The organism is Polaromonas potterensis (assembly GCF_033446725.1).
In the GTDB taxonomy this organism is placed as follows: Bacteria; Pseudomonadota; Gammaproteobacteria; order Burkholderiales; family Burkholderiaceae_C; genus Polaromonas.
Window position 1 is genome coordinate 222930 of record NZ_JAWQLX010000004.1, and the last position, 54569, is coordinate 277498.

The following is a 54569-nucleotide window of genomic DNA, read 5'->3' on the forward strand; positions in this document are numbered from 1 at the left end:
GAGTTGCTGGCCGATTGTGAGTGGAGCAAGGCCGCGATTGCCGCTGTGATCAAGCAGGTGCTGGCAGAGACCGGTCTGAAGATGCCGCAACTGGCCATGCCCGTGCGTGTCTTGGTTGCCGGACGCCAGCAAACACCATCGCTGGATGCCTTCCTGACCTTGATGGACAGGAAAAATGTGATCAAAAAATTAGGGCACTTGAAAAGCGTGTAATTTTCGCGCTATAATTTGAAGCTCGACAACTGCAAGACATCTTGTAGTTAATGAGGGGGTATAGCTCAGCTGGGAGAGCGCTTGCATGGCATGCAAGAGGTCATCGGTTCGATCCCGTTTACCTCCACCATTAAATTGTCGGGAAGATTTTTTTAGCAGGCCCTTAAAAGCCTGCATCGGAAGTTCCAAAGGTTTTGACCCTATCGTCTAGAGGCCTAGGACACCACCCTTTCACGGTGGCTACAGGGGTTCGAATCCCCTTAGGGTCACCAGTTTCACTTTGGTGAAGTTGGTAAAACAAGTCGTCAGCACTTGGCTTCGCAAGAAGTGAACGTTGTCTACCAGGAGTGGTAGTTCAGTTGGTTAGAATACCGGCCTGTCACGCCGGGGGTCGCGGGTTCGAGTCCCGTCCGCTCCGCCAGATAAAAGCCCTTGCTGCTCAATGAGTTGCAAGGGCTTTCCTCTTTCTGGTGTGCTTAAAAACTAAGCTGCCAAACACTCCATATCCCAAAGTTTGGAATACCGCTGATTTGGCAGAGGTCGCAGTGCGGGTCCGGCGAAGACTGTCAACCTGCGCAATCATCCATTTATTTGTGTGCATCGTGGCGCTATCACGTCAGCGTGGCCTTGCGCCATCTTGTTCGTGACCGCCTTGGGTTGGCATTCCTGCGGGGGCTGAACGGTATGACGTTGTTGGCGTTGTACATCTCGAGCGGGGTGATCATGCTCTCTCCCGGATATGCGCGGAAAAGCGCAGAAAATAGCGCTTTAGATAAAGAGGTCCCTGTGAATCAATCCCTTGCCCATGCCGAACTCATCGCCACTTACAGGAGGGCGGAGGCAGAGGCTGCTCACAAGTTCGGATTGATCAAGGTGGTTGCAAGCAAGGGGCCCAAGGCGATTCAGGCGGCCGTCGAAACAGCAGCAAAGGCCGCAAAACGCAGGGATTCGTATGCGAAAAAGCTGGCTGTGCTCGGGGTGGACCTCAAGGATTGAGCGGCGCTCAGTGTCCACACGGCAGGCCGCCGTATGGCTTGCGAATAATCGGAATTTAGAAAGAAACCCCATGAAAATAGAAGAACCAACACTAGAAGAACCAGAACCGATGGAGGAATACGTCCCTGGCGTCGCAAGCGGCCGGCACTACATGGCCAAGCTGTGTCATTTTCCTGACGGGGCTTGGTACATAGCAGTCGTTCACGTTGAATCGCTGCCGCCGCTGCACGACAGCGACAGAACCTGGCCTACCCGTGATGAAGCCGTGAAGGCGGCCGATAAGCTGGTTGCCGACCTGGGTCATTGATCTGAGATCAGCAGTTTACCGGCCACGATGGCAGCGTCAGCATCAAAGCCGTCGTCGTCCGTGCCGGCGTCCTGCTGTTCATCAACAGGCTTTGAATACACGCGGCGATGAAAAATCTTGAACATGATTTTCGCCAGGCGGCGGAAACCCTGGCCGGTGCGGATGCGCTGGTGGTCGCTGCAGGCGCAGGCATGGGTGTGGATTCCGGGTTGCCCGACTTTCGAGGCCATACGGGGTTTTGGCAGGCCTATCCGGCGCTGGCCAAAGCGAGTCTTCATTTTTCCGACATTGCCTGCCCGCGAACTTTTGAGCAAGACCCAGGGCTGGCCTGGGGTTTTTACGGCCACCGCCTGGCCCTGTACCGCAAGACAGTGCCGCACCACGGTTTTGCGATCCTGCGTCTATGGGGGGAGAACATGCCGCTGGGTGTGCATGTGTTCACCAGCAATGTGGACGGGCAATTCCAGAAAGCGGGTTTTGCGGACGACCAGATTCACGAATGCCACGGCTCGATCCACCAGCTGCAATGCACCCGGGCATGTGGCTCTGGCGTCTGGTCGGCTGATGGTTTTGTACCAGAGGTGGACACCGACAACTGCCGTCTGCTGAATCCACCGCCGCATTGCCCCGCCTGTGGCGCTTTGGCCCGCCCCAATGTGTTGATGTTCAAGGACTGGAACTGGGTGTCCAGGCGCAGCGATGCCCAGGCCAGGCGCGAAGCCACGTGGCTGGAGGTCCTCGCGGAAAGCCGGGCGCGCGTGGTGGTACTTGAACTAGGCGCCGGCACGGCCATTCCGTCGGTGCGGCGCTTCAGCCACAGAATCATTCATGAATTCGGTGGACGCCTGGTGCGTATCAACCCCAGTGAGGCCACCGTGCCCAGTTCGATGGACGTCGGCCTGGCGGTCGGCGGACTGGACGCCTTGCGCGGGATGGAGATGGCCATGCGTGTAGCGTGAATGTCGCCGAGCAAGAGCTAGCAGTCACGCGGCAGCGCTGATTGAATTTTGCGGTTTTGAGGCCCTGCCTGTCTGGCCCCACAATCAGCGCCATGCGCAAACATTTTTCTGAAACCACGGGTCCGCAGCGGCTGGTGTATGGCCTGGGGGTGGGTGTGTTGGCCGCCTTGTTGCCGCTTCCCATGACCTGGCCGTTCCGGGCGCTGCTGGGCTGGTGCGTGGCGACCGCGGTGTATCTGGTGCTGGCCTGGTGGCTGGCAGAGGTGTTTGATTCGAACAGCACACGCCAGCGTGCGCAAGCGCAGGATGAACCCAGCATGGTGGTTTTTTTACTGATGGTGCTGGCGGTGTTGGCCAGTGTCAGCAGCATTGTCTTGTTGCTGCAGCAGGTCAAACAGCTGGCCGGCGCCGAGCGGCTGGGGCACATGCTGCTGGCCATGCTGGCGCTGGGATTGTCCTGGTTGTTTATCCATACGATTTTTGCGTTTCGTTATGCGCACCGTTATTACCAGGAAGAAAAACGCAAGCAGCCCGGCGGCGCTGGCCTGCAATTTCCGAATCAACCCGATCCGGACTATTTCGATTTTTTGTACTACGCGTTTGTGATCGGCATGACCTCGCAGGTGTCCGATGTGCAGGTGAGTTCGCGCGAAATGCGCCGCTTGACTCTGGGTCACGGCATTTTGTCGTTTGCCTTCAACGTCTTGATCGTGGCGCTGACCATCAACGTGGTGGCTGGTTTTATCTAGCGTACGGAACTTATCGCCAAAAGCGCAAGGCCTCCAGCTTGAGCAAGCCGGTGGACAAAGCCGTGCCGCAGACAATCACGAGTGCACACACCAGCATCCAGGGCGTGACACTTTCACCCAGGAACAGGGCGCCGTACAAGACCGCAAAAACCGGCACCACAAAAGTCACCGACAGCGCGCGTTGCGGGCCGGCGTTTTCGATGAGCCGGAAAAACAGGATGTAAGCCAGTCCGGTGCACAAGACACCAACAGCCAGCAGCGCTAGCCAGGCCGAGCTGCCAGGCATTTGCGTCGGCCACAACCACGCGGCCGGCAGCGCCAGGCCCAGCGTGGCGCCGATCTGGCTGCCGGCGGCCGTGACCAGCGGCGGCAGGCCGGACAGATAACGTTTGGTGTAACTCGCCGAGATGCCGTAACAGACGCAAGCCAGCAGGCAGGCCAGCACGGCCCAGCCCGGCGCCACGCCGGAGGCATCAGGCTTGAAGGTGGCTTTGTCCCAGGCCAGCATGGCCACGCCGGCAAACCCGATGACCAGGCCTAGCAGGCGCGAGGCCGTGGGTTTGTCCTTCAGCCAGAACCAGGCCACCAGCGCGCCAAACATGGGCACGGTGGCATTGAGAATCGCCGACAAGCCGGTGGTGATGGACAGCAGCGCAAAGGAAAAACAGGCGAAGGGAATGCCGGAATTGAGAACGCCTATGAAAAAGGTGCGGCGCCAGTTTTTTCTCAGCACCGGCCACAGGCCGCGCAGCCAGACGATGGGCAACAGAAAAAGGGCGGCAATCCCGACCCGGACGGCGGCTGTGGGCAAGGGGCCAAACTCCACGGTGCTGATACGCATGAAGAGAAAGGACGAACCCCAGATGGCCGCCAGCGATACAAAGTCGAGGGCCCAGTGCCGGGGCGTTGCGAGGCTGGCCGATGCCGTCAAGGCACCGCCCCTTTGAGCACACCTTCGAGTGTGAGCAGTGCGGCCTTGCGGTCCAGGCCGCCGGCGTAACCGGTGAGGGCACCCTTGGCACCCATCACGCGGTGGCAGGGCACGATGATGCTGACCGGGTTGCGGCCGACCGCCGCACCCACGGCGCGCACGGCGGCCGGTTTGCCGATACGGGCGCTGACCTCGCCGTAACTGGCGGTGCCGCCTTGCGGAATTTTCAACAGCGCCTGCCAGACCGATTGCTGGAAAGCCGTGCCGTAAGCCAGGTCCAGGGGCACGTCAAACTCCGTGCGTTTCCCGGCGAAATATTCGCTGAGCTGCTGGCTGACTTTTTTCAGCACGGGATGATCGGTAACGGTAGGCCAGACGGCCGGCCCCGACAGTTCCGGTGGCAAATGGCGTTGGCCGTCAAACCAGAGCCCGGCCAGACCTTTGGGGGTGGCCGCGATGATGATGGTTCCCAGGGGGCTCTGGAAACGGGTCTGGACGATGGAGGTATCGAATTTCATGGTGATCTCCTGGGAGTGTCGCTCATTGACTGAAATGGCGTTGTCGCTGCTGCGGCTTGCTTTTTGCGTGGTTTATGAATGATTTAGGGCTCTAGTCCTGACGGGTCGGGCGCGGGTAGCTATTGTTTTGAGAGCGGCCGGCGCAGCATCGACGGGGGCTTGCATGGCGCCGCTCCAGGCGCGTATGACCGCATAACTGCGCCAGGGCTTCCAGGCCAGCGAGGCCAGCTCGGCTTCCTTGGCCGGATTTTTCAGGCCCTGCACACCCAGCGCCTTGTGCAGCGCCACGTCGCCGGCCGGAAAAGCGTCGGGCCAGCGCAGCGCCCGCATGGCGATGTATTGCGCTGTCCAGTCGCCAATGCCCGGCAGTTCCTTGAGTGCGGCGATGGTGGCATTGACATCGGCGCCGCCATGTAATTGCAGACGCCTTGAAGCCACGGCCTGCGCGATGCCGACAATCGCGGTCTGCCGCTGTTTGACAATGCCGAGCTGGCCCAGCGTGTCGCCGCTGGCCTGGGCCAATACCGCCGCGGCAGGAAACAGCCGCGTCAGTTCGGGCCACGGCGTTTCAATCGGCTCGCCGAGTTTGTCGACCATGCGTTGCGCCAGGGTGCGGGCCGCCGCCACCGTGATCTGCTGGCCCAGCACGGCGCGCACCGCCAGTTCATAACCGTCCATGGCACCGGGCACACGCAGGCCGTCACCGCCCGGAAAGCTGCTGTGCAAGGTCTGGTTGATGGGCTGCGGATCGGCGTCCAGGTCCAGCATGGCGCGCAGCCGGCGTATCACCAGCGGCAAGACTTCGCGCAAGGAGTCGCTGACACGCAGCACGACCTGGGTGCGGGGCTCGTCAAAGCTGGCCAGCAACCAGCCGGCGTGGACCTTGCCGCCGCTTTCAAGGCGGACAGTGCGTCCCATCTGTGCACCATCTGCATCATCAGCTACAAATTCAATAGCGTTGATCTGGCGTTTCTTGAAGAAGCCTGTCATCGCGGCCGCGTCGTAAGGCGGGCGGTAGCCGAGCTTGACGGTGATGCCCTGGCTGGCGGGCGTGGCCCCCTGGCGCCGCAACTGCGTTGGGTTCAATCCGTAATGTTCGGCAAACGCGGCATTAAAACGCCGCACGCTGGCGTAACCGCTGATCAGGGCAATCTGCGTGATTGGCAAAGCGGTGTCGGCCAGCAACTGCTTGGCGGTCAGCAGGCGGCGTGTCTGCAGGTATTGCATGGGCGAGACGCCGAACTGCGCTTCAAAAATCCGCCGCACGTGGCGGTCGCTGACCCCCAGCTTGGTGGCCAGCAATTCGACCGAAGGGGTGGCCTCGCCCCAGGCTTCGGGTTCGTCTAGTAGCCGGGCAGCCTGGTGCGCCAGGATGTAAGACGCGTCCTGGATGGACCACACGACCGAATGCGGTGCCAGCTCGGGCCGGCAGCGCAGGCAGGGCCGAAAGCCGGCGTTTTCGGCCTGCGCGGCGTGGCCGAAAAAACGGCAATTTTCGCGTTTGGGTGTCTTGACGCTGCAGACCGGGCGGCAATAAATGCCGGTGGAGGTCACACCTGTGAAAAACGAGCCGTCAAACCGCGCGTCCCGGGTCTTCAGCGCGAGGTAACAGGCGTCGTCGGCGAGAGGGGCGTGGTCCGTTTTCATGAGGTTCATGATACGCCGCAGCGCGGGTGTAACTAGCCGTTTTCGGACATGTTCATGCGGGCCCTGGCGCCTACAATCCGTGCAATTACAGCGACTCACGGAGAACCCAGCCCATGCAGCTTGACCCCTCGATTTTCAAGGCCTACGACATCCGCGGCGTCGTGCCATCCACCGTCAATGAAGAAGTGGCCGAGGCCCTGGGTCGGGCTTTCGGCAGCGAGGCCCTGGTGCAGGGTGAACGCACGGTGGCCGTGGGGCGCGACGGCCGCCTCAGCGGGCCGGCGCTGAGCGCCGCGCTGATCCGTGGGCTGGTCGCCAGCGGTGTCGATGTGATCGATGTCGGCATGGTCACCACGCCCCTGCTTTATTTTGCGGCCTGCACCCTGGCCAACTCGGGCATACAGATCACCGGCAGCCACAACCCCAAGGATTACAACGGCTTCAAGATGGTGATGGCCGGGCGCGCGATTTACGGCGACGACATCCAGGCCTTGCGCCGCCGGATGACTGACGCAAACTGGGCGCTGCCGGCGCGCAGTGGCAGTATTCGCAACATCAATGTGCTGGCACCTTACCGCGATCGCATCGCGTCAGATATCAAGCTCCAGCGCCCTATGAAAGTGGTGATCGATTCCGGCAACGGCATTGCCGGCGCTTCGGCCCCGGACATTTTCCGTGCGCTGGGTTGCGAGGTGGTCGAGTTGTTCAGCGAGGTGGACGGCAGCTTTCCCAACCACCACCCGGATCCGAGCAAGCCGGAAAACCTCAAGGACCTGATCGCCGCGCTGCAGGACGGCGACGCCGAACTGGGCCTGGCCTTTGACGGCGACGGCGACCGCCTGGGCATCGTGACCCGCGAGGGCAACACGATTTACCCGGACCGCCAGATGATGCTGTTTGCGCGTGATGTCTTGTCGCGTGTGCCGGGCGGCACCATTGTGTTCGACGTCAAATGTTCGCAACGCCTGGCGCCCGAAATCGAGGCGGCCGGCGGCGTGCCGCTGATGTACAAAACCGGCCACTCGCTGATCAAGGCGAAGATGAAGGAAGTCAACTCTCCGCTGGGCGGCGAGATGAGCGGCCACATCTTTTTCAAGGAACGCTGGTTTGGTTTTGACGACGGCACTTACGCCGGCGCTCGTCTGTTGGAGATCTTGAGCAAGGTGGCCGATGTGGGCGCGCTGCTCAACGGCCTGCCCACCAGCTTTAGTACGCCTGAGCTCAACGTCGCCTGCAAGGAAGGCGAACCGCACACCGTGGTGGAAGCCCTGATCAAGTCCGCCAGTTTCCCGGCACCCGCAAAAATCTCCACCATCGACGGCGTGCGTGTGGACTGGCCGGACGGCTTCGGCTTGATCCGCGCGTCCAACACCACGCCGGTGCTGGTGCTGAGGTTTGAAGGGCACACCGAGGCGGCGCTGCATCGCATCGAGGCCGACATGCTCAAGCTGCTGCACAGCGTCAAGCCTGACGCGAGTTTTGCCGCGGCAGCGCACTGAGCTCGGTCCAGCAGGTGAGATGAAAATTCTTTTGGTCAAGCTCTCGTCCTTGGGCGACGTGGTGCACACCTTGCCGGTGGTGCAGGACATCCTGGCGGCGCACCCCGGTGCGCAGATCGACTGGGTGGTGGAAAAATCCTTTGCGCCTTTGCTGACGCCCTTGGTGGGCACAGGTTTGCGCCGGGTCATTCCCTGCGAAATACGCCGCTGGCGGAAATCGTTTTGGATCGCGGCCACACGGGCCGAATGGCGCGCTTTCAAACAACAACTGCAAGCCGAAGCCTACGACGCGGTGATTGATTTGCAAGGCCTGACCAAGTCCGCCGTCGTGGCGCGGCTGGCCAGGCTCGGTGCGGGCGGCCGGCGTTATGCGCTGGCGAATCAGACCGACGGTTCGGGCTACGAAGCGCCAACACGCTGGCTGGCCGATGTGGCGATTCGCATGCCGCCCCACATTCACGCCGTGCAGCGTTCGCGCGAGTTGTGCGCGCGTGCACTGGGCTACACACTGCCGCTGTCCCTGGATTATGGGTTAAAAGCGGCTCTGGCCCAGGAGGTACGGGCGCCATCAGCTCCTGAAATAATAGCGTTTGTGCATGGCACCTCGCGCGCCGATAAGCAATGGCCGCTGGAAAACTGGGTCGCGCTGGGCCGGCAGTTGAACGCGCTGGGTTACCACATCGCCTTGCCGCATGGCAATGCCGAGGAATTGGTGACCAGTCAGTTGTTGGCTGCGGCGCTGAACGGCAAAAACCGCGAGGTCCAAGCCATCGTGTGGCCACGTTTGCCGCTGGATCAACTGACGCAGCAACTGGCGCAATGCGCCGGTGTCGTCGGAGTGGACAGCGGCCTCAGCCACATCGCGGTGGCGCTGGATTTGCCGCATGTGCAGATTTACAACTTCGACACCGCCTGGCGCACCGGGCCTGTTATCGCCGCCCAGGCCGGCGCTGAGGGCGCACGCCAGATCAGTGTGTTTGCCCTGCCGACACCCAGCGTGCGTGCGGTCTGGGATGCCTGGCTCAGTTGCCAGCCGACCGCAGCGGACCCAGGGTCGGCGCTTTGATGGCCGCCGTGGCGCGCAAGTTGTACGCCTGGCTGATGTGGGCGATCCAGCCCTTGCTGCGGCGCAAGCTGGCGCGGCGTGGCCGGGTCGAAGCCGGTTACCTCGAGGCTGTGGATGAACGTTTCGGTTTTTACACGCAGGCGCCCGAAGCCCGTGCCGAACTGGTGTGGTTACATGCGGTGTCGCTGGGCGAAACCCGCACCGCCGGCATTTTGCTCAAGGCCTTGCGTGCGCAATGGCCGGGGCTGCGGGTCTTGTTGACCCACGGCACCGCCACCGGGCGTGCCGAAGGCGCGAGTTTGCTGCGGGCCGGTGATGTACAGGTCTGGCAGCCCTGGGACAGCGAAGCGGCGGTTGCGCGGTTTTTCAGCCACTTTAAGCCGCGCCTGGGTTTGCTGATGGAAACCGAGGTCTGGCCCAACACCGTGGCCGGCGCGCAGGCACAGGGCGTGCCGCTGGCCTTGGTCAACGCACGCATGTCCGAAAAGTCCTTGCGCCAGGCCATGCGTATGGCGTTGTTGTCGCGTCCGGCGTTTGCGGCGCTGTCGGCGGTTTATGCGCAAAGCGACAGCGATGCGCAACGCCTGCGTGTATTGGGCGCCAAGGTGCAGGGTGTGTTCGGCAACCTGAAGTTTGACGCCACGCCGGATCCTGCGCAGCAGGCGCAAGGCCGCGCCTGGCGGCAAGCGCCGGCCCGCCCGGTGCTGCTGCTGGCCAGCGCGCGTGAAGGTGAAGAAGACAGTTTTATTAAGGAAATAAAGGCTCTAGCCCTGATGGGTCGGGCGCAATCAGCTACCAAAACCATAGCGACTGCTAAGCCACAGATACTCATCGTGCCGCGCCACCCGCAGCGTTTTGACGAGGTTTGTGGGCTGATAGAGAAACACGGCCTGTCGGTGTCGCGCCGCTCCAGCTGGAAGGGCGCACCACAGGCGACCGATGTCTGGCTAGGCGACTCGCTGGGTGAAATGGCGCTGTATTACGCGATGAGCGACGTGGCCTTGCTGGGCGGCAGTTTTGCGCCGCTGGGCGGCCAGAACCTGATCGAAGCCGCCGCCGGCGGCTGCCCCGTGATCATGGGCCCACACACTTTCAACTTTGCCGAAGCCGCCGAGCTGGCGCTAGCCACCGGCGCCGCGTACCGCGCGGCCGACATGGCGGACGCCGTGCGCAGCGCCCAGGCCTTGCTGGCGGACCGCCAGGCGCAACAGGCGGCCGCCACGGCCAGCTTGCAGTTTGCGGCGCAACACCGGGGCGCGGCCGCCAACACGGTGAAGGCGTTGGCTCCGTTGCTGGAAGCAAAGAGCCTGTTTACGGTTTAAAGGGGGACCCCTTTTAAACCGTAAACAGGCTCTTACACCATGGCCGAACCGCTGGTGAATCAGTTTGGCGCCGATGTGCCCGAGGCCATTGCGCGCATGATCGCGGCCGTGCACCCGAGCTTTGAGTCCGCGCGTTTCATGCGTGATGTCCTGCAGGGTTACGACGAGCTGGCCTTGATGCCACGTGGCAAACACATTGCGCGCGCCTTGTATCGGCATCTGCCGCAGGACTACAGCCAGGCCACAGACATCCTGCTGGCCTCGCTGGACCAGCCGCACGGCCGGCCGGCCGGGCTCAGCATGGCCTCGTTTTTGTACCTGCCGCACACGATGTTTGTGGCCGAGTTTGGCCTGGATCATTTTGAAGCCTCGATGTTGGCGCAGTACCAGTTGACGCAGCGTTTCACGGCCGAGTTCAGCATCCGACCTTTTTTTCAGCAGCACGAAGCCGCCACGTTGGCGCGTTTCAAGCTCTGGGCCAGCGACCCGAATCCGCATGTGCGCCGCCTGGTGTCCGAAGGCAGCCGGCCGCGCCTGCCCTGGGCCAGCCGCCTGCCCGCGTTCCAGAAAGATCCGGCACCGGTGCTGGCGCTGCTGGAGTTGCTGAAAGACGATCCCGAGCTGTATGTGCGACGCTCGGTCGCCAACAACCTCAACGACATCGGCAAGGACCATCCGGACCTGCTGGCCCAGACCGCCAAGCAATGGCTCAAGGGTGCGAGCGACGAGCGGCGCTGGGTGGTCCAGCACGCCTTGCGTTCGGCCGTCAAACGCGGCGAAGCCGGCGCGCTCGATGTGCTGGGCTTCGGCAAAAGCGCCGAGGTCGCGGTGAGCCACGCCCGCATCACGCCGACACGTGTGACCCTGGGCGAAAAAGTCAGTATTGCTTTTGATGTCTCCAACACCAGCACCCAGCCGCAGGAGGTGCTGGTGGACTTTTGCATCCACTACGTCAAGGCGAATGGCAAGACCAGCGCCAAGGTGTTCAAGCTCAAGGTCTTGAACCTGGCGCCGCGCGACACCGTGCGCTTGAGCAAGACGGTTTCGACGGCAGAGATGACAACACGTAAACACCATGCGGGTCTGCACCGCGTCGATGTGTTGCTGAATGGGCAGGCCAGGGCGCTGGGGGCGTTTGAGTTGGCCTCTGTTGCGACGAAGTAAATACGCGCAAGGCCTGCAGGCACTTCTACATCTGTGTGTCAGGCGGCTTTTGGTCAGCGATGGACACATTCAAGCGCGCGAATTTGGCACCGTAAACCGGCCATTCAAGGGTTCTGTGGGCACACGCAGGCCAATCGGTCGACTGCCGGTATTGCCGCAATCGAGCGCTACATGCCTGCGTCGCAAAGTGGATGAAAAATCAAGTCTTTGAACAGGCTTGACTGGTGCGCAGAGGCGAACACGACCTTTTCATGTGGCGCGCTCACATCGAGAGGGCCGGTTCTCAGGGCCGACCAGCGCGTTGCTTGGCATCGGTGCAACCCGCAGCATGCTCACAAACCCTGCGGCCAAGGTCAGCACCGCGCCAATCCCGAGGCCAATCCTGGGCGCGGCGTCGGTGGATGCAACGGTGAACAACAGGCTCATGACGACCCCACCCGCGGTTTGGCCCGCCAACCTGGCGGTGCCTTGCATGCCTCCCGCAGCGCCACTTCTTTCGCGTGGTGCAGAGAGGAACATGTTGCGGTTGTTTGGCACTTGAAAGAGCCCAAAACCCAGGCCACACAACATGGTGAGAAGTACAAGCGGCAGCGGGCGGCCTTGCAGCGGCCACAGTGAGGCAGCCGCGAGCCCAAGCGCAAGACAGATACCGCCCGCGGCGCAAAGCCAGGCTGTCGATACGCGATTGGCGAGACGGCCTGTGATCGGGGCTGCGATAGCCACGGTCAGCGGCCATGGCGTCATGTAGAGCCCGGTCATCAAGGCCCCTTGCCCGAGACTGTGCTGCAGGTAAAAGGGCAGCGCCAACATGCCCATGGTCGTACCGGCGAAACAACAAACCGAGGCGATCACTGAAATACGGAATGAACCCACGCGAAGCAGGTCAAGAGGGATCAATGGCGCCTCCTTCGGCATTTCCCGCCTAACCAGCGCCGCCAGGCTGAGGGCGGCCACGGCGAGCAGGACGGCCGCCAGCGCCGGCTTCGCTAGCAGCAGTTCCGCGCCAACGACCAGCGACGCGAAGGCCCCGGCATTGAGCGCCACACTGAACCGGTCCAGCCGACGTGCCGTGCCGGTGAGATGTGGCAGCGCTCGGGTGGCGAGCAGAACCAGTCCACCCAGCGGCAGGTTCAGGGCGAATAACCAGGGCCAGCTCGTGCTGGACAGGATCAGCGCGCCGATCGACGGACCGGCCGCGGAAGACAGCGCAACGGCAAGCGCGTTCCAGCCGATGGCGGCGCCTAGCCGCTGATGCGGCACAACGGCGCGCAGCAGCGCGATGCCGAGCGCCATGATGGCAGCGCCCCCTAGCCCCTGCAGAAAGCGGGCCGCGACGAGCCACGGCAGGGACGGCGACAAGGCGCACAACACGGACGCGGCCGTGAATAACGCAACGCCAACCGTGAATACCCGGCGATAGCCCAAGCTTTCCCCGAGCGCGGCGCAGGGCAGCAGGCCCATCACAAGAGCGGTCTGGTAGGCGGTGATGACCCAGACCGACATACCCGGCGTCACTTGCAGGGATCGCGCGATCGTTGGCAGCGCTACGTTGACGATGGATGCGTCGAGCACCGCGAGGACCATGGCGGCCAGCACGGCAGCAATCGCGGCGGTGCGCCGCGGCTCCCGCAAGCCAGCGCTTGCGTCGTCTGCCTGCGTTGGGGATTGCGTTTCCTTGCTGTCATCGTTCCGGACAGATGGCGACAAATCTTGGGGCATGTCGGGAGGCGCAATGGACGCTGGTGCCAAACGGGATGCCATGACTTGTCTGAGAGGACTGCTCATGGCTCTCCCGTGGCCCAGACGCCGTCCCGCTCCACGTACCTCGTCACTCGATGTTCTTCTTTGTCCTCCTTCTTCAAATCTCGCTCCGTAAAGCGAAACAGAAGCGCAGGCCCAGTCATGCACCGTGTGTCGTGAATATCTCCGGGCAGATACACCTGAACTTGCCCCGGGCGCACCAAGGTTGAATCCCTTTTCACCAACCGAACGCTGCCGTCTGGGTCCACGATTCGGGCATAGGTTCCCATCTCGATTTCACCTTGTTGCATCGCATAGATGACCCACCCACGGCCGTGGTCATGAGGCGGTCTATACAGCCCTGCGGATTCCGTGTGCGCCAAAAGCACGAACCCGTGTGTCGGGTCCCGATACAGCTCCTTGTTGGCCGGAGCCTCTTTGTGCAGCGCCGCCAGCCACGCCTCCGTTGCCTGCGCCTTGAGGAGGTCCTCCAAGTGCCGGCGACAGCCAGCGACCATTTCGGTGCTCAGAGGTCCCCAGACCGACTTGATCCCCTCAATCGACTTTTCAAAAGTATCGCTAGTCATCACACTTTTCTCCAGTTTTGCTCGAACAACCCGTTCAAGCGTGTGTCCAGAAGATAGTTGTTCTGCTGACATAGCGGAAGACGCCGTATTTGCAATATATACATGCGTTTGACGCCATGTCATGATCAATCCGTGCTAGCCTTGATACATGTCCGGGCCTGACCTGAACCTCCTTGTCACCCTTGATGTGCTCCTCTCCGAAGGCAGCGTCGCCCGCGCTGCCCGACGCTTACGGCTTAGCCCATCGGCGATGAGCCGGGCGCTGGCGCGATTGCGGGAAACGACCGGAGACCCTCTGCTGGTCCGAGCCGGACGGGGCCTCGTCCCCACCCCGCGCGCGCTCGAACTGCGGGAACGGGTCAATCATCTCGTACAGGAGGCTGAAGCGGTCTTGCGTCCAGCCGAGGCGCTCATTCTCAAAGAGCTCGTCCGAACGTTTACGCTGCGGACCAGCGACGGTTTTGTCGAAACCTTCGGCCCCGCCCTCCTGGTGCGCGTCGGCGAGGAAGCTCCCGGCGTGCGGCTGCGCTTCGTTCAGAAACCGGACAGAGAGAGCGCCTCCCTTCGAGACGGAACCGTCGATCTGGAGACTGGCGTTATCGGCAACACGACAAGCCCTGAGGTGCGTGTGCAGGCGTTGTTCAGGGACCGTTTCATTGGGGTTGTTCGCATGGGCCATCCGTTGTGCCACGGTGAGATCACGCCTGGCCGCTATGCGGCCGGAAGACACGTTGTCGTGTCGCGTCGCAGCTTCGACAAAGGGCCGATCGACGAAGCACTGAAAGCATTGGGTTTGGAACGGGACATCGGGACGGTCGTCGGCGGCTTCTCGAGCGCGCTGGCACTAGCTCGGGCCTCTGACTTGATCGCCAGTGTTCCCGAACGACACACGGAAGGCCTGCGCGCCGGGCTGCATAGCTTTCCGCTTCCAGTCCCCGCACCGGAGGTCACGGTTTCACTGCTTTGGCATCCGAGAATGGATGGTGACCTCGCTCATCGCTGGCTGCGCGGGCGCGTTCGGGACGTTTGCAGAGAACGCAGCAACTCCGATGCGACCGGCGGAATTGTTGGAGAAGTTTGAAACAGATTCGCTGCCGTTCATAGGCGGGAACGGTCCAAGGTCATGCTTCGGAGGGGCGCGTTTTGTGCGCAAATCTTGTCGATAGTCAAGCCGGCGACGTTGACAAGTTCACGCATGACAGGAGGGGCACGTGCTGCGGCAGACCGACCAAGATGCCTTCCTACAGAGCAGAACAGCAGGGCCCCCAGAGCCCGTTCGCGCTGAATTACTGCACCAGCAGCGAATTGATCAGCAGCAGGTCTTCCGGCGTCAGGGTGCCGTTGGCCTGGCGCAGCTTGAGGCCGCCGACCAGCACGTCGTAACGGGCCTTGGCCAGGTCACGTTTGGTCTGGAACAGCTGGCTTTGCGCGTTGAGCACATCAATGTTGATGCGCACGCCAACCTGGTAGCCCAGCTTGTTGGCGTCCAGCGCGCTCTGGCTGGACAGCTCGGCCGCTTCCAGGGCCTTGACCTGTCCCTGGCCCGACAACACGCCGAAGTAGGCGGTACGGGTGCCGAGGGCGACGCCGCGTCGCGCACCTTCCAGGTCGGTGCGCGCCTTTTCTTCCAGCGACAACGTTTCACGGATGCGGTTTTGCGTGGCGAAACCGGCAAACAGCGGCATGTTCAGCGCCACGCCCACGGTGGCGACATTGGTGCGGAAGGTGGTGTTGGCCACGGTGGCGGTGCCGTTCAAGTTGCGCTGTATGCCGTAGCTGGCGGTCAGGTCCACGGTCGGTTTGTGGCCGGCTTCGGCCTTGTCGATCTCCAGCTTGGCGACTTCCAGGTTGGCCTGGGCCTGGCGTATGGCCGGGTGCAGCGCTTCCGACTGCTGGACCCAGGCATTGACGTCGGCCGGCACCAGGGGCGGCAAGTCCAGCGGCACTTGCACACCTTTGGGCTGGGCATCGGTTTTGCCGACCAGTTGGTCGAGCGCGATCTTCTTGACCCGCAAGTCGTTTTCGGCGGCGAGTTCCTGGGCGATCACCAGGTCGTACCTGGCCTGGGCTTCGCGGGTATCGGTGATGGTGGAGGTGCCGACCTCGAAGTTGCGTTTGGCCGACGCCAGCTGTTCGGCCACGGCGGCTTTTTGGGCGCGCACAAACGCCAGTGTGTCTTGCGCCGCCAGCACATCAAAATAAGTCTGGCTGGTCCGCACGATCAAGTCCTGCTCGGCGGCTTCCAACTGGGCCTTGGATAACTCGACTTGCCGTTTGCCCTGCTCGTAAGTGGCCCAGTTGCCGGGCCGGTAGAGCGGCTGCGACGCATTCACGCCGGCGTTTTGCGTCGTGAAGTCACGCTGGCTGGCCGGACTACTCATTTCAAAATTGGTACGCGTCGCGCCGGCGGACAAGCCGGCTGAGGGCAGGATGCCGGCCTTGGCCTGTTCGGCCTTGGCCAGGTTGGCGTCGTACAGCGAGCGGGCCGACTGGTAGGCCGCATCGTAGTCACGCGCCGAGCGGTACAGCTCCACCAGGTTCTGGGCTTGCACCGAAGGCGCCAAAACCGCCAGCACAGTGCTCAACGCGAGCGCCAGAGGCAACAAGGCTGGTTTTTTCAGTAGCGTCGTCATGGGTGTCCTGATGAAATAGGGAAGAAGCGGTAGGGGCAGCGGCAACAGGTCAATACAGCGGCACGGAGGGATCACGCTGCTTGGCCCAGGCGTCGATGCCGCCTTGCAGGTTCACCACCTGTGTGAAGCCGTTTTGTTCCAGGTAGTTGGCGACCTGCAGGCTGCGCATGCCGTGGTGGCACAGGCAGGCCACCGGCTGGTCGGTCGGCAGTTCTTGCTGCAGCTGCGCCAGACGGGCCGGGACCTCGCGCATCGGAATGGACAGCAGGGTGAAGCCGTCTTCCGGCTGGACCGAGGCGGTTTGCACTTCCCACGGTTCACGCACATCCAGCAGCAGGGGCGGGGGCGCATAGGCCGCCAGGCTGTCGCGCCAGGCGTTGAAATCGGCAGGGGCAAGCTGGGCAATCATGGCGGGCGGTTTTTTCTTAGAAGTTGAATTTCGACGGCTCGGGGAAATTGAGCAGGCGCGGGGCCACCGTGTCCCAGGCTTGCGTGGTGCGGTAGGCGGTTTCGCTGACACGGGTCACCAGCGTGGCGCGCATCATGGGTTCGAAACCGACCACTGCGCTGAGCCGGCCACCGACTTTCAGCATGGCCAGCAGTGCCGCCGGCACCTCGGCCACGGAGCCGCTGAGCACAATCACATCGAAAGGGCCGCTCAGCGGGTCACTGGCCGAGACCGCCTGGCGCAGCTTGGCGGCGCCGTCGCCGGTACGCACTTCGGCGTTGTAGATGCCGGCCTTTTTCAGGTTGTCGCGGGCCAGTTGGGCCAGGTCGGGGTCGATTTCCAAGGTGATCACCTGCTGCGCGCGGTGCGCCAGCAAAGCGGCCATGTAGCCGGAGCCGGCGCCGATTTCCAGGACTTTTTCATGTTTTTGCACGGCCAGGTCCTGCAGGAACCGGGCCTCGACCTTGGGTGCCAGCATGGTTTGGCCGGGTTTGCTGCCCAGCGGGATTTCCATGTCGACAAAGGCCAGCGACTGCAGGGCGGCCGGCACAAAATCCTCGCGTTTGATCACAGCCAGGAGGGACAGAACCTGGTTGTCCAGCACTTCCCAGGGGCGGATCTGCTGTTCAATCATGTTGAAGCGGGCTTGTTCGTAGTTCATGGTGGGGCCTGTCAAAAAAGCGGGTGAAGGTATCGGGGTCAACCGATGATTTTAACGGGGGGCGTCACGGCCGCGGTCTGGGCGCTGCGGCCGCCAAAGCGGCGTTTCAGCCACTGCGCGAAGTCGTCGAGGTAACAATAGGTCACCGGCACCACCACCAGGGTCAGCAGCGAGGAGGTGATGACGCCGCCAATCACGGCCTGGCCCATGGGGGCGCGCTGCTCCGACCCTTCGGTCAGCGCAAACGCCAGCGGCACCATGCCGAAAATCATGGCCAGCGTGGTCATCAGGATGGGCCGCAGCCGGACGCGGGCGGCCAGCAGCAGGGCTTCGCTGCGTTCCATGCCTTGTTCGCGCATACGGATCGCAAAGTCCACCAGCAAAATCGCGTTTTTGGTGACCAGGCCCATCAGCATCACGATGCCGATGATGGAAAACATCGACAGGGTGGAGCGGAACAGCAGCAGCGCCAGCACCACACCGATCAGGGTCAAGGGCAGCGAGGTCATCAGCGCCAGGGGCTGCAGGAAACTCTTGAACTGGCTGGCCAGGATCATGTAAATGAACAAGATCGCCAGCACCAGCGCCGAGATCGCGTAACCAAAGGATTCGGCCATGTTTTTGGTCGAGCCGCCAAACTGGTAGCGGTAACCAGGCGGGAAGTTGATGCTGTCCAGCGCCGTGCGGATGTCGGCCGAGACTTCGCCGGCCGAGCGGTTGAAGACGTTGGCATTGATCGCGACTTCACGCGTCAGGTCGCGCCGGTTGATCTGGTTCGGCCCGGTGGACTCTTTCACCGTGGCCAGCTGGCCCAGGCGAACGGTACGGGCCGTGCCGTCGGCATTGCTGCCTATGCTGCTGCTGACAAAGGGCAGGCGTTCCAGGTCTTGCGGCGCGTTGCGCGCGTCGGGTGCCAGGCGCACGTTCACATCGTAGGTCTGGTCGTCAGGCGCGCGCCAGTTGCCGACGGTTTGCCCGGCCACCAGGGTGCGCAGCGCACCGGCGATTTGCGACACGCTCAAGCCCAGGTCGGAGGCGGCGTCGCGTTTGACGTCGACTTCAATCGTCGGTTTGTCGGGCTTGAGGCTGGAGTCCAGGTCCACCAGGCCGGGGATGTCCTTGACCTTGTCCGTCACCAAGCGCGTCAGACGGTCCAGCTCTTTCAGGTCGCTGCCTTGCAGCGAAAACTCCACCTGTTTCCCCCCACCGACGGAGTCGAGCAGGCCGACGTGGGTCACGGTGATACCGGGCACCTGCTTGAGCCGCTCGCGCAGCACATTGGACAATTCGTCAACACTGCGGCTTCTGGCCTTGCGGTCCACCAGACGTACGTAAATGCTGGCGTACATCTTGCCCTGGGCGTTGCCGGTGTTGAGGGTGGCCAGCGTGTAACTGACTTCCGGAAACTCGCGCAAGATGGTTTCGACCTGTTTGGCCTTGGCCTCGGTGGCTTCCAGCGAGGAACCGACGGGTGTGTAGAAATTGAGTGTGGTTTCCGAGAAGTCGGCCTTGGGTACAAACTCCGTGCCCAGCAAGGGCACCATGACAAGACTGGTGACAAACACCACCACGGCCAGACCCACGGTGGCCAGCTTGTGGCCTAAGGACCAGCGCAGGATGTGTTGGTAGGTCTCGGCCAATGCATCGGTGGCGCGTTCGAACCAGCCGGTCACGCGGCCTATGGTCTTGTCGTAAAACGTGACCGGTGCGTGATGTTTGCCGTGCGCTTCGATACTGGGGTCGTGCCAGATGCTGGAGAGCATGGGGTCCAGCGTGAAACTGACAAACATGGAGATCAGCACCGCCGCCACGATGGTGACGCCGAACTCGTGGAAAAACTTGCCGATGATGCCGCCCATGAAACCGATGGGCAAAAACACCGCAACAATGGAAAAGGTGGTGGCCAGCACCGCCAGACCGATCTCCTGCGTGCCGTCCAGCGAAGCCTGGTACGGCGTTTTTCCCAGCTGCACATGGCGCACGATGTTCTCGCGCACCACAATCGCATCGTCAATCAGCAGGCCCACACACAGGCTGAGTGCCATCAAGGTGATCATGTTGATGGTGAAGCCAAACATGTTCATGAACAAAAAGGTGCCGATGATGGAGATCGGCAAGGTCAGGCCGGTGATCACCGTGGAGCGCCAGGAGTTCAGGAACAGGAAAACAATCAAGACCGTGAGCAGCGCACCTTCGATCAGCGTGCGCCTGACGTTTTCAACTGCCACACGGATGGGGCGCGAGCCGTCGCCAATCAGCGCCAGTTGGGTACCTGCGGGCAGCTCGGCCTGGATGTCCTTGATCGCCTTGTTCAGGCCGTCGACCACCGCAATGGTGTTTTCGTCCTGGGCTTTTTGCACTGTCAACAGCAAGGTGCGCTGGCCGTTGTACAGCGCCAGGCTGTCGATCTCTTGCGAGCCGTCGCGTATGGTGGCCACCTGCTCGACCGTCACCGCGCTGCCGGCACCAGTGCCCGATGTTTTGCGCGCCACGATGATCTTGCCGAAGTCTTCCGGCCGTTTCATGCGTGCGTCTATCTTTACGACACGCTCCTGCGCCAGCGAACGGATGGCGCCGACCGGCAGATCCTGGTTTTCATTGCGCACGGCGTTGACCACCTGGTCGGCCGTGATGCCCAGCGACTCCATGGCCTGCGGGTTCAGGTAGATGTTGATCTCGCGTTTGCTGCCGCCCACCAGGTTGACCGAGCCCACACCACGCACGTTTTCCAGCCGTTTTTTCAGCACCTGGTCGGCCCAGTTGGTGAGTTCCACGGCGGAGGGTGTGGCCCCCACGCTTGCCACTTCGTGTGCTGCGCTGCCCCCCGAGGGGGCTGACCTTGCTTGGGGCGGCCCTGCGCTGCGGTCGCTAGCGCCAGTGGCTGCTACCGGCAACACGGCGACAGACCAGATCGCGCGGCTGGCCGGGTCAAAGCGCAATACGCGTGGTTCCTTGACCTCGTCGCGCAGCAGCGGGCGCAGGGACGCGATTTTTTCGCGCACATCTTCCGCCGCCTTGCGGCCGTCGATCTGCAACTGGAACTCGATGATGACGACCGACTGGCCTTCATAACTGCGCGAGGTCAGGGCATTGATGCCGGCGATCGAGTTGACACCTTCCTCGATTTTTTTGGTGACTTCGCTTTCGACAATCTCCGGCGACGCACCGGGGTATTCGGTCGTGACCACCACCACCGGGAAGTCAATGTTGGGGAACTGGTCCACCTGCAGGCGCTGGTAGGAGAACAGGCCCAGCACCACAATGGCCAGCATGACCATGGTGGCGAAGACCGGATTTTTCAGGCTGATACGTGTGAACCACATAAGAATTTAGGGGGCCGTCTTGACCGTTTGCGTAACGGGCGCCGCGGTCCAGGTCGGGGCCTGCGTAAATTTCACCGTTGTGCCTTCACGCAGACTGCCCACAGCACCCTGGATCACCACCGCGTTTTCGCTCAGCCCCTGGACGGCCACCATGGCTTCGTCGTTGGCGCCGGCAGCCGTGTTGTTGCCGCGCACGCCCAGCACCACCGGCTTGTGCACGACCTGGTTGTTCTCCACCACCTGAACATAAGGTGTGGGTTTGTCGGTGCGCACGGCGCTGACCGGGACGGCCAGTGTGGCCAGGCGTGCCGTGCCCAGCGTGCCCTGCGCAAACAGGCCTTGTCGCAAACCCGAGGCTTCGGTCGCGCCCGGCTTGGCGCTGTTGTCTATGCTCAGGTAAACCAGCACGCTGCGGCTGCCGGCTTGTGCGCTGGGGTTGATACGTGCCACCGTGGCGGTGACGCTCTGGCCACTGCCTTCGATCTGCAACTGGGCGGTCTGGCCGGGGCGCACGGCCAGGGCGTCGGTGGCGCTGAGGCTGGCTTCGAGTTCGAGCCGGCTCAGGTCCACGATTTCCAGCACCTTGGTGTCGATACCGATGCGTTCGCCGGGTTGCGCCAGGCGTTGCGCGACGTGACCGCTCAGGGGCGAACGCAAGACCGTTTCATCGAGAGATTTTTTGGCGACCTCGACGGCGGCCAGCGCCGCCTTGTGGTTGGCTTTGGCAGCGTTGAGGTTGGCCAGCGAGGCGTCCAGCGCGGTTTTGGAAATAAAGCCCTGATCCACCAGCGCCTGGTTGTTGTCGTACTGGCGCTGCACGATGTCGATCTGTGCCTTGGCCGAGTCGGCCTGTTCCTGCGCCTGCCGCACGCGCGACTGGTATTCGCTGGGATCGATGCGGGCCAGCACTTGCCCGGCCTTGACCAAATCACCTTCACGCACACTCAGGGCCTGCAACTCACCGGCGACACGTGTCTTGATGACGGCCGAGTTGACGGCCTTGAGCGCGCCCGACAGCAGCAGCCCCTGGCTCAGTTCGCGGGTTTTGGCCTGCACCACGTCGGTGGCAGCCAGCTCGACCAGCGCTTGCGCCTTGCCGGCAGCGGCGCTTGCCGCCAGCGCCTGCTGCTGTTTTTTCCGGGCCGAGAGGGCGCCCAGCACAGCCGCCGCCAAGAGCAGCAGCAAGAGCGCGGCCAGTCCCCATTTGATCCATCGTTTCATGTATCGACCTTGCCGGGTTTGTTGCGGTGGGCCGCTGGCGGAGCACACATGCCATGGAGCAGGGTGTCCACCAGGGTGGCAATGTATTTTGGGGCGTTTCCGGGCAGGCTGGCGTCAGCGCAGGTGCCGGCGGAATGTTTGGCCAAAATCAGGAAAACCATGGGGGCGATCACGCCGTACACCGCGTAATCCAGGTCCATGGGGCGGAACTCACCGCGGTCTATGCCGCGCTGCATGATGCGGCGTATCAGCGCCTGGCCCGGCTGCACCACTTCCTGCTGGTAAAAAGCGGCAATTTCCGGGAAGTTGCCGGCCTCGCTCATCAGCAGCTTGGTGATGCCCGACGCGCGGGTGGCGCCTACACGTTCCCACCACACCGTCATGCAATAAGCCAGCATCTCGGAGGCTGTGCCTTCAAATTTTTCAAACTCTTCGTTCCACTCCTTGAAGCGGCCCGAGATGTTTTCACGCACCACGGCTTTGAGCAGTTCTTCCTTGCTCTGGAAATACAGAAACAGCGTGCCCTTGGAGACGCCGGCCCGTGCGGCGACTTCTTCGGCGCGGGTGGCTGCAAAACCTTTTTCCACAAACAGGTCCAGCGCCGCGTCCAGCAGTTCACCCGGACGCGCCTCTTTGCGCCGCTCGCGTTTGGCGGACAGCGTGGCTGTTTTTTCGCAGATGAATTTGGAGATGGACATGGAGACGAGTTACTGACTGATCGGTTAGTAATGTAGCGGCTCGCTACCTGACCGTCAAGCCGCCACTGTGCCGTGGCCGGGCGGATCGGCGCCATCGCCCGGGTAAAGCTCAGGTAAAGCGCTGGGCCAGCAAGGCCAGCCATTCCTTGAGCACCACCCGCGACGACTGCAGGCCATCGGCGGAAGGCAACCATTGCAACACGCCGTTCTGGCTGGGCAGCATAAAACCCATGGGCGCGGGCGTCACCGTGAAGCCGGCGCGTTCAAAGGCCAATACCGAGCGTGGCATGTGCCAGGCATGGGTGACCAGCGCAATCCGCTGGATATGGTCTTTTTGCAACAGCGGCCTGAGCATCTGCGCGTTCTCGGCCGTGTCGCGCGACTGCTCGTCGATCCAGCGCAAGGTCAGCCCGTAGTCCTGCAGTGCCGCGCGGCGCGCCACCTCGCCTTCCGACAGGGCTTGTGTCCCCGCCGCGCCCCAGCCCAGGCCGCCCGCAAACGCGACTGGCAAGCCGCTTTGCCGCGCCAGCCAGGCGCCGTAACGCAGGCGTGCCGCCGCGGCCGGCGCGGCTTGTGATTCGCCATACTCAGGCGCCACCGGGTGGACGCCGCCGCCCAGCACCACAACGGCTTGCACGCCCTGGGTTTTCAGCGCGGCCACCTGGAGTGGCGCCTGCTGGGGCAGGCTATGCAGCGCGAGCCAGACCGCCACCGCCGGACAGCTCAGCAGCCAGAGCAGGGCTGCGGCGGCCCAAGCCAGGGCCAGACCGGCTGCTTTCTTCCTGGCCGCGAGCAACAGCCCCAGCAACAGAAGCAGCAGCGGCGCGGCGGGTGGCAGCACCAGCGTGGCCAGAATGGGTTTGAGTTCGCCGAGCTGGAGCATGGGGTGATTCGCTATTAAATAAATAGCTGCTTGCGCCCATGTGCAAAGGGCTAGAGGCAGATTTGATTAATAAAAATGCCCGCGAAGCGCTTGGGTGGGCACGCGGTTCAGAACGAACGCAGGCACCTCAGGGGTCCGGGAGAGTGTACCCATCCACACCCGTCCGGGCGGCCACAAGGCAGGCCGCTGGCGGATACCTTCAGGTGGGCGTGTGCTCCGCTGACAACGCCGTTGGCGGCGCATGGCGGTAAGTCGCCGGTGTGCGGCTCAGTTTGATCGGGGACGCGATGCCCGTGTAGTCGTCGCCGATACGCACGACCATCTCGCGGTGCTGGGTGTGCGGGTGTTTCAGCGCGGCGTCCACCGACAGGATGGGTGCGCAGGGCACGCCCAGCTGCATCAGGGCCTCGGCCAGTTGGGCGCCGTCGCACGCGGCCAGCGCCTGCTCGAGGAGCTGGCGCAAGGCCTGGCGGTGCACCGAACGTGCACCGGCCTGGCTGAAGCGTTCATCGCTGGCCAAGTGCCCGGTCTGCAGGTGTTTGCACAGCAGGGCAAATTGCCGGTCGTTGCCGACGGCCAGAAAAATCGGGACGGTGCCGGTCGGAAAGGCGTCGTAGGGATAAATGTTCGGGTGCGCATTGCCTGTGCGCCCGGGGTTCTTGCCGTCCAGAAACCAGTTGGCGGCGTGCGGGTGTAACAGCGACAGGCCGCAGTCAAACAGGCTGGCCTCCACGAACTGGCCCTTGCCGCTGCGCGCACGTTCCTGCAAGGCCAGCAACACCCCTAGCGCGGCATTGAGTCCGGTGACCAGATCCACGACCGGCAAACCGACCCGCAAGGGATCGCCACCGGATTCGCCATTGACACTCATGATGCCGGTCAGCGCCTGCACGGCGGCGTCATAACCCGGCAGGCCGCCGAGCGGGCCATCGGCGCCGAAGCCGCTGACGCGGCAATGAATCAGGCGCGGAAAACGTTTGGCCAGATCGTCATAACCCAGGCCCCACTTTTCCAGGGTGCCGGTTTTGAAGTTTTCGATGACCACGTCGGCGCCTTCGAGCAAACCCAGCAACACGGCCTGTCCGGCTTCGCTGGCGAGGTCGAGCTGCATGCCGAGCTTGTTGCGGTTCAGACCCAGGTAGTAAGACGACACGCCGTTCTGGAAGGGCGGGCCCCAGGCACGTGTGTCGTCGCCTTGTGGCGGTTCGACCTTGAGCACGTCAGCGCCGTGGTCACCCAGGATCTGACCGCAGTAGGGTCCGCCGAGAACGCGTGACAGGTCGATCACGCGTATGCCTTGCAGCGCGCCTTGTGCCGTCTTTGGGGTCGAATCGGTTGTCATGGCGTTCAGTCCGCCTTGGCGCCAGAGGTCTTGATTACCTCACGCCACTTGGCGGCCTCGCTGCGCATGTAGACGGCCAGTTGCGCCGGGCTGTATTGCGGCGGCGGCTCCAGACCCTGCTGGGCCAGGCGCTCTTTCACGTCGGGTTGCTGCAGCACTTGCGCGAAGGCGGCGTTGAGTTTGGTCACCACGTCCTGCGGTGTGCCGGAGGGTGCGACGATGCCGAAAAACACGCTGGCGTCGAAGTCCTTCAAGCCTTGTTCCATCAACGTGGGGACATCGGGCAGGGCGCGTGAGCGGTTGGCCGAGGTCACGCCCAGCACGCGCAGCTTGCCGGCCTTGATGTGGGGCAGGGCGGTGAGCACGTCGGTGAAGGACATGGCCACCTGGCCACCGAGCAGGTCGTTGAGGGCCGGGCCGGTGCCCTTGTAGGGAATGTGCTGGATGTCGGTGCCGGCGCGCATGTTGAACAGCACGCCCGCCAAGTGCGAGGAGGCGCCGCTGCCCGAGGAGGCGAAGGCCAGCTTGCCGGGGTTGGCCTTGGCGTAGGCGATCAACTCTTTCACGTTTTTGGCCGGGACGCTGGGGTGCACCACCAGCACATTGGGCAGGTAGCCGACCTGGATGATGGGCGAGAAGCTCTTGAATGGGTCGTAGTTGATCTTCTGATACAGGTTCATGTTGATCGCCAGCGGCGCCGAGGTGCCGAACAGCAGCGTGTGGCCGTCAGCATCGGCGCGGGCCACGTATTCGGCGCCTATGTTGGCACCGGCGCCGGCCCGGTTTTCGACGATCATGGTCTGGCCCAGAATGGGCTTGACGGCGTTGGCCAGCGTGCGCGCCATCGCGTCGGTGGGTCCACCGGGCGAGTAGGGCACGACCAGGGACAGGGTCTTGTGCGGGAAGGGGGCCTGGGCCCAGGCTGTTCCGGCGCCGGCCGTGGCGGCCCAGGCGGCCAGTGCCATCAGAGTGGTTCTGCGTGTGTTCATGTTTGTCTCCATGTGTTGTGTTGAGTGGGAAGTTCAGAGGTCCAGCAACAGGCTTTCGGCCTGTGCGGATGATTCGTGATCGGGGGCCAGTGGGTCGGCCGGCAGCAGGCGATGTTTCAGGACCAGTTGCGCCAGGTGCAGGCGCTCGGGTGTGCCTATACGTGCCGATTCCCAGGCCATCGCCACCGCCGTGGTGGTGTGATAAAGCGCCGAGGCTGCGCGCCGCGCCAACGCTTCGCCGCCATCGGCCACCGCAGCCTGGGCCAGCGTCACGGCGCGCGCCATCACGTCCTGCAGGCTGGCGCGCAGGGCGTCGTCCAGCTTTGTTTCGGCCAGCAGTTGCGCCAGATGCGCCATGAGCGCCGTCAGCGCATCTTCGCGCCGGATCGCGCGTATCACGTCCAGCGCCACGATGTTGCTGGTGCCTTCCCAGATCGAGCCCAGATGCGCGTCGCGCACCAGTCGCGGATCGGTCCACTCCTCGATATAGCCGCAGCCGCCGCGCACCTCCATGGCGTCGCCGGTGACCTTGCGCGCGTCGCGGCAGGCGCGAAACTTGATCAGCGGCGTCAGGATGCGCGCCAGGCGCAAGGTGTTGGCATCACCCGCGTCGGCGCGGCGCAGCGCCTCGGCAGTCTGGAACACCATGGTGCGGGCCTGCTCGCTGGGCAGCAGCAGCTTCAGGAGCTGGCGGCGCATCAGCGGCAGGGCGATGAGTTTCTTGCCGAAGGCTTCACGGTTGCGTGCAATGAAAAAAGCTTCGCTGACCGCGCGGCGCATCAGGCCGGCGGCGCGCACGCCGTTGGACAAGCGCGAGTTGTTGACCATGTCGGCCATCTGCACAAAGCCTCGGCCCTGTTCGCCGACCAGCCAGGCGCGTGCGCCTTCGAGGCGAATCTCGCCACTGGCCATGGAGCGCGTGCCCAGCTTGTCCTTCAGGCGGATGATGCGGTAGTGGTTGTGCGCGCCATCGTCCAGATCGCGCGGAAGCAGGAACAACGACACCCCCTTGAGGCCGGGCTGGCCGCCTTGGCCGTCATCCACGCGCGCCAGCACCATGGCCAGCGCCGCATCGGGGTTGGAGCAAAACCATTTGTCGCCCGTCAGCAGCCAGGCGCCGGGATGGTCGGGGTCCGGCCTTGCGGTGGTTTCGGTCGCGGCGATGTCGGAGCCGGCGGCCTGCTCGGTCATGAACATTGCGCCCTGCGAAAGCGCATCCATGTCCAGGCTGGTGAGTGAGGGCAGGTAACGCTGCACCAGTTCGGGCGTACCGAATTTTTTCAGCGTGCGCGTCAGCGAATCTGTCATCGAGACCGGGCAGCACAGGCCGAACTCGGCCTGCACAAACAGGTAGGTCAGCGCGTACTTGGCCATGGCTGGCATCTGCCCCTGCCAGCCCAGCACGTCGCTGCGGTGCGAGATCGCCGCCAGCGCGTATTCGCTGAAAGCCAGGCGCTCCATCTCGACGTAAGCAGGGTGCTTGATGACCTTTTGCTCGTCGCGCCCGCTGCGCGAGCGGAGCTGCAGTTTCGGCGGGTTTTTGTCGGCGGTGTTCGCCAGTTCGTCCAGCGTGCCGCCCGCCAGCGCGCCCAGCTTTTCGAAGTGCGGCGTCAGGTGGGCGACCAGGTCGGGTGGCAGGTAGACCTGCAGCAGCGCGCGCAGGCCAGGGTCTGTGGTGTACAGGTTGGCACCGTGTTGGTCGGGGACCGGGTGGGGGGCTGTTTCTGGCTGGGGTTTGGACATGAGTAGCAGGTCTCCTTGGCGCATTGTTTGCGCCGCAACCATACATGTCCAATATTGAATATGGCTTGAACGATATAATTTTTTAATCATGGAATTTCGCCACCTGCGCTACTTTCTGGTCCTGGCCGAAGAACTGCACTTCGGCCGGGCGGCACGCCGTTTGGCCATTTCGCAGCCGCCGCTGAGCCTGAACATCCAGCAACTGGAAGCGTCGGTCGGTGCGCGCCTGTTCACGCGCAACAGCAAGGAGGTGCGGCTGACGGCCGCAGGCAAGGCTTTTGTGCCGCGCGCACGCGCCGTGCTGGAGCAGGCGGGCGAAGCGGCGCGCCATGCGCGGGATGTGGAGCAGGGGCTGGCGGGGCGGCTGCACATCGGTTTCGTGGGCGCCATGTTGTACCGCGGCCTGCCGCAGATGCTGCGCAAGTTCCAGGCGCAACACCCCTTGCTGCGGGTGGTGCTCAGGGAGCTCAATTCGCAGGAGCAACTGATCGAGCTCGCCCATGACCAGCTCGACGTGGGTTTTGTCCACAGCACCCGGTTGCCGGCAGAGATGCAGCACCAGCTGTTTGCGAGCGAACCCTTTGTCTGCTGCCTGCCGGCAGACCATCCGCTGGCGCGCAGGCGCACCTTGCCGCTCCAGCTGCTGCAGGGAGAGTCTTTTGTGATGTTCGCGCGCAATGTGTCGCCGGACTACTATGAACGCATCCTGGCCATCTGCACCGATGCGGGCCTGTACCCCGAAGTGAGGCACGAGGTGCGCCACTGGCTCAGCGTCGTGTCGCTGGTGTCGCAAGGCCTGGGTGTGGCGCTGGTGCCGGCGGCCTTGCGTCATTCGGCGCTGGGTGGCGTGGTCTTTGTGCCGCTGGATGCGGGCGTCGCGCATTCGCAGTCGTATTGCATCTGGAAAACCGCGCACGACAATGCGGCGCTCGCTGCTTTTCTGGCGGTGATGCAGATCGAGGCGGCGCGGCAGGCGAAAAATGCAAAACCGGCGCCACCCAAAGTCCCGTCATAAGCCCCACAGCTTCCTGCGGCAAACAGAGGCGACTACAGTAGGGCGTTCTACAAATCCAAACCGGAGCCAAGACCATGACGACTGAAACCATCACCCTGGGCGGCGGCTGCTTCTGGTGCACCGAAGCCGTGTTTGTGCAGGTGCGCGGCATCCTTGACGTCGAGTCGGGCTACAGCAACGGCCACGTCAGCCAGCCCACCTATGAGCAGGTCTGCACCGGCACCACCGGGCACAACGAGGTGGTCAAGCTGGTGTATGACCCGGCGCAGATCAGCCTGCGCGCGATTCTGGAAATCTTTTTTGCCATCCACGACCCGACCACCTTGAACCGCCAGGGCAACGACAGCGGCACGCAATACCGCAGCGGCATTTATTACTCGACGCCCGAGCAACAACAGGTGGCCGAAGACATGGTCAACGAGTTGAACCAGCAAAAGCTGTTCGGCAAACCGGTGGTGACCGAGGTCTTGCCGCTTGCCAACTACTCGCCGGCCGAGGACTACCACCAGGACTTCTTCGAGAAGAACCCCCACCAGGGTTATTGCGTGGCGGTGGCCGGGCCCAAGGTCGCGAAGTTTCGCAAGACGTTTTCGGAATACGCGAAGGGCTGAGTGCGGCTTGGTCTGTCATCCCGGACGAGATCCGGGATCCATGACTGCGCCTTATGCCCGGCGCGTGGCCAGGTAAAACCACTCCTGACCGGGTTCGCCGCGTGGGTTGGGAAACACCACAAACGCGTCTTCCGGCGCCTTGATTTCCTCGCCGCTGTAGCGCACGCCAATCAGCTCGCCGGCTTTCACCGCGTCAAAGCTGCGCCACTCGCGGCTGAACCGGTCGCCGATATGCTCGCGGTCCAGCACATCCACCAGGCGCAAAATTTCGCGCGCCTGGGGCTCGGGTTTGAGCGGCTGCGACACCAGACCCAGCAAGGCCAGCGTCTGCAAAATCGCATGGCGTGCAACCTGCACCGCGTGCGGGTCGTCATGCTGGCCGCATTCCAGCGTCACGCCGTAGCCACCGCGTGAACGCATGTATTCCGTCGTGCCCACGCCGTAATTCGGGTTGGTGACCAGCGTTTGCGCGCGGGCAGCGCCGTTTGCACTGGCTGTTGCCGCACGCCGTTGTACGCCACGCGCATAGGTGTCCAGCCAGCCTTCCACAATGCGGTGCGGCCCGGTGTGCAGGGCCAGCTGCATTTCTTCCGCCGCGTGGCTGAAGGGCTCCAGCGGACCGGTGTTGTTCTGCGGGCCCACCATCACAAAGGGCGCGCCACCGGTGTGGAAGGAATGCAGGTCCAGCAGTGCATCGTGCGTATCCAGCAGCGGGCACAACACATTGGCAATGCGGTCCTCAAAGTCTTGCGGAATCGCACTCGGCGCCATGTTGCGGTTCAGGTTGCGGTCGCCGGTGCGCTGCTTCAACTGGTAAGCCAGCGGGTTGGTGACGGGCACAAATGTGACTGTGCCGCGTTCGATGTTGAGCTGGCCGCTGTCGATCTCTTGCAGCAGTTGGGTGATGGCGCGTGCGCCGCAGACTTCGTTGCCATGCACGGCGCCCAGAACCAGCAGGCGCGGGCCGGGAGCCAGGCCGTGGTAGGTGTGGGCACGCAGGTGGCTGGGGCGGTGTTGAGGCATGGGTGGTGTGGGGTCGTTGGTCGGGGCGTTCATGAGAACGTTTATACAGCGCTTGTACACCTGACAAGGAGGGTGGTCTCAAGATACTTGGGCATCCGATGCGGTGCGCCTTTGCCAAGCCGGCGTCGAGACTGGGTCATAATGCAACAAAATTGCGTTATGGTGCTTTGCCACCGGCCATGCGCAGCTCTCCAAAACAAAAGCACATGCCCGCCGTCCTCCCCCGCAATCCACCCCTAGTCGACGCGATCGATGTACTGCTCTCCGCCCACGGCCTGCGTCGCACGGCGGCGGCGCGGCGGGTGCTGGGCTGGTTGCTGGCGCACCCGGACACGAGTTACACACACGCCCAGTTGCAGGTGGCGCTGGCCAGCGACCTGGCCGACAAGGTGAGCCTGGACCGCGTCACGTTGTATCGCCTGATCGACCGCCTCACGCAGGCCGGCCTGTTGCTGTGCCGGGTGGATGCCAGTCGCGTGCGGCGTTACCAGGCGATGCCGGCCGAGGTGCATGCGATGCCGCATTTTGAATGCCAGAGCTGCCACCGCGACAGCCCGCTGGCGGGCGCGCTCAAGGCCACGACCGGCGACCTGGAACGTGCCGCGCAGACGGCGCTGGCAGCCCTCAAGGCGCTGGGTTACCAGGGCATGAGCCTGGACTTTGCCGTGCGGGGCGTGTGTGTGGACTGCGCCACGGAAAGCGCCGGCGGCAAAAACGCGCGAGGCGTGGCGCCGTGATCAGCACGCGGCAACTGGCCTACCAGTACGCTGGCGGCCCGGACCTTCGTTTTGAGGACATGGATGTGGCGCAGGGTGGCGTGTTGCTGCTGCGCGGCGCCTCGGGCTCGGGCAAATCCACTTGGCTGGCGCTGGCGGCCGGGCTGCTGACGCCTGGTGCGGGCGACATCACGGTGGCCGGGCAGTCCTTGAAGTCGCTGGGCAAGGTGGCCGGTGATGCCTGGCGTGCCAAAACCATAGGTTTTTTGCCGCAAAAACTTCATCTCAGCAGCGCCTTGAGCGTGTTTGCCAACCTGGCGATGGCGCAGTGGGCGGCCGGGCAGGCGCAGGACGAGCGGCGTATTGCCGAAGCCCTCACGGCGCTGGATGTGCAAGATCTCGCCGCGCGCAAACCGGCGCAGCTCTCGGGCGGCCAGGCGCAACGCGTGGCATTGGCGCGTGCGGTGCTGTTGCAGCCGCAGGTGATTCTTGCGGACGAACCCACGGCCAGCCTGGACGATGAGGCGGCGCGGCAGGCCGTTGAATTGCTGCAGGCGACGGCCAAGCGTTACGGTTCCACGCTGGTGATCGCCACCCACGATAGCCGCGTTGCGGCCAGTCTTGAGGGTCAAATCGGCTTCCAGCCCTTATCCATCAAGCGCAACCAGCTATGAAAACTATAGCGATGGCGTGGCGCTACCTGTGGTCGCGGCCGCTGGCCGCCGGGCTCAATGTGTTGCTGCTCAGCCTGGGCCTGGCATCCCTGGCCTTTGTGTTGCTGGTGAGCCACCAGATCAACCAGGCTTTCGAGCGCGACCTGGCCGGTATCGATGTGGTGGTGGGCGCCAAAGGCAGTCCGATGCAACTGATTTTGTCGGGGGTTTTCCAGCTCGATGTGCCGACCGGCAATGTGCCGCTGGCCGCCGTGCAAACGCTGGCGAAACACCCGCAGGTGGCCAAACTCATTCCCATCAGCATGGGTGACAGTTTTCGAGGGTTTCGCATCGTCGGCACCACGCCGGACTACCTCACGCATTACCAGGCCCGCTTCTCGCAGGGCGGCGTGTGGGCGGCGCCCATGCAGGCGGTGCTGGGTGCGCAGGTGGCAGCGCAGAGCGGCTTGAAGGTGGGCGATCGTTTTACCGGCAGCCACGGCCTGGGCGGTGGCGGGGAGGCGCATGGCCAGACGCCTTATGTGGTCAGCGGCGTGCTGGCGGCCAGCGCTTCGGTGCTGGACCGGCTGGTGCTGACAGACTCGGCCTCGGTCTGGCAAGTGCACGAAGCTGCACACGAGGGCGAGACAGCACTCGACGACGAAGACCGCCAACTGCTCGAAGCAGAGCGCGAGGTGACGCTGGCGCTGATCCAGTACCGCACGCCGCTGGCGGCGGTGACCTTCCCGCGTTTTATCAACAGCAGCACAGAGATGCAAGCCGCCGCGCCAGCGCTGGAGATCACCCGCCTGCTGAACATGGTGGGTGTCGGCACCGATGTGTTGCGCGCCCTGGCCGGCGTGTTGCTGCTGACCGCGGCCTTAAGTGTGTTTATCGCCCTGTGGAGCGCCGTGCGCGAAAGCCGCGCCGATCTGGCGCTGCTGCGCATGCTGGGTGCGCCGCCGCGCAAGGTGGCGGCGCTGCTTTTGTGCGAAGCCTTGTGGCTGGCGCTGCTGGCCACGGTGATAGGCGTGTTGGCGGGGCAGGGGCTGATGGCACTGCTCGCCTGGCTGCTGCAACTGGATAAATCATTTTTGCTGGGCGCGATGGCGTGGCCGGTCGAGCTGATGGTTGTACCTGTGCTGGCTGTGGGTGTGGCGCTGTTGTCGGCGCTGCTGCCTGCGTACGAGGCCTACCGGGTCAATGTGTTTGAACTTTTGCAATCGAGGTGAATTTCCCATGACCCCTAAATTTATGAAAAACAGGCTTGCAGCCATTGCTGCACTTGCGCTGGCAGCTACTTTTTCGATAGCGCATGCACAGCACAGCGACAAGGAAACCCAGGCCGACATCCAGCGTCACCAGGCCATGGCCGCCGCGCACGAGGCTGCCGCCAAATGCCTGGCATCGGGTAAAAAAGAAGACGTTTGCATGAAAGAGTTGCAGGCTTCCTGCAAAGGCCTGGCTGTAGGAAAATACTGCGGCATGAAACACGCGCATTAACTGCAGCCCTGTTTGTTGCTCTTTTTGGAGAAACCCATGAGCCCTGTTGACCCCACCGCCGTCAAGCTATCTTTGCTGGGCCTGTTGCTGGCCGCCGGTTGCGCACAGGCGCAATTGAGTTCGCCCCTGCCTGCGGGCAGCAGCAAGCCGGCGGCTGCGACACCCGGCGCCACGGCTTTGCCGGCCGGGCAGGGCGCGGGGGTACATGGCGCCGACAGTCCGTTCGCGCCGCTGCCGCAGCGCGCCGACGTGATCGCCTGGTCGGTGTTGACCGATGTAAAAACAAAAAAAGAAAAAAACCGCATCTTGCCGGTGTTTAGCGCCGGCCAGGTCAACCTGCACCAGAAAACCCAGCGTATCCAGGGTTTCATGATGCCGCTGGACGCGGGTGAAAAGCAGCGGCATTTCCTGCTGGCTTCGGTGCCATTGACCTGCTCCTTCTGCGTGCCGGGCGGCCCCGAAAGCATGGTTGAGGTCAAGACCAAAACGCCGGTGAAATACAGCATGGAGCCGGTGGTGGTCGAGGGCCATTTCCAGGTGCTCAATGACGATCCTTATGGCCTGTATTACCGCATCAGCGATGCGGTGGCTGTGAAGTAAACACATATGTTGTTCAGGCGCATGGCACAACGAGCGGCCTGGGGCTATTTAGCCCTGGTGCTTTTGCTCGCGCCCATGCTGGGCCTGATGCACGGCTTGGTGCATGGGGTGGGCGGCGCCTATCCCACGGCGCAGGTACAACTGGTCGAAGCCGATGGGCAGGCCTACCACCACGGCTGGCTGGACGATTTGTTTTCCGCGCACAGCAACGCCTCGGATTGTCGCGTGTTCGACCAGCTCAGCCACAGCGATGGGGTGCCGGCGCTGCCCTTGCTGGCACTGCCCATGGTGCTGTCGTCTTTTGTTTTTCATTTTTTAGAGGGCGAAGTCCTCGCCCGCTGGGCCGCGCTTTTTGAAGCGCGCGGTCCGCCTCTGGCTCGCTGAATCTCCCCGAAGTCGCCATGCGCAGCCTTTGCGGCTGCGGTTTGGTGTTTCCGTTTTTCGATTCAACGAGTTCCCATGAAAAAATCATTCCCCCGCAGTGCCATCAGCACGGCTTCCCTGAGCTTGCTCGCCCTCGGCTGTTCACTGGCCCAGGCGCAAACCGCCACGCCCAGCCTGAAAGAAATCACTGTCACCGGCAACCCGCTGGGCACGGCCGACTTGATCGCGCCGGCCACGCAGTATTCGGGCACGGCCTTGCTGCTGCGCTCCAAAACCACGCTGGGTGAAACGCTGGACGGCACACCCGGCGTCAGCAGCACTTACTTCGGCCCCAACGCCAGCCGGCCCGTCATCCGCGGGCTGGACGGCGACCGCATCCGTATTCTGGCCAACGGCGGCGGTTCGCTGGATGCGTCCAGCCTCAGCTACGACCATTCGGTCACCAGCGATCCGCTGAGCACAGAACGCATCGAGGTGTTGCGCGGCCCGGGGGCCTTGCTGTACGGCGGCAGTGCCGTGGGTGGTGTGGTCAACGTCATCGACAACCGCATTCCGCGCGAAGCGCAGTTCGACGAGAAGGGCGGCATCAGCGGCAAGATCGATATCAACGCTGCCAGCGGCAATGCAGAGCGCGGCAAGGCCGTCTTGCTGGAGGCTGGCAACAATCGCTACAGCCTGCACGTGGATGCGTTTGACCGCCAGACCGGCGACGTGAAGGCGCCGGTGGACCTGGCTTGCACCAAGGGCGGTGTCACGAGCACGGCGCGGCGCATCTGCAATTCGGCCAGCGACGTCAGCGGCGGGGCGGTGGGTGGCTCGGTGTTTTTTGACCACGGTTATCTGGGCGCCTCGGTCAACACCTACCGCAGCACCTATGGCACGGTGGCCGAAGACAATGTGACGATAGGCATGAAGTCGGACCGTTACGCCATCGAAGGCGAAGTGCGCAACCTGAACGGGCCGCTGCAAAGCATCAAGGGCCAATACAGCCAGACCGATTACCGCCACACCGAGTTTGAAGGCGCGAATCCCGGCACGGTGTTCAAGAACCAGGGCAGTGATTTCAGGCTGGAAGCGCGCCACGCCAAAATCGGCAAACTCGACGGGGTGCTGGGTTTTCAGACCGAGTCCAACCGTTTTTCCGCCGACGGCGCGGAGGCTTTTGCGCCGCACAGCAAAACCTCGCAGTCGGCCGTGTTTGCATACGAAGAACTCGGCACAAGCTGGGGCAAACTGAGCGCGGGCGGGCGCCTGGAGTCGGTCAAGGTCGAATCCCTGGGCAACCCGCTGGTGCCGCGTTTCACCCCGGCGACCAAAGACTTCAAACCCGGCAGTTACGCGCTGGGTGCCTTGTGGAATGCCGCGCCGAACTGGCAGCTCACCAGCAACATCGCGTACACCGAACGTGCGCCCAAGGACTACGAACTGTTTGCCAACGGCCCGCATATCGCGACGGCTGCTTATGAAGTCGGCAATGCCAATCTGGGCAAGGAACAATCCGGCAACCTGGATGTGGGCGCGGCCTGGAAGTCGGGCGGGCATAGCTTCAAGGTCAACACCTATGTCAGCCACTTTAAAAACTACATTGCGCTGAACCAGGCACCAGGTGTCACGCGCAATGCCGAAGACGGCGCGGTCAACCCGGTGGAAGATGCCGGCAACCCGGGTTTCACCGCCTCGGGCGCCGAGTTCAAGCCGCTGGCGCAGTTCCAGTACGAGCAAGTGCGTGCGCGGTTTACCGGCATCGAGGCCAGCGGCAACATCCGGTTGCGTGAGGGTGCTTCGACGCTGGACCTGGCGCTGCGCGGCGACCTGGTGCGCGCCACCAACCTCAGCAACGGCCTGCCGCTGCCACGGATTGCGCCGTGGCGCGTGGGTGCGTCGCTGCTGTGGGCCAGCGGCCCCTGGGGTGCGAATGTAGGTTTCGACCACCTGGCCGCGCAAACCCGTGTGCCAACGCCGCCCGTGGGCGAAACCGGGGCCTACACCTTGTGGAACACCGCTGCCACCTACCGCGTCAAGGCTGGCGCCGCGACGCTGCAGTGGTATGCCCGGCTGGACAACATCACCAACAAACTGGCCTACAGCGCCACGTCGGTGCTGACCAGCACGGCGTTTCCGAAAGCGCCTTTGCCGGGGCGGAGTTTGAAAGTGGGTTTGCAGGTTGGTTTCTAGGGACTGGTGGCTGCGGCATCACGCTGCTGCAGTGGCTTGCCTTGGGCAGTAGGACGGACTCCCCACTCCCACCCCTAACCCCTCCCTCGCCCCGCTGGGCGATGGAGGGGGACTTCATTTGGCTATGTGTGCTGCAAACGCGTGCATGAATGGCAGCCGTTTGTGTTTCGACATGACGTGCTACGCGCGTCATATCTCCCCCGAATTGGTATTTGCGTTTTTCTCCACCCCCTTCTGGCTGCGACTAGGAGCGGAGGGCCAGTCGGATCAGGGCGAGCGATTGTCTGAGCCGAAGGCGAGTTCGAGCTCGACCCCGGCTGGACCGAGCACCGCAGCTTGCCCGTAGCGCAGCGAAGGGACGCAGACAGCGGGGTCGCCTTTCTTTTCCTTAGGTTTCTTTGGCGAGACAAAGAAAAGTAAGTCGCCCGCCGGGGCGAGACCCGGCTTGCCCGAAGCACCAACAAAAGTCCACGCTGGCAGCGGCGCAAGCCAGCAGACCCATCCAGGCCGCAGCTAAGATCACCCAATGAATTCCCCCGTTGTCGCCTCCCTGTTCCCCGTGGTTCTCCTGATTGCTATTGGTTTTATAGCTGGCCGCGCAGGCTGGATAAGGGCTGGGGCCACAAAAGATCTTGCAAATCTGGTTTTTTTGCTGCTCACGCCGGCGCTGTTGTTTCGCACCATGAGCAAGGTGCATATCGAGCAACTCGACTTCAAGCCGGTGGCCGCCTACTTTCTGGCTGCCTTCATTTTGTTTGGCGGGACCCTGCTGGTGCAGGGTTTCAACCGCCGCGCGGCCGTGCTGGCGCTGGCCGCCACGTTTTCCAACACGGTGATGATTGGCATTGCCCTGATTGGACTGATGTACGGCCCGACGGGCCTGATCACCTTGCTGACCTTGGTGTCTGTGCATTCGCTGGTGCTGTTGACCAGCGCCACGGTGGTGCTGGAACTCGCGGTGGCGCGCGAGCAGAGTCAGCAGCCGGGCGCGAGCCAGGACCGGGCGGCCATGCACCGACGTTCCGTGCTGACAGTGCTGGCGGCTTTCAAAAATGCCGTGCTGCACCCGGTGCCGCTGCCCATCATTTGCGGCCTGCTGTTTGCGCAGACCTCGCTGGAGATTCCTGTGCTGATCGACAAGCCGCTGGAGCTGCTGGCCAACGCTTTTGGGCCGCTGGCGCTGGTATTGGTTGGCGTGATGCTGGCCAGCACGCCGGTGGGCAAACACTGGCGCCAGGCACTGGCGCTGGCCAGCCTTAAAAACCTCGCTCATCCCTTGCTGGTGTGGTTGTTGTGCCGCGTGTTGGGTGTCGGCGGCGTGCCCATGATGGTGATGATTGTGGCCGCCGCCTTGCCGATTGGCGCGAATGTGTTTTTGTTTTCACAGCGTTACGACGTCGCGGAGGAACTGACGACGGCCAGCGTGGCGGTGTCCACGGTGCTGGCGCTGCTGACCTTGACCTTGGTGGTCTTGCTGGTGCCCCGGCTGGGCTAACCCGAACGGAGATTTTTATGCAATTTTTGCAATCACTTCCCATTTCCGCGCAGGCCATCGGTTTGCTGCTCTTGTCCAACGTCTTCATGACGTTTGCCTGGTATGGCCACCTGAAAAACCTGGCTACCTCGCCCTGGTACATCGCGGCGCTGATCAGTTGGGGCATTGCCTTGTTCGAATATTTGCTGCAGGTGCCGGGCAACCGCATCGGTTTCACGATGTACAACGTCGGGCAACTCAAGATCATGCAGGAGGTCATCACGCTGGTGGTGTTTGTGCCTTTTGCGGTGTTTTACCTGGACCAGCCGCTGAAACTCGATTACCTGTGGGCGGCGCTGTGCATGGTGGGTGCGGTTTACTTCATTTTTCGCAGTAGCTGAAATACCCGATCAAATTTCCGACGGGCCGCCCCCCCAAAAAAAGTGGCAGCTACGTACACGAAGTGACCAGCATGGGGGCACAGTGCGCCGCGCCGGGCCGCCCCAAGCTAGCACAGTCCCTTTTTTCGGTGCAAGGGGCAGCGCAGTACACGAAGTGACAAGCGTGGGGGCTATTTATCTCGGCGGTTAAACTCGGGGGAGTAACAATTTAGTCCTATCCCCCGACATACACCCCCCAGGAGTTGAACATGCTGTTTGGCAAATTGCTGCCGCGCGAAGGCAATTTTTTCGAGTTATTTAACCAGCATGCGGATCGCATCGTGGAGGCGGCCCATGCGTTTTCCAATCTGGTCGTCCATTACAACGACGTTGAAAAACGCGAGGCTTACAACCGCGAGGTTGACAACGCCGAACGTGCGGCGGACCGTATCACCCACGAGGTGAACCGCATGTTGCACAAGACGTTCATCACGCCGATTGACCGCGAGCAGATCCATTCGCTGATCAACACCATGGACGATGTGGCCGACCTGATCCAGGATTCCGCCGAAACCATGGCGCTCTACGACGTTCGCCACATGACCGACGATATTGTTCGGCTGACCGACCTCAGCGTCAAATGCTGCGAGCGCCTGAAAGACGCGGTGGCACTGATCGACAAGCTCAGCGACGCGGCCACGGCCGAGGCGGCGCTCAAGACTTGCGAAGAAATCGACAAGCTGGAGTCTGACGCCGACCGCGTCATGCGTTCGGCGATGAGCAAGTTGTTTCGCGAAGAGCCCGATGTGCGTGAAGTGATCAAGCTCAAGGCGGTGTACGAACTGCTGGAAACCATCACCGACAAGTGCGAGGATGTGGCGAATCTGATCGAGGGCATCGTCCTCGAAAATTCCTGATCATTCGGGGCGCGCATGCAAACCGTACAAACTGCCCTGTGGGTTGTGGCATTGCTGGTGTTCCTGGCCATTGCTTTTGACTTCATGAATGGCTTTCACGACGCGGCCAACTCGATTGCCACCGTCGTGTCCACCGGCGTACTCAAACCCGGCCAGGCCGTGTTGTTCGCGGCTTTCTTCAACTTTGTTGCCATCTTCATTTTTCACCTGAGCGTTGCCGCCACGGTGGGCAAGGGCATTGTGCAGCCGGGGGTGGTGGACACCCACGTGGTGTTCGGCGCGCTGATTGGCGCCATTACCTGGAACCTGGTGACCTGGTATTACGGCATTCCGAGCAGCTCGTCGCACGCCCTCATAGGCGGTATTGTCGGCGCGGTGATGGCCAAATCGGGCGCGGGTTCGCTGGTGTCGGCCGGCATCCTGAAAACCGTGGCCTTCATCTTTGTTTCACCCCTGCTGGGTTTTTTGCTGGGTTCGATCATGATGGTGGTGGTCGCCTGGGTTTGCCGGCGTGCCACACCGTCCAAGGTGGACCGGTGGTTCCGGCGCCTGCAGCTGGTGTCGGCTGGTGCCTACAGCCTGGGCCACGGCGGCAACGATGCGCAAAAAACCATAGGCATCATCTGGATGCTGCTGATCGCCACGGGTTATGCCTCGGCCAGCGACAGCTCGCCACCGACCTGGGCGATTGTCAGCTGTTATGTGGCGATTGCCGCAGGCACCATGTTTGGCGGCTGGCGCATCGTGAAAACCATGGGCCAGAAAATCACCAAGCTCAAACCCGTGGGCGGTTTCTGCGCGGAAACCGGCGGCGCCTTGACCCTGTTCCTGGCCACGGCCCTGGGTATCCCGGTCTCGACCACACACACCATCACCGGCGCCATCGTGGGTGTGGGCTCCACCCAGCGTGCTTCTGCCGTGCGTTGGGGTGTGGCTGGCAACATCGTCTGGGCCTGGATCTTCACGATTCCGGCCTCGGCGTTTGTCGCAGCCATCGCGTATTGGGTCAGCCTGCAGCTTTTTTAATCAAGCTGGCCGTCCTCCATAAAAAAGAGCCCCGCGGGGCTCTTTTTTTATTGGCTGATTTTCCTGGCTTCTTCGATCTGGTACTCGTAGTAGCGCTGAAAGCTGAAGACGATGCTGGACATCAGGGCCACGGTGCCGAACAGCAAGGACAGCACGATGGCGCCCATGGTCAGCCAGTTGGTCCTGCCTGCAACGGCATCCGGCGCCGCTGACGGGTTGTGTTGCGCATTCCATTTTTCAGGCGCCATCAGGCCGTAATAAATCGCCGTCAAGGCCGTGCCAGCGAGGGTGAAGCCCAGCAGCGGAATCAGCATCCAGGCCACATGGTCATCCTGGCCATACTGCTGCACCCGCTGGACACCCCACCAGCCCAGCGCCGCCGCCAGCGGGTGCAGCCAGGCGAACAGGTCTTTCCAGCCGTAGAGGTAGACACGATGGAGGCCGAGTTGGCCGACTACAAACGCCAGCCAGGTGGCCAGCGTCTTATTTTTGTTTTTTTTCATGGATACAGTGAGCACAGTCATGGAGGGGAGGAAGAGGTGGACGGCGTGGCGTCCGGGGGCGGCAAGGTGTCGCCGGCACCCAGCGTTTTTTGCATGATCACAATATCACGCCAGGCACCCATTTTCCACCCGCAAGACTCGACAACGCCGACTTGCGTGAAACCCAGTGCACGGTGCAGGCCGACCGAGCCGGCGTTGGCCGAATCACCAATGACCGCCATGATCTTGCGTATGCCAGCGGATTCGCAGCGTGCCAGCAACTCGCTCAGCAGCGCGCGGCCCAGGCCTTTGCCCTGCTGGTCGGGCGCCAGGTAAATCGAATCTTCCACCGAATAGCGGTAAGCCGGCCGGGGTTTGAACCAGTTGCCATAGGCAAACCCGACCACCACGCCTTGGTCCTCGGCCACGAGGTAGGGCAGGCCTTTGGACAAGACGTCGGCGCGGCGTGTGCCCATGTCGGCCACGCTGGGCGGCTCGGTTTCAAAGGTGCCGGTGCTGTGCAACACGTGGTGCGCATAAATCGCGGTGATGGCAGGCAGGTCGTCGTCGCGGCAAGGTCGAATCAGGGTCATGGCAATGGTTAAAAAGGAGGGGTTGGAAAGTCGTTGTGAGGAAAATCTCGGGCCGCGGGTTATAATCTGCGGCTTTGCAGCATTTCGCTGGCCGGGTGCCATGTCGTGTGTCTCAAGCGCTGCAGGAACATTTTGGGGTGATTTTTTTCACCTCACCACCCGAAGGATAAATCATGGTCGTCATCCGACTCTCGCGCGGCGGTTCTAAACACCGTCCCTTTTTCAATATTGTTGTGGCTGACAAACGCGTTCGCCGCGATGGCCGTTTCATCGAACGCATCGGTTTTTACAACCCGATCGCTAAAGGTGGCGAAGAGGGTCTGCGCATTGAGCAGGACCGTCTGACCCATTGGCTCGGCGTTGGCGCACAGCCATCCCCGACCGTGGAACGCCTGGTCAAGCAGGGCGCTGCCGCTGCTCCTAAAGCCGCCTGAGCGTAGAGGTTTAAATGCTGCCTGGCCTTGAGCCGTCCGGTTTACCGGACGATGCGGTTGAAGTTGGGCGCATTCTTGATGCCTGGGGCGTCAAGGGCTGGGTCAAGGTCCTGGCCCACAGCGCCTCCTCCGAGGCGCTTTTTTCTTCCGGCCGCTGGTATCTCCAGCCGCCCGATGCCAAAAACCGGCCCGGCTTTGATGCCTTTGCCGGCACGGTGATTTTGGGTGTTACCGAATCCAAAACTCATTCTGATACCGTTGTTGCCAAATTTGAGGGCATCGATGACCGTACGCCGGCCGAGGCTTTGCGTGGTGCGCGCATTTTTGTGCCGCGCAGCAGCTTTCCGAAAGCCGGCAAAGACGAGTATTACTGGGTCGACCTGTTGGGCCTGAACGTGCTCAATCGCGAAGGTGTGGCCCTGGGCTGCGTACGCGACCTGATGGCCACCGGCCCGCATTCGGTGCTGTGTGTCGAGTACACCGAAGAAGGTCAGACCCTGGAGCGCATGATCCCCTTCGTGGCAGCCTATGTGGATGCCGTCGATCTGTCAGGCAAGACCATCACGGTGGACTGGCAGCCTGACTACTAGAGCCCCCACGCTTGTCGCTTCGCGTACTGCGCTGCCCCCCGTGGGGGTGCTGCGCCTGCGGCCCGGCTAAGCCGGTTCCGCGGCCCTTGCTGGGTCAAGTCCTCCAGCACTTCGCACGTCGTTTCATGGAGCAAAATAGCCCTCATGCGTTTTGACGTCATCACCCTGTTTCCCGAGCTGTTCGCGCCGTTTTTGACAAGCGGCGTGACGCGTCGCGCCTACGAATCCGGCCTGGTCGAGGTCAAACTCTGGAATCCGCGCGATGTTGCCGATGGCAGTTATCGTCGCGTGGACGACCGTCCCTTCGGCGGCGGCCCCGGCATGGTGATGATGGCCGAGCCGCTGGCCCGTTGCCTGGAAAAAATTCGTGTTGAACGCGCCGAGTCTCCCGACCAGCAGGCCCCAGTGGTCCTGTTTTCGCCGATTGGCCGGGCGCTGGACCACAGCGGGGTGGAAGCTTGGTCGGCCAGCAGCGGCGCGGTGCTGATTTGCGGCCGTTACGAAGGCTTGGACCAGCGTTTTATCGACACCTATGTGGACCAGCAAATCAGCCTGGGTGACTTTGTGTTGTCGGGTGGTGAAATCGCGGCCATGGCCTTGCTGGACGCGGTGGCGCGGCTGCAGCCGGGCGTGCTCAATGACGAAGGCAGCCACCAGTTCGACAGTTTCAACCCGGCCCTGGATGGCCTGCTCGATTGCCCGCATTACACGCGGCCCGAGACCTGGCGTGACCAAACCGTGCCGGACAAACTCCTGTCGGGCAACCACAGCCACATCGAACGCTGGCGCCGCGAGCAGCGGCTGGCGCTGACCCAGCGCCATCGCCCGGAACTGGTGCAAAAAGCGCGAACCGCCGGCCATTTGAGCGTCAGCGATGAGGTTTTTCTGGCTGATTTGGTCGAAAACCCCGAGCAAGACGCGTAAGTTGCCTCGTGGCATGTCCAGAAATTCGGGTTTTCGGGATGAAGTGCTAGGCGCACGGAGTGCAGCAACCGGAATGTACTTGGGTACGTGAGGATTGCGAGCACCGCGCAACGACGCAATTCGCCCGAAAAATGGATTTATGGAAGTGCCATATAATCAAAGGCTTTTCGGTCCTCTGGCGGCCACTGCAACCATCTTGACCATCAACGATGTGTCCATGGATTTGCGGTCTTTAGTGCAGCGCGTGTATGAACGAAAAATAGCGAGATGGAATTTTTATGAATCTGATCGAAACTCTTGAGTTGGAAGAAATTGCCCGCTTGAACAAGACTCTCCCCGTGTACGCCCCTGGCGACACCGTGATTGTCAGCGTCAATGTGGTTGAAGGTACACGCAAGCGTGTGCAGGCCTTTGAAGGTGTTGTGATTGCCAAGCGCAACCGCGGTCTGAACTCCAGCTTCATCGTGCGCAAAATCTCCAATGGCGAAGGCGTCGAGCGGACCTTCCAGGTCTACAGCCCGCTGATCGCCAAGATCGAAGTCAAACGCCGTGGTGACGTGCGTCGCGCCAAGTTGTACTACCTGCGCGAGCGCAGCGGCAAGTCGGCACGTATCAAGGAAAAACTGGGCGCCAAAGCTGCATAAAAGCGGCTCAGCCCTCGAAAAGCCGCTCTCAGGAGCGGCTTTTTTTTGCCTGTTACGCTTTGCTTTGTATGACGTTCACCAAGCCTTTGCCCAAATTCGACCCGCGCAGCATTCCGGTGATTGGTGTGGATACACATTTGTCGGGTGTGCCGGAAGAGGCGCTGACGCCGCAGGCCTTGCGCCAGCGTTTCCGGCACCCGCCGTTCTGGACGCCGGAGCACAGCGTCGAGAAAAAGTTTTCCAACCGCGAGCCGGCGCTGGCAGCCGTGTTGTTGCCGCTGGTCATGCGCGACGAACTGACCTTGCTGCTGACCGAACGGGCCGGCCACATGACGACCCACGCCGGCCAGGTCGCGTTGCCCGGCGGCAAGACCGACGAGACCGACCACGATGCCGTGGACACGGCCTTGCGCGAGGCGCATGAGGAAATCGGCTTGAGTCGCGAACATGTGGAAGTGCTGGGCATTCTCCCGACCTACGTCACAGGCACCGCCTTCATCATCACGCCGGTGGTCGCGCTGGTGCAGCCCGGCTTTGTGCTGCAGCCCAACCCGGCAGAGGTGGCCGATATTTTTGAGGTGCCTCTGCGTTACCTGATGAACCCGGCGCACCACCAGCGCCACGTATTTGAATTTGACGGCGTGCAGCGCGAGTGGCTGTCCATGCCTTACACCGGGGCGGCCGACAGCAGCGACAGCAAGGAACGTTACATCTGGGGCGCTACCGCTGGCATGCTGCGCAACCTCTATCGATTTCTGAGCGCCTGAGTATCAATAGGGCACAGAATAGGGCACGGGCAGAGACTGTCTTTTCAAGCAGGGGCCGCGGGACTGGCTTCGCCAGACCGCAGGCGCAGCGGCCCCCTCGGGGGGCAGGGAGCGACACGCAGTGCGCGACCGTGGGGGCAGTATCATTGCGCATGAGTTTTTTTGCCGTTTTGCTCGCCCTCATCATTGAACAGGCCAGGCCGCTGGCCCGTGGCAATGTCATCCATGCCAGTTTGCGCCGCTGGGTGCGCTGGGCCAGCCGCAGCCTGGACGCCGGCCAGCCGCAGCACGGCTGGTTGGCCTGGACCATGGCCGTGCTGGTGCCGGCAGTGCTCACACTGACGATTCACTGGTTGCTGTGGAGCGTGAATGTGGTGCTGGCCCTGGCCTGGAGCGTGGCCGTGCTTTATGTCACCCTGGGTTTTCGCCAGTTCAGCCACTACTTCACCGACATACGCGATGCGCTGGACGACGGCGACGAGGACAGCGCACGCGAGCTGCTGGCGCAGTGGCGCCAGGTCGATGCCAGCGAGTTGCCGCGCAGCGAAATTGTCCGGCACGTGATCGAGTATTCGGTGCTGGCCGCGCACCGCCATGTGTTTGGCGTGTTGGCCTGGTTTTCGGTGCTGGCCGCGCTGGGCCTGGGACCGACCGGCGCGGTCTTGTACCGCCTGAGCGAGTTTGTGTCCCGTTATTGGGCCTACAAAAGCAAATCGACCGGCGAGGGCGCCAGCCCGGCCCTGCAACATGCTGCGACGCAAGCCTGGCAGGTGATCGACTATGTGCCCGCCCGGCTGACCTCGCTGGGTTTTGCGGTGGTGGGTAGTTTTGAAGATGCAATCGACGGCTGGCGCAATTACGCGCAACGTCTGCCGGCCGATGCGGGCAACCGCAACGACGGCGTGATCCTGGCCGCGACCTCGGGCGCGGTCAATGTGCGGCTGGGCGGCGAGGCCTTGAAGGCCACGTATGCGACCGATGCCGCCCAGGGTTTTCAGGCCAACGGTGATGCCAGTCCCGTCGCCACCGAAAGCACCCCCGGCCGCGAGCCCGAAGTGGCCCACCTGCGCAGCATCGTGGGCTTGGTCTGGCGCTCCGTGGTGCTCTGGATGGTGTTGCTGGCCTTGCTGACCCTGGCGCGCCTGCTGGGCTGAGCGCGCCTTCCGCCTGCTGACCATGTCCTCGTTCTGGAGTCCCTCGGTTCGGGCGCTGGTGCCTTACACCCCGGGCGAGCAACCCGCCATCGCTGGCCTGATCAAGCTCAATACCAACGAAAATCCTTATCCGCCTTCGCCCCGGGTCATAGACGCCATCACGGCGGCGGCGCAGGACGGTTTGCAGTTGTATCCCGATCCGCAGGCCAGGGCCTTCCGGCAGGCGGTGGCGAGCCATCACGGCCTGGATGTCGGCCAGGTGTTTGCAGGCAACGGCTCGGACGAAGTGCTGGCGCATGCCTTTTTCGCATTTTTCCGCCAGGACTTGCCCCTCCTGATGCCGGACATCAGCTACAGCTTTTACAAGGTTTACTGCGGGCTGTACGGCATAACAGCCACGCTGGTCCCGCTGGATGCGGCCATGGGCATCAATGTGACGCAGTACCAGGCGGCCTGCGGCGGTGTGGTGATGGCGAACCCGAATGCACCCACCGGCAGCGGTTTGCCGTTGGCGCAGATCGAGTTGTTGCTGCAGCAGCAACCGGACCGGGTGGTGTTGGTGGACGAAGCTTATGTGGATTTTGGCGGCGAGAGCGCCATCGGCCTGATTCAGCGTTACCCGAATCTGCTGGTGGTCCAGACCTTGTCCAAATCACGTTCGCTGGCGGGTTTGCGTGTGGGTTTTGCCGCCGGCCAGCGCCACTTGATCGAAGCGCTGGAGCGAGTCAAAGACAGCTTCAACTCCTACCCGCTGGACCGGCTGGCGCTGGCCGGTGCGGTGGCGGCTTACGAGGACAAGGCTTATTTTGAAACCACGTGTGCGGCCGTGATCCAGAGCCGCGAGTTGTTGCGCCAGCAGTTGCAGGGCCTGGGTTTTGATGTTTTGCCTTCGCAGACCAATTTCCTGATGGTGCGCCATCCCGGGCACGACGCGGCTAACCTCGCCGCTGGTCTGCGTGCGCAACGTATTTTGGTGCGCCATTTCAAGCTGCCGCGTATCGAGCAACACCTGCGCATCAGCATAGGCACGCCGACGCAATGTTCGGCCCTGGTGGATGCCTGCCGCAGTCTGCTGGGCGGCTAGTCTTTGTCAGTAGCGCCGCTCTTGCGACAGCTCGGCAAATAAGTCGCTATACAAACGATAGCGACTTGCGCTGATAGAACCTGGGCCAGAGGCTGATTTTGCTTGTGAAATCACGCCGCAGCCGGGTTCGTGCAGATGGGTGCAGTTGTAGAACTTGCAGTCCTGTGCATGGGCTTTGAGATCCGGCATGTAGTTGGCCAGGTGCATGGGGTCGATGTGGTGCAGGCCAAATTCCTGGAAACCCGGCGAATCGATCAGCGCAGTGGTTCGCTCGGCGTCTATCCAGTAGAGCGTGGTGCTGGTGGTCGTGTGTTTGCCTGAATTTAGCGCCTGCGATATTTCGGCTGTCAGCACCTGAGCGTCGGGCACCAGCAGGTTGGTCAAGCTGCTTTTCCCGGCGCCCGAGGGGCCGAGCACCAATGTTTTTTTGCCGCGCAAGAGCGCCTGCAGTTGCTGGTATTGCGCGTCGTTGGCCACCGGCGTGTCAGTTTTGGGCTTGATGGCCAGCGGCAAGACCTGGTAACCCATGGCCCGGTAGGGCGCCAGCTTGGTCCAGGCGCGACCAAAGGGTTCGGCCAGGTCGCTTTTGTTCAGCGCAATGATGGGCGTGATACGTTCGGCTTCGGCCGCAATCAGCGCCCGTGTCAGCTGGGTTTCCGAAAACTCGGGCTCGGCGGCAATCAGGATCAGCACCTGGTCCAAATTGGCCGCAAAGGACTTGGTGCGCATCTCGTCCTGCCGGTAAAACAGGTTGCTGCGCGGCTCGACTTTTTCAACCGTGCCTTCGTCCTGCGAGGGCAACCACTGGATGCGGTCACCGACCACAACCTGGCTTTTTTTACCGCGGGGGTGGCAGATGATACGTTCGCCGCTGGGTGTTTCCACCAGGCAATGCCGGCCAAAACCGGCGACCACCAGGCCGGGCAAGGTCCCGGCGGATGAAACAGTGGTCAAGTGAGCAAGGCGTCGACTTTGGACGCGCAGAAAAAGTCACTGACCGAAATACCGTTCACGTCGTGCGTGTTGAAACGCACCGTGCATTTGCCATAACTCAGGGCCAGGTCCGGGTGGTGGTCCTCGGCATTGGCGATAAACGCCACGGCATTGGCGAAACCCACGGTTTCGTGAAAGTTTTTGAAGGTATAGGTTTTTTCCAGCGAACCGTCGATCAGCCGCCAGCCCAGGGCTTGCTCGCCGTTGAGCTGGCTCAGCTGGGTGACGATTTCGGTGGCGCTCAAGGCGCGCCGGTTCTGGTGGATGGGGTTGCTCATGCGGAGGCTCCGGTGGGGGCACCCATGCGGGCCAGTCTTTCGGAGGCCGGTGGGTGCGAATAATAAAATTTCACAAACACCGGGTCGGGCGTCAGCGTGCTGGCATTGTCCTGGTAGAGCTTGAGCAGGGCGCTTTGCAAGTCCTTGCCATCGGTCTGCGCCACGGCATAGGCATCGGCCTCGAACTCGTGTTTGCGCGAGAACTGGGCAAACAGCGGCGAGATGAAAAAGCTGAAGACCGGCACCACCAGCAGGAACAGCAGCAGGGCCAGCGCGTCATTGCTGCCTTGCAGGTTGGGCCGCACGCCCAGGCCGGTGAAAAACCAGACCTGTGTGGACAGCCAACCCAGCAGCGCGAAGCCTGCCAGGCTCATGGCAAACATCGACACTATGCGTTTGATGATGTGTTTGTGTTTGAAGTGGCCCAGCTCATGCGCCAGCACGGCATCCACCTCGGCCGGATTCAGCTGCTTGAGCAGGGTGTCGTAAAACACCACACGTTTGGACGCGCCAAAGCCGGTGAAATAGGCATTGGCATGGGCCGAGCGTTTGCTGCCGTCCATCACGAACAGGCCCTTGGCGGCAAAGCCGCAGCGCTGCATCAGCGCCGTGACGCGTGCCTTGAGGGTTTCGTCTTCCAGCGGCTGGAATTTGTTGAACAGCGGCGCAATCACCGTGGGATACAACACCAGGATCAGCAGGTTGAACACCATCCAGGTACCCCAGGCCCAGAGCCACCACCAGCTACCGGTGCTGCCCATGATCCAGAGAATCAGCGCCACAATCGGCAGGCCGATCAACACGCCGACCAAGGTGGATTTCAGCAGGTCCGTCAGCCACAACTTGAAAGTCATTTTGTTAAAGCCAAAACGCTCTTCGATGCGGAAGGTGCTGTACAGCGTGAAGGGCAAATCCAGCAGGCCGCTGATCAAACCAAACGCGGCGAGCAGGGCCAGTTGCGGCACCAGGCTGCCGTAGCGGTCCAGGCCGCTGCCGGCCAGTGCCTGGTTCAGCGTGTCGATACCGCCCAGCAAGGTCCAACCCAGCAGCAAGGCGGTGCCGTAAGCCAGTTCCAGCAGACCGAAGCGGGCCTTGGTGACGGTGTAGTCGGCAGCTTTCTGGTGCGAGTCCAGAGAAATCGTGGCGGCGAAGGCGGCCGGCACTTCGTTGCGGTGCTGCGCCACGTGACGGATCTGGCGCGACGCAAGATAAAACTTCAGCACCACGCCCAGCACCAGCGCGGCACAGAAGACGAGGGTGAAAACCAGAGAATAGTCGTTCATCTTGGGAAGTTTAGGCGATCAGCGAGAATCGCAAGATGTCTGACCTTGAAACCACACTCAAAAAATCCGACCAGAACCTGATCTGGCTCGACTGCGAAATGACCGGCCTGGACCCGGAAAAAGAACGCCTGCTGGAAATCGCCCTGGTTGTGACCGGCCCCCAGCTCACGCCGCGTATCGAAGGCCCGGTGCTGGTGATTCATCAATCGGATGAGTTGCTGGACAAGATGGACAACTGGAACAAGGGAACACATGGCCGCAGCGGTTTGATCGACAAGGTCAAGGCCAGTTCGGTGACCGAAGAAGATGCGGAAAAGCAGATGCTGGCCTTCATGGCCAAATACGTGCCCAAAGGCGTGACCCCGATGTGTGGCAACACCATCAGCCAGGACCGGCGTTTCCTGGTGAAATACATGCCCAAGCTGGAGGCGTATTTTCACTACCGCAATGTCGATGTCAGCACCTTCAAGGAGCTGGCCAAACGCTGGCGCCCCGAGGTGTACAGCGCTTTCAAGAAGCGGCAAAGCCATACGGCGCTGGCCGACGTACACGAGTCGATTGACGAGCTGGAACACTACCGCACCCACTTTCTTAAGTGATTTTGGCCTCTAGCCCTTGACCTGCGGGCGTAATATGCTATTAAAAAGTGAGCTACCCAAGAAGGCCTCAAGCCCGCGGCAGCGGGTTTAAAGGTCTTTCAGCCATTGGGGGCTGGTAGAAACCCGTAAGCCATGGCATAATTGAGGGCTTGACGGATGCACAGGGTGTGCACCGCATTTGCACATCTACCTCACACTTTTGGGCTCTACCAACAGAGTCATCGCTTCAGGCACCGGTTTTTCCGCCTGAGCCGAAATATTCGTTTGATGGTTGATGTTTTATTAACCATGAACGAAGCCTTCCGCTACGCGGCAGGTGGTAGTTTCTTGTTCGCCAGCCCACACCACAAGCGTGGCGGCGTGGACAAGTGTTTAGTGAGAAAAAACATGACTGACTCTTTTGAGGCTCGCGGCGACTTTATGGCCGAAGCAAACACCGATATCGACACCAACCCCGTTCCGGATTTTTCCGAAGCGACCGCCGCGCCTGAAAGCTCGCTGGAAGCCATCGTTGCGGAGCCAAACGGTTTCGTGAAACTGGGCTTGGCCAAAGAACTGCTGCAAGCCGTGGCCGACATGGGTTTCACCCAGCCGACCGCCGTGCAGATGGCCACCATCCCCAAAGCCATGCAGGCCCTGGATGCGGACCCGAAAGCCACCAAATTCACCGACTTGCTGGTTTCCAGCCAGACCGGTAGCGGCAAAACCGCTGCTTTCCTGTTGCCCGTGCTGCACACCCTGCTCAAGCAGCAGGAAGACACCGAGCGCAACGAACGTGCCGAGTTTGAGCGCCAAAGCGCTGAAGCCGTGGCCCGTGGCGAAGCACCGCTGAAGAAACCCAAGCGCAAAGACCCGACCAGCCCACGCAACTTCAAGGCCGCCACCCCTGGCGCCCTGATCCTGTGCCCGACCCGTGAACTGGCCCAGCAAGTTTGCGCCGACGCGATCGACCTGGTGCGTCATTGCCGCGGCCTGCGCGTGGCCAACGTGGTGGGTGGTATTCCTTACCAGCTGCAAATTGCCAAGTTGCAAAACGCCGACCTCGTCGTGGCTACGCCCGGCCGTCTGCTGGACTTGCAGCGCAGCATGCAGATCAAACTGGACCAGGTCCAGTTCCTGGTGGTGGACGAAGCCGACCGTATGTTGGACCTCGGCTTTGCCGACGACCTGACTGAAGTCAACCAGCTCACCATCGAGCGCAAGCAGACCATGATGTTCAGCGCGACTTTCGCGCCCCGCATCATGCAATTGGCGACCCGTGTGATGCGTACGCCGCAGCGCGTCGAGATCGACTCGCCGCACGAAAAACACGCCTCCATCACGCAGTCCCTGCTGTGGGCCGACAACATGAGCCACAAGCGCAAGCTGCTGGATCACATGTTGCGCGACACCACCATCAACCAGGCCATCGTGTTTGCGAGCACCCAGGTTGAGTGTGACGGTCTGGCCAACGATCTGGTGCAAGAAGGTTTTAGCGCCGTGGCACTGCATGGTGCCCTGGGTCAAGGCCTGCGCAATCGCCGCCTGATGGCTTTCCGTGATGGCCGCGTGCAGATTCTGGTCGCGACCGACGTCGCCGCCCGTGGTCTGGATGTGCCGCACATCACCCACGTGATCAACTACGGCCTGCCCATGAAGGCCGAAGACTATGTGCACCGTATTGGCCGTACCGGCCGTGCTGGCCGCACCGGTCAAGCCATGACCATTGCCGAGTTCCGCGATCGCCGCAAGATCCAGGACATCGAGCACTACATGCAGCAAAACCTCAAGCCCAGCGTGATCGCCGGTCTGGAGCCGCAGCAACGTTTTGCACCTACCTCCGATCGCCCACGTGGCAATTTCGGTGGCGGTCGTGATGACCGTGGTGGTGGTGGTCGCAGCTTCGGCGGCGGTGGCGGTGGTTATGCAGGCCGCAAGCCTGCCGGTGGTGGCGGCTTCGGCGGCAACCGTGACGACCGTGGTGGTGGTTTCGGCGGTGGCAATCGCGATGACCGTGGTGCTGGCGGTGGTTTTGGTGGCGGTAACCGTGATGACCGCGGTGGCTCCTTCCAGGGTCGTCCTCCTGCGCCTCAGGGCAACAACTATGCAGACCGTTCCGGTTTTAATGACCGCGGCCCGCGTCGTCAGGATGACCGTGGTTTCGGTAATAACAACAACGCCGGTTTCGCCCCGCGTGAAGAGCGCAGTTTTGGTGGCGGTGGCGCTCCGCGCAACGAAGGTTTTGCCCCGCGCCCTGACTTCGCCAACCGCAAGCCTGCTGGTTTCGCCAAGCCGGCCGGCAAGGTGTTTGTTCCCCGTGATGCCCAAAAGCGTCCGGCACGCCCCGCACGTTAAGTCGTACTGAGGTAAAAAAGAAACCCGCGCAAGCGGGTTTTTTTATGGGCGCTGAGAGCTTGAACGATCAGTTCATGCCGTTGCGGCTGGCCAGCTCGACAAACAGGCCGGAGTGGTCCAGGTCGCTCAGGCCGTGTTCCATGCCGTCGGCGTAGAGCTGTTCAAACAAGGCGGTCACCGGCGCATCAAACCCGATTTCTTCAGCCGTGGCCAGGGCATTGCGCATGTCTTTCAGTTGTATCGACAGGCGGGCACGCGGCGCAAAATCGCGCTCCACCATACGCTGGCCATGTAGTTGCAAAACGCGGCTGTCGGCAAAACCGCCGCTGATCGCTTCCCTGACCTTGGCCATGTCGGCGCCGCCCTTGCTGGCAAACAGCAAAGCCTCGGCGACCGCACCAATGGTGATGCCGACAATCATCTGGTTGGCAAGTTTGGTCAGCTGGCCCGCGCCGTGCGAGCCCACGTGGGTGGCGCGACCGAAGATCTGAAAAATAGGCAGCGCACGTTCAAAGGCCGGCGCCTTGCCGCCGGCCATGATCGCCAATGTGCCTTGTTCGGCGCCCACCGTGCCGCCCGAGACCGGGGCATCGAGATGCGAAATGCCCAGCGCCCCCAGGCGCGCAGCATGGTCGCGTGCCTCACGCGGCTTGATCGATGCCATGTCGACAAACAGCGCGCCCGGTTTCATCGCGGCGGCGACACCTTGCGCAAACAACACGTCTTCCACCACGGCGCCGTTTTCCAGCATGCCGATCACGATGTCTGCCCCTGCGATCGCCGCGCTGGCTTGCATATGGAGCACCGCGCCCAGCGCCGTCAGCGAAGCGGCTTTGGCCGGTGTGCGGTTCCAGACCTGCAAGGCATGACCGGCTTCACAAAGACGTTTGGCCATGGGCAGGCCCATGCTGCCTGTGCCCAGAAAGGCAATGCGGAGGGCGGGTTGTTTGGGGGGCGTGCTCATTCAAATTTCCAGGGAAAAGGTGGGATGGCCATCATCATGCGGCACAGCGCAACAAAAGGCTGTCAGGCAGCTTGCTTCATGGCTGGCGCGAACAGGGTTTCCATTTCGTTGCGCACCTTGTAAGCCGGGGTGGCGGTGTCCATCACCACGTCGGCCCAGCTCAGGCTCTGGCCTTTTTTGACCGCACGCACGACTTTGACGTTGTGCGCCAGGCCCAGCGGCAGGCCGCCCATCTTCATCGAGGTGTCGGCCGGCAGCAGCTTGCCCCAGACGGTGTAACCGCCTTCACCGTCGAGCATGTCGCCGGGTTTTAAATCGCGTTTGGCCGTGGCCACCACATCGGCGTTCCAGCAGGTGGCCACACCGGTGGGTTCGCCGCGCAAGGCAACGCTGGCGACCGACACGCCGACTTCCAGGCCGATCAGGTGCCAGCGTTTGTAGAGCGTGAAATAACGCCCGCTGGGGTCGGTGTGGGCGTTGTATTCTTCAAAGCAGTTTTTGATGTAGTCGGTTTCGGCCTCCACCGTGACCCAGACGCCCATACGAATGTCGTAGGGAATTTTTCGACCGTCGGCTTCCAGCGAAGAGATGACTTCGACCATGCCTTTGCGTTCCAGCACGCCGCCCTCAGAAATAGGTCGTGTCACAAACGGAATGTCTTCCACGCTGGCCGGCGGGTAAAGCAGGCCGTTGCTGGGCACGGTCAGGCCGGTGGCATTGGCCACGGCGGTGGATTCGATGGACGGCTTGGAGCCGTCGAGAAAACTGTTGAACATCTTGGGGTTGAGCCCGCCGCGCGCGGCCTGCTCGGGACTCAAACCGTAATTGGCCCAAACCGTCTCAGGTGTGGATTCGCAAAAATGCGGCAACCATTTGTGGCCGCGGCCCGCCGCCACCACTGGAAAACCGCAAGTGCGCGCCCAGTCCACCAGGTCGCAGATCAGGGCCGGCTGGTCGCCGAAAGCCAGGGAGTAAATGACGCCGGCCTGGGCCGCCTTGCGCGCCAGCAGCGGGCCGCAAAAGGCATCGGCTTCCACCGTGACATTGACCACGTGTTTGCCGTGCGCAAAAGCCTGCAGGCAATGTTCGACCGCGGCCACCGGGTTGCCTGTGCATTCGACAATGATGTCGATCTGCGGGTGTGAAACCACTGCCTGCCAGTCCTCCGTGATCCAGGTTGCTCCTGTTTTGATAGCTTCTTGCGCAGATTCCGCCTGGGTCAAGGCCGAATTCCACCCCACACGAGCGAGGTTGGTGCGGGCCGCCTCGGGCGACAGGTCGGCAATCGCCACCAGGTGCACGCCGGGTGTCTTGGGAATCTGCGCCAGGT

The 54569-nt window shown here is 62.3% G+C and carries 56 protein-coding genes and 3 tRNA genes (2 of these 59 cut by a window edge); 35 read left to right on the forward strand and 24 right to left on the reverse strand.

Going from position 1 to position 54569, the window contains the following annotated elements; all coding sequences use genetic code 11:
* The 6 genes from gltX to R6254_RS09900 form a co-directional block, all read left to right on the forward strand.
* Positions 1-213: the end of a glutamate--tRNA ligase gene (gene gltX / locus R6254_RS09875; RefSeq protein WP_318406436.1), read on the forward strand. 1191 nt of this gene lie to the left of the window's left edge; the window shows 213 of its 1404 coding nt (coding positions 1192-1404); its start codon lies off the left edge, out of view; it ends in the stop codon at positions 211-213.
* A gap of 54 nt (positions 214-267) precedes the next feature.
* A tRNA-Ala gene (locus R6254_RS09880) sits at positions 268-343 on the forward strand.
* A gap of 66 nt (positions 344-409) precedes the next feature.
* Positions 410-485, forward strand: a tRNA-Glu gene (locus R6254_RS09885).
* Between the two features lie 72 nt (positions 486-557).
* Positions 558-634: transfer RNA gene (locus R6254_RS09890), tRNA-Asp, on the forward strand.
* 206 nt (positions 635-840) lie between these two features.
* Positions 841-1209 carry a hypothetical protein gene (locus tag R6254_RS09895; protein WP_318406438.1) on the forward strand — a complete coding sequence of 123 codons (369 nt, stop codon included), beginning with the start codon at positions 841-843 and terminating at the stop codon, positions 1207-1209.
* A 70-nt stretch (positions 1210-1279) separates the two neighbouring features.
* Positions 1280-1516: a hypothetical protein gene (locus tag R6254_RS09900; RefSeq protein WP_318406439.1), complete on the forward strand. Its 237-nt coding sequence runs from the start codon at positions 1280-1282 to the stop codon at positions 1514-1516.
* On the opposite strand, the gene R6254_RS09905 is transcribed toward R6254_RS09900, so the two are convergent.
* Positions 1510-1641 (reverse strand): hypothetical protein, encoded by a 132-nt coding sequence (locus R6254_RS09905; RefSeq protein ID WP_318406440.1) that lies wholly within the window; start codon positions 1639-1641, stop codon positions 1510-1512. The genes R6254_RS09900 and R6254_RS09905 overlap by 7 nt on opposite strands.
* Between R6254_RS09905 and R6254_RS09910 the strand changes: the two genes are divergently transcribed.
* Both R6254_RS09910 and R6254_RS09915 read left to right on the forward strand, forming a co-directional pair.
* Positions 1624-2475, forward strand: coding sequence for an SIR2 family NAD-dependent protein deacylase (locus tag R6254_RS09910; protein WP_318406441.1), 852 nt, complete (start codon positions 1624-1626; stop codon positions 2473-2475). The two genes, R6254_RS09905 and R6254_RS09910, sit on opposite strands and share 18 nt — an antisense overlap.
* 92 nt (positions 2476-2567) lie before the next feature.
* Positions 2568-3224, forward strand: coding sequence for a DUF1345 domain-containing protein (locus R6254_RS09915; RefSeq protein ID WP_318406442.1), 657 nt, complete (start codon positions 2568-2570; stop codon positions 3222-3224).
* A 10-nt stretch (positions 3225-3234) separates the two neighbouring features.
* Here the strand turns inward: R6254_RS09915 and R6254_RS09920 are convergent, their stop codons facing one another.
* From R6254_RS09920 to R6254_RS09930, 3 genes are all read right to left on the reverse strand, one after another.
* Positions 3235-4155, reverse strand: a complete 921-nt coding sequence (locus tag R6254_RS09920) for a DMT family transporter (RefSeq protein WP_318406444.1) — start codon at positions 4153-4155, stop codon at positions 3235-3237.
* The gene (locus R6254_RS09925; protein ID WP_318406446.1) at positions 4152-4673 is read right to left on the reverse strand and encodes a methylated-DNA--[protein]-cysteine S-methyltransferase; all 522 of its coding nucleotides are present in this window, start codon (positions 4671-4673) and stop codon (positions 4152-4154) included. Before R6254_RS09925 ends, R6254_RS09920 begins: the two co-directional genes overlap by 4 nt.
* 72 nt (positions 4674-4745) lie before the next feature.
* Positions 4746-6320 carry a DNA-3-methyladenine glycosylase 2 family protein gene (locus tag R6254_RS09930; RefSeq protein ID WP_318406677.1) on the reverse strand — a complete coding sequence of 525 codons (1575 nt, stop codon included), beginning with the start codon at positions 6318-6320 and terminating at the stop codon, positions 4746-4748.
* A gap of 113 nt (positions 6321-6433) precedes the next feature.
* Between R6254_RS09930 and R6254_RS09935 the strand changes: the two genes are divergently transcribed.
* Genes R6254_RS09935 through R6254_RS09950 form a run of 4 tightly spaced genes read left to right on the forward strand, consistent with a single transcriptional unit; the run spans position 6434 to position 11371 of the window.
* Positions 6434-7819: a phosphomannomutase/phosphoglucomutase gene (locus tag R6254_RS09935; protein ID WP_318406447.1), complete on the forward strand. Its 1386-nt coding sequence runs from the start codon at positions 6434-6436 to the stop codon at positions 7817-7819.
* Positions 7820-7838: 19 nt separating this feature from the next.
* The gene (gene waaC, locus R6254_RS09940) at positions 7839-8885 is read left to right on the forward strand and encodes a lipopolysaccharide heptosyltransferase I (protein WP_318406448.1); all 1047 of its coding nucleotides are present in this window, start codon (positions 7839-7841) and stop codon (positions 8883-8885) included.
* On the forward strand, positions 8885-10207 hold the full coding sequence (locus tag R6254_RS09945) for a 3-deoxy-D-manno-octulosonic acid transferase (RefSeq protein WP_318406449.1): 1323 nt from the start codon (positions 8885-8887) through the stop codon (positions 10205-10207). Before waaC ends, R6254_RS09945 begins: the two co-directional genes overlap by 1 nt.
* A 39-nt stretch (positions 10208-10246) precedes the next feature.
* Positions 10247-11371, forward strand: coding sequence for a DNA alkylation repair protein (locus R6254_RS09950; protein ID WP_318406450.1), 1125 nt, complete (start codon positions 10247-10249; stop codon positions 11369-11371).
* 249 nt (positions 11372-11620) lie between these two features.
* On the opposite strand, the gene R6254_RS09955 is transcribed toward R6254_RS09950, so the two are convergent.
* Positions 11621-13132, reverse strand: a complete 1512-nt coding sequence (locus R6254_RS09955; RefSeq protein ID WP_318406451.1) for an MFS transporter — start codon at positions 13130-13132, stop codon at positions 11621-11623.
* Between the two features lie 20 nt (positions 13133-13152).
* Complete coding sequence (locus tag R6254_RS09960; RefSeq protein WP_318406453.1) at positions 13153-13821, reverse strand: hypothetical protein; 669 nt, start codon at positions 13819-13821, stop codon at positions 13153-13155.
* Between the two features lie 25 nt (positions 13822-13846).
* On the opposite strand from R6254_RS09960, the gene R6254_RS09965 reads away from it, so the two are divergent.
* Positions 13847-14779: a LysR family transcriptional regulator gene (locus tag R6254_RS09965; protein WP_318406454.1), complete on the forward strand. Its 933-nt coding sequence runs from the start codon at positions 13847-13849 to the stop codon at positions 14777-14779.
* Positions 14780-14984: 205 nt separating this feature from the next.
* On the opposite strand, the gene R6254_RS09970 is transcribed toward R6254_RS09965, so the two are convergent.
* The 10 genes from R6254_RS09970 to R6254_RS10015 form a co-directional block, all read right to left on the reverse strand.
* The gene (locus R6254_RS09970) at positions 14985-16331 is read right to left on the reverse strand and encodes a TolC family outer membrane protein (RefSeq protein ID WP_318406456.1); all 1347 of its coding nucleotides are present in this window, start codon (positions 16329-16331) and stop codon (positions 14985-14987) included.
* Positions 16332-16380: 49 nt separating this feature from the next.
* Positions 16381-16740, reverse strand: coding sequence for a rhodanese-like domain-containing protein (locus tag R6254_RS09975; RefSeq protein ID WP_318406458.1), 360 nt, complete (start codon positions 16738-16740; stop codon positions 16381-16383).
* 16 nt (positions 16741-16756) lie between these two features.
* Positions 16757-17440 (reverse strand): protein-L-isoaspartate O-methyltransferase family protein, encoded by a 684-nt coding sequence (locus R6254_RS09980; protein ID WP_318406460.1) that lies wholly within the window; start codon positions 17438-17440, stop codon positions 16757-16759.
* A 38-nt stretch (positions 17441-17478) separates the two neighbouring features.
* Positions 17479-20763: an efflux RND transporter permease subunit gene (locus R6254_RS09985; RefSeq protein ID WP_318406461.1), complete on the reverse strand. Its 3285-nt coding sequence runs from the start codon at positions 20761-20763 to the stop codon at positions 17479-17481.
* Between the two features lie 6 nt (positions 20764-20769).
* Entirely contained in the window at positions 20770-21984 is a 1215-nt protein-coding gene (locus R6254_RS09990) for an efflux RND transporter periplasmic adaptor subunit (protein WP_318406463.1), read from the reverse strand.
* Complete coding sequence (locus tag R6254_RS09995; RefSeq protein WP_318406465.1) at positions 21981-22682, reverse strand: TetR/AcrR family transcriptional regulator; 702 nt, start codon at positions 22680-22682, stop codon at positions 21981-21983. Before R6254_RS09995 ends, R6254_RS09990 begins: the two co-directional genes overlap by 4 nt.
* Before the next feature lie 109 nt (positions 22683-22791).
* The gene (locus R6254_RS10000) at positions 22792-23565 is read right to left on the reverse strand and encodes a YdcF family protein (protein ID WP_318406466.1); all 774 of its coding nucleotides are present in this window, start codon (positions 23563-23565) and stop codon (positions 22792-22794) included.
* A gap of 199 nt (positions 23566-23764) precedes the next feature.
* Positions 23765-24907, reverse strand: coding sequence for a CaiB/BaiF CoA transferase family protein (locus R6254_RS10005; protein ID WP_318406467.1), 1143 nt, complete (start codon positions 24905-24907; stop codon positions 23765-23767).
* A 5-nt stretch (positions 24908-24912) separates the two neighbouring features.
* The gene (locus tag R6254_RS10010) at positions 24913-25896 is read right to left on the reverse strand and encodes a Bug family tripartite tricarboxylate transporter substrate binding protein (protein ID WP_412103146.1); all 984 of its coding nucleotides are present in this window, start codon (positions 25894-25896) and stop codon (positions 24913-24915) included.
* A gap of 33 nt (positions 25897-25929) precedes the next feature.
* Positions 25930-27639, reverse strand: coding sequence for an acyl-CoA dehydrogenase family protein (locus R6254_RS10015; protein WP_318406469.1), 1710 nt, complete (start codon positions 27637-27639; stop codon positions 25930-25932).
* Between the two features lie 88 nt (positions 27640-27727).
* Here R6254_RS10015 and R6254_RS10020 point away from each other — a divergent pair, with 88 nt between their 5' ends.
* Together R6254_RS10020 and msrA are read left to right on the forward strand one after the other, a co-directional pair.
* A complete protein-coding gene (locus R6254_RS10020) occupies positions 27728-28654 on the forward strand; it encodes a LysR family transcriptional regulator (protein ID WP_318406470.1) in 927 nt (308 codons plus the stop codon).
* A gap of 74 nt (positions 28655-28728) precedes the next feature.
* A complete protein-coding gene (gene msrA, locus R6254_RS10025; protein ID WP_318406471.1) occupies positions 28729-29265 on the forward strand; it encodes a peptide-methionine (S)-S-oxide reductase MsrA in 537 nt (178 codons plus the stop codon).
* 51 nt (positions 29266-29316) lie between these two features.
* Here the strand turns inward: msrA and R6254_RS10030 are convergent, their stop codons facing one another.
* On the reverse strand, positions 29317-30321 hold the full coding sequence (locus R6254_RS10030; protein WP_412103147.1) for a succinylglutamate desuccinylase/aspartoacylase family protein: 1005 nt from the start codon (positions 30319-30321) through the stop codon (positions 29317-29319).
* A gap of 173 nt (positions 30322-30494) precedes the next feature.
* On the opposite strand from R6254_RS10030, the gene R6254_RS10035 reads away from it, so the two are divergent.
* The 11 genes from R6254_RS10035 to R6254_RS10085 all read left to right on the forward strand — a co-directional run bounded on the left by R6254_RS10035 (position 30495) and on the right by R6254_RS10085 (position 40116).
* The gene (locus R6254_RS10035; protein ID WP_318406473.1) at positions 30495-31025 is read left to right on the forward strand and encodes a Fur family transcriptional regulator; all 531 of its coding nucleotides are present in this window, start codon (positions 30495-30497) and stop codon (positions 31023-31025) included.
* Entirely contained in the window at positions 31022-31678 is a 657-nt protein-coding gene (locus R6254_RS10040) for an ABC transporter ATP-binding protein (protein WP_318406475.1), read from the forward strand. The genes R6254_RS10035 and R6254_RS10040 overlap by 4 nt, the downstream gene beginning before the upstream one ends.
* The gene (locus R6254_RS10045; protein ID WP_318406476.1) at positions 31675-32889 is read left to right on the forward strand and encodes an ABC transporter permease; all 1215 of its coding nucleotides are present in this window, start codon (positions 31675-31677) and stop codon (positions 32887-32889) included. Before R6254_RS10040 ends, R6254_RS10045 begins: the two co-directional genes overlap by 4 nt.
* Before the next feature lie 22 nt (positions 32890-32911).
* A complete protein-coding gene (locus tag R6254_RS10050) occupies positions 32912-33160 on the forward strand; it encodes a hypothetical protein (RefSeq protein WP_318406682.1) in 249 nt (82 codons plus the stop codon).
* 36 nt (positions 33161-33196) lie between these two features.
* Complete coding sequence (locus R6254_RS10055; protein ID WP_318406477.1) at positions 33197-33760, forward strand: DUF3299 domain-containing protein; 564 nt, start codon at positions 33197-33199, stop codon at positions 33758-33760.
* Between the two features lie 21 nt (positions 33761-33781).
* On the forward strand, positions 33782-34144 hold the full coding sequence (locus R6254_RS10060; RefSeq protein ID WP_318406478.1) for a hypothetical protein: 363 nt from the start codon (positions 33782-33784) through the stop codon (positions 34142-34144).
* Positions 34145-34219: 75 nt separating this feature from the next.
* Entirely contained in the window at positions 34220-36319 is a 2100-nt protein-coding gene (locus R6254_RS10065) for a TonB-dependent receptor (RefSeq protein WP_318406479.1), read from the forward strand.
* A 526-nt stretch (positions 36320-36845) separates the two neighbouring features.
* Positions 36846-37814 carry an AEC family transporter gene (locus R6254_RS10070; protein ID WP_318406480.1) on the forward strand — a complete coding sequence of 323 codons (969 nt, stop codon included), beginning with the start codon at positions 36846-36848 and terminating at the stop codon, positions 37812-37814.
* Between the two features lie 17 nt (positions 37815-37831).
* On the forward strand, positions 37832-38194 hold the full coding sequence (locus R6254_RS10075) for a DMT family protein (RefSeq protein WP_318406481.1): 363 nt from the start codon (positions 37832-37834) through the stop codon (positions 38192-38194).
* Between the two features lie 248 nt (positions 38195-38442).
* Positions 38443-39090: a DUF47 domain-containing protein gene (locus R6254_RS10080; RefSeq protein WP_318406482.1), complete on the forward strand. Its 648-nt coding sequence runs from the start codon at positions 38443-38445 to the stop codon at positions 39088-39090.
* Between the two features lie 15 nt (positions 39091-39105).
* A complete protein-coding gene (locus R6254_RS10085) occupies positions 39106-40116 on the forward strand; it encodes an inorganic phosphate transporter (RefSeq protein WP_318406484.1) in 1011 nt (336 codons plus the stop codon).
* Between the two features lie 47 nt (positions 40117-40163).
* On the opposite strand, the gene R6254_RS10090 is transcribed toward R6254_RS10085, so the two are convergent.
* Both R6254_RS10090 and R6254_RS10095 read right to left on the reverse strand, forming a co-directional pair.
* A complete protein-coding gene (locus R6254_RS10090) occupies positions 40164-40619 on the reverse strand; it encodes a hypothetical protein (protein ID WP_318406486.1) in 456 nt (151 codons plus the stop codon).
* Between the two features lie 17 nt (positions 40620-40636).
* Positions 40637-41191: a GNAT family N-acetyltransferase gene (locus tag R6254_RS10095; protein ID WP_318406488.1), complete on the reverse strand. Its 555-nt coding sequence runs from the start codon at positions 41189-41191 to the stop codon at positions 40637-40639.
* Between the two features lie 173 nt (positions 41192-41364).
* Here R6254_RS10095 and rpsP point away from each other — a divergent pair, with 173 nt between their 5' ends.
* The 7 genes from rpsP (at position 41365) to hisC (ending at position 46788) form a co-directional block, all read left to right on the forward strand.
* A complete protein-coding gene (gene rpsP / locus R6254_RS10100) occupies positions 41365-41625 on the forward strand; it encodes a 30S ribosomal protein S16 (RefSeq protein ID WP_318406489.1) in 261 nt (86 codons plus the stop codon).
* A 14-nt stretch (positions 41626-41639) separates the two neighbouring features.
* Entirely contained in the window at positions 41640-42215 is a 576-nt protein-coding gene (rimM, locus tag R6254_RS10105; protein ID WP_318406491.1) for a ribosome maturation factor RimM, read from the forward strand.
* Positions 42216-42359: 144 nt separating this feature from the next.
* The gene (gene trmD, locus R6254_RS10110; RefSeq protein ID WP_318406492.1) at positions 42360-43139 is read left to right on the forward strand and encodes a tRNA (guanosine(37)-N1)-methyltransferase TrmD; all 780 of its coding nucleotides are present in this window, start codon (positions 42360-42362) and stop codon (positions 43137-43139) included.
* Between the two features lie 278 nt (positions 43140-43417).
* Complete coding sequence (gene rplS, locus R6254_RS10115; RefSeq protein ID WP_318406493.1) at positions 43418-43783, forward strand: 50S ribosomal protein L19; 366 nt, start codon at positions 43418-43420, stop codon at positions 43781-43783.
* Between the two features lie 68 nt (positions 43784-43851).
* Entirely contained in the window at positions 43852-44550 is a 699-nt protein-coding gene (locus tag R6254_RS10120) for a CoA pyrophosphatase (RefSeq protein WP_318406495.1), read from the forward strand.
* A gap of 152 nt (positions 44551-44702) precedes the next feature.
* Positions 44703-45704 (forward strand): CobD/CbiB family protein, encoded by a 1002-nt coding sequence (locus R6254_RS10125; RefSeq protein ID WP_318406496.1) that lies wholly within the window; start codon positions 44703-44705, stop codon positions 45702-45704.
* Positions 45705-45726: 22 nt separating this feature from the next.
* Complete coding sequence (gene hisC, locus R6254_RS10130; protein WP_318406497.1) at positions 45727-46788, forward strand: histidinol-phosphate transaminase; 1062 nt, start codon at positions 45727-45729, stop codon at positions 46786-46788.
* A 6-nt stretch (positions 46789-46794) separates the two neighbouring features.
* On the opposite strand, the gene rsgA is transcribed toward hisC, so the two are convergent.
* Genes rsgA through R6254_RS10145 form a run of 3 tightly spaced genes read right to left on the reverse strand, consistent with a single transcriptional unit; the run spans position 46795 to position 49342 of the window.
* A complete protein-coding gene (rsgA, locus tag R6254_RS10135) occupies positions 46795-47742 on the reverse strand; it encodes a ribosome small subunit-dependent GTPase A (protein WP_318406498.1) in 948 nt (315 codons plus the stop codon).
* Complete coding sequence (locus tag R6254_RS10140; RefSeq protein ID WP_318406499.1) at positions 47739-48059, reverse strand: 4a-hydroxytetrahydrobiopterin dehydratase; 321 nt, start codon at positions 48057-48059, stop codon at positions 47739-47741. Before R6254_RS10140 ends, rsgA begins: the two co-directional genes overlap by 4 nt.
* Complete coding sequence (locus tag R6254_RS10145; protein WP_318406500.1) at positions 48056-49342, reverse strand: M48 family metallopeptidase; 1287 nt, start codon at positions 49340-49342, stop codon at positions 48056-48058. Before R6254_RS10145 ends, R6254_RS10140 begins: the two co-directional genes overlap by 4 nt.
* A 35-nt stretch (positions 49343-49377) precedes the next feature.
* On the opposite strand from R6254_RS10145, the gene orn reads away from it, so the two are divergent.
* Both orn and R6254_RS10155 read left to right on the forward strand, forming a co-directional pair.
* A complete protein-coding gene (orn, locus tag R6254_RS10150) occupies positions 49378-49941 on the forward strand; it encodes an oligoribonuclease (protein WP_318406502.1) in 564 nt (187 codons plus the stop codon).
* A gap of 387 nt (positions 49942-50328) precedes the next feature.
* Positions 50329-52275, forward strand: coding sequence for a DEAD/DEAH box helicase (locus R6254_RS10155; protein ID WP_318406503.1), 1947 nt, complete (start codon positions 50329-50331; stop codon positions 52273-52275).
* 67 nt (positions 52276-52342) lie between these two features.
* Here the strand turns inward: R6254_RS10155 and R6254_RS10160 are convergent, their stop codons facing one another.
* Together R6254_RS10160 and R6254_RS10165 are read right to left on the reverse strand one after the other, a co-directional pair.
* A complete protein-coding gene (locus tag R6254_RS10160; protein ID WP_318406505.1) occupies positions 52343-53239 on the reverse strand; it encodes an NAD(P)-dependent oxidoreductase in 897 nt (298 codons plus the stop codon).
* Between the two features lie 62 nt (positions 53240-53301).
* Positions 53302-54569: the 3' portion of an NAD(P)H-dependent oxidoreductase gene (locus R6254_RS10165; protein WP_318406507.1), read on the reverse strand. It continues 91 nt past the right edge of the window; only the last 1268 of its 1359 coding nucleotides appear in the window; its start codon lies beyond the right edge, outside the window; the stop codon is at positions 53302-53304.

What these genes read in the sequence shown, in the direction of transcription:
- R6254_RS09900 (WP_318406439.1), top strand. Translation starts at nt 1,280, where the DNA reads ATGAAAATAGAAGAACCAACACTAGAAGAACCAGAACCGATGGAGGAA.
- R6254_RS09910 (WP_318406441.1), top strand. Translation starts at nt 1,624, where the DNA reads ATGAAAAATCTTGAACATGATTTTCGCCAGGCGGCGGAAACCCTGGCC.
- R6254_RS09905 (WP_318406440.1), bottom strand. Translation starts at nt 1,641, where the DNA reads ATGTTCAAGATTTTTCATCGCCGCGTGTATTCAAAGCCTGTTGATGAA.
- R6254_RS09915 (WP_318406442.1), top strand. Translation starts at nt 2,568, where the DNA reads ATGCGCAAACATTTTTCTGAAACCACGGGTCCGCAGCGGCTGGTGTAT.
- R6254_RS09925 (WP_318406446.1), bottom strand. Translation starts at nt 4,673, where the DNA reads ATGAAATTCGATACCTCCATCGTCCAGACCCGTTTCCAGAGCCCCCTG.
- R6254_RS09930 (WP_318406677.1), bottom strand. Translation starts at nt 6,320, where the DNA reads ATGAAAACGGACCACGCCCCTCTCGCCGACGACGCCTGTTACCTCGCG.
- R6254_RS09935 (WP_318406447.1), top strand. Translation starts at nt 6,434, where the DNA reads ATGCAGCTTGACCCCTCGATTTTCAAGGCCTACGACATCCGCGGCGTC.
- waaC (WP_318406448.1), top strand. Translation starts at nt 7,839, where the DNA reads ATGAAAATTCTTTTGGTCAAGCTCTCGTCCTTGGGCGACGTGGTGCAC.
- R6254_RS09945 (WP_318406449.1), top strand. Translation starts at nt 8,885, where the DNA reads ATGGCCGCCGTGGCGCGCAAGTTGTACGCCTGGCTGATGTGGGCGATC.
- R6254_RS09950 (WP_318406450.1), top strand. Translation starts at nt 10,247, where the DNA reads ATGGCCGAACCGCTGGTGAATCAGTTTGGCGCCGATGTGCCCGAGGCC.
- R6254_RS09955 (WP_318406451.1), bottom strand. Translation starts at nt 13,132, where the DNA reads ATGGCATCCCGTTTGGCACCAGCGTCCATTGCGCCTCCCGACATGCCC.
- R6254_RS09960 (WP_318406453.1), bottom strand. Translation starts at nt 13,821, where the DNA reads ATGACATGGCGTCAAACGCATGTATATATTGCAAATACGGCGTCTTCC.
- R6254_RS09965 (WP_318406454.1), top strand. Translation starts at nt 13,847, where the DNA reads ATGTCCGGGCCTGACCTGAACCTCCTTGTCACCCTTGATGTGCTCCTC.
- R6254_RS09970 (WP_318406456.1), bottom strand. Translation starts at nt 16,331, where the DNA reads ATGACGACGCTACTGAAAAAACCAGCCTTGTTGCCTCTGGCGCTCGCG.
- R6254_RS09975 (WP_318406458.1), bottom strand. Translation starts at nt 16,740, where the DNA reads ATGATTGCCCAGCTTGCCCCTGCCGATTTCAACGCCTGGCGCGACAGC.
- R6254_RS09980 (WP_318406460.1), bottom strand. Translation starts at nt 17,440, where the DNA reads ATGAACTACGAACAAGCCCGCTTCAACATGATTGAACAGCAGATCCGC.
- R6254_RS09985 (WP_318406461.1), bottom strand. Translation starts at nt 20,763, where the DNA reads ATGTGGTTCACACGTATCAGCCTGAAAAATCCGGTCTTCGCCACCATG.
- R6254_RS09990 (WP_318406463.1), bottom strand. Translation starts at nt 21,984, where the DNA reads ATGAAACGATGGATCAAATGGGGACTGGCCGCGCTCTTGCTGCTGCTC.
- R6254_RS09995 (WP_318406465.1), bottom strand. Translation starts at nt 22,682, where the DNA reads ATGTCCATCTCCAAATTCATCTGCGAAAAAACAGCCACGCTGTCCGCC.
- R6254_RS10000 (WP_318406466.1), bottom strand. Translation starts at nt 23,565, where the DNA reads ATGCTCCAGCTCGGCGAACTCAAACCCATTCTGGCCACGCTGGTGCTG.
- R6254_RS10005 (WP_318406467.1), bottom strand. Translation starts at nt 24,907, where the DNA reads ATGACAACCGATTCGACCCCAAAGACGGCACAAGGCGCGCTGCAAGGC.
- R6254_RS10010 (WP_412103146.1), bottom strand. Translation starts at nt 25,896, where the DNA reads ATGAACACACGCAGAACCACTCTGATGGCACTGGCCGCCTGGGCCGCC.
- R6254_RS10015 (WP_318406469.1), bottom strand. Translation starts at nt 27,639, where the DNA reads ATGTCCAAACCCCAGCCAGAAACAGCCCCCCACCCGGTCCCCGACCAA.
- R6254_RS10020 (WP_318406470.1), top strand. Translation starts at nt 27,728, where the DNA reads ATGGAATTTCGCCACCTGCGCTACTTTCTGGTCCTGGCCGAAGAACTG.
- msrA (WP_318406471.1), top strand. Translation starts at nt 28,729, where the DNA reads ATGACGACTGAAACCATCACCCTGGGCGGCGGCTGCTTCTGGTGCACC.
- R6254_RS10030 (WP_412103147.1), bottom strand. Translation starts at nt 30,321, where the DNA reads ATGAACGCCCCGACCAACGACCCCACACCACCCATGCCTCAACACCGC.
- R6254_RS10035 (WP_318406473.1), top strand. Translation starts at nt 30,495, where the DNA reads ATGCCCGCCGTCCTCCCCCGCAATCCACCCCTAGTCGACGCGATCGAT.
- R6254_RS10045 (WP_318406476.1), top strand. Translation starts at nt 31,675, where the DNA reads ATGAAAACTATAGCGATGGCGTGGCGCTACCTGTGGTCGCGGCCGCTG.
- R6254_RS10050 (WP_318406682.1), top strand. Translation starts at nt 32,912, where the DNA reads ATGAAAAACAGGCTTGCAGCCATTGCTGCACTTGCGCTGGCAGCTACT.
- R6254_RS10055 (WP_318406477.1), top strand. Translation starts at nt 33,197, where the DNA reads ATGAGCCCTGTTGACCCCACCGCCGTCAAGCTATCTTTGCTGGGCCTG.
- R6254_RS10060 (WP_318406478.1), top strand. Translation starts at nt 33,782, where the DNA reads ATGGCACAACGAGCGGCCTGGGGCTATTTAGCCCTGGTGCTTTTGCTC.
- R6254_RS10065 (WP_318406479.1), top strand. Translation starts at nt 34,220, where the DNA reads ATGAAAAAATCATTCCCCCGCAGTGCCATCAGCACGGCTTCCCTGAGC.
- R6254_RS10070 (WP_318406480.1), top strand. Translation starts at nt 36,846, where the DNA reads ATGAATTCCCCCGTTGTCGCCTCCCTGTTCCCCGTGGTTCTCCTGATT.
- R6254_RS10075 (WP_318406481.1), top strand. Translation starts at nt 37,832, where the DNA reads ATGCAATTTTTGCAATCACTTCCCATTTCCGCGCAGGCCATCGGTTTG.
- R6254_RS10080 (WP_318406482.1), top strand. Translation starts at nt 38,443, where the DNA reads ATGCTGTTTGGCAAATTGCTGCCGCGCGAAGGCAATTTTTTCGAGTTA.
- R6254_RS10085 (WP_318406484.1), top strand. Translation starts at nt 39,106, where the DNA reads ATGCAAACCGTACAAACTGCCCTGTGGGTTGTGGCATTGCTGGTGTTC.
- R6254_RS10090 (WP_318406486.1), bottom strand. Translation starts at nt 40,619, where the DNA reads ATGAAAAAAAACAAAAATAAGACGCTGGCCACCTGGCTGGCGTTTGTA.
- R6254_RS10095 (WP_318406488.1), bottom strand. Translation starts at nt 41,191, where the DNA reads ATGACCCTGATTCGACCTTGCCGCGACGACGACCTGCCTGCCATCACC.
- rpsP (WP_318406489.1), top strand. Translation starts at nt 41,365, where the DNA reads ATGGTCGTCATCCGACTCTCGCGCGGCGGTTCTAAACACCGTCCCTTT.
- rimM (WP_318406491.1), top strand. Translation starts at nt 41,640, where the DNA reads ATGCTGCCTGGCCTTGAGCCGTCCGGTTTACCGGACGATGCGGTTGAA.
- trmD (WP_318406492.1), top strand. Translation starts at nt 42,360, where the DNA reads ATGCGTTTTGACGTCATCACCCTGTTTCCCGAGCTGTTCGCGCCGTTT.
- rplS (WP_318406493.1), top strand. Translation starts at nt 43,418, where the DNA reads ATGAATCTGATCGAAACTCTTGAGTTGGAAGAAATTGCCCGCTTGAAC.
- R6254_RS10120 (WP_318406495.1), top strand. Translation starts at nt 43,852, where the DNA reads ATGACGTTCACCAAGCCTTTGCCCAAATTCGACCCGCGCAGCATTCCG.
- R6254_RS10125 (WP_318406496.1), top strand. Translation starts at nt 44,703, where the DNA reads ATGAGTTTTTTTGCCGTTTTGCTCGCCCTCATCATTGAACAGGCCAGG.
- hisC (WP_318406497.1), top strand. Translation starts at nt 45,727, where the DNA reads ATGTCCTCGTTCTGGAGTCCCTCGGTTCGGGCGCTGGTGCCTTACACC.
- R6254_RS10140 (WP_318406499.1), bottom strand. Translation starts at nt 48,059, where the DNA reads ATGAGCAACCCCATCCACCAGAACCGGCGCGCCTTGAGCGCCACCGAA.
- R6254_RS10145 (WP_318406500.1), bottom strand. Translation starts at nt 49,342, where the DNA reads ATGAACGACTATTCTCTGGTTTTCACCCTCGTCTTCTGTGCCGCGCTG.
- orn (WP_318406502.1), top strand. Translation starts at nt 49,378, where the DNA reads ATGTCTGACCTTGAAACCACACTCAAAAAATCCGACCAGAACCTGATC.
- R6254_RS10155 (WP_318406503.1), top strand. Translation starts at nt 50,329, where the DNA reads ATGACTGACTCTTTTGAGGCTCGCGGCGACTTTATGGCCGAAGCAAAC.
- R6254_RS10160 (WP_318406505.1), bottom strand. Translation starts at nt 53,239, where the DNA reads ATGAGCACGCCCCCCAAACAACCCGCCCTCCGCATTGCCTTTCTGGGC.